The sequence below is a fragment of the Methylosinus sp. Sm6 genome, from assembly GCF_019802345.1.
In the GTDB taxonomy this organism is placed as follows: Bacteria; Pseudomonadota; Alphaproteobacteria; order Rhizobiales; family Beijerinckiaceae; genus Methylosinus.
The window spans coordinates 1-57,671 of record NZ_JAINDZ010000020.1 but is presented as its reverse complement, the minus strand read 5'-3'; the positions used below and the strand labels follow the sequence as shown (position 1 = coordinate 57,671).

General features: G+C 63.2%; 46 protein-coding genes, 3 tRNA genes and 3 pseudogenes (1 of these 52 running past the window's edge). 28 read left to right on the top strand and 24 right to left on the bottom strand.

Annotated features, from left to right (window positions below):
- Positions 1 to 167: the 3' end of an HlyD family type I secretion periplasmic adaptor subunit gene (locus tag K3F48_RS14325; RefSeq protein ID WP_222576110.1), read on the top strand. Its footprint begins 1,288 nt before the window's first position; only the last 167 of its 1,455 coding nucleotides appear in the window; its start codon lies beyond the left edge, outside the window; the stop codon is at positions 165 to 167.
- 138 nt (positions 168 to 305) lie between these two features.
- Positions 306 to 1,691 (top strand): TolC family outer membrane protein, encoded by a 1,386-nt coding sequence (locus K3F48_RS14320; RefSeq protein ID WP_255609048.1) that lies wholly within the window; start codon positions 306 to 308, stop codon positions 1,689 to 1,691.
- A 478-nt stretch (positions 1,692 to 2,169) separates the two neighbouring features.
- Here the strand turns inward: K3F48_RS14320 and K3F48_RS24930 are convergent, their stop codons facing one another.
- Together K3F48_RS24930 and K3F48_RS14310 are read right to left on the bottom strand one after the other, a co-directional pair.
- Positions 2,170 to 2,511, bottom strand: coding sequence for a hypothetical protein (locus tag K3F48_RS24930; protein ID WP_370631425.1), 342 nt, complete (start codon positions 2,509 to 2,511; stop codon positions 2,170 to 2,172).
- A 337-nt stretch (positions 2,512 to 2,848) separates the two neighbouring features.
- Positions 2,849 to 4,066 carry a S41 family peptidase gene (locus tag K3F48_RS14310; RefSeq protein ID WP_222576109.1) on the bottom strand — a complete coding sequence of 406 codons (1,218 nt, stop codon included), beginning with the start codon at positions 4,064 to 4,066 and terminating at the stop codon, positions 2,849 to 2,851.
- Between the two features lie 587 nt (positions 4,067 to 4,653).
- Here K3F48_RS14310 and K3F48_RS14305 point away from each other — a divergent pair.
- The 14 genes from K3F48_RS14305 (at position 4,654) to K3F48_RS14240 (ending at position 23,950) form a co-directional block, all read left to right on the top strand.
- The gene (locus tag K3F48_RS14305) at positions 4,654 to 4,815 is read left to right on the top strand and encodes a hypothetical protein (RefSeq protein ID WP_255609045.1); all 162 of its coding nucleotides are present in this window, start codon (positions 4,654 to 4,656) and stop codon (positions 4,813 to 4,815) included.
- A 113-nt stretch (positions 4,816 to 4,928) separates the two neighbouring features.
- Positions 4,929 to 5,666, top strand: coding sequence for a tyrosine-type recombinase/integrase (locus tag K3F48_RS14300; protein ID WP_255609043.1), 738 nt, complete (start codon positions 4,929 to 4,931; stop codon positions 5,664 to 5,666).
- Positions 5,667 to 5,924: 258 nt separating this feature from the next.
- Positions 5,925 to 7,226: a Rieske 2Fe-2S domain-containing protein gene (locus K3F48_RS14295; protein ID WP_222576108.1), complete on the top strand. Its 1,302-nt coding sequence runs from the start codon at positions 5,925 to 5,927 to the stop codon at positions 7,224 to 7,226.
- 31 nt (positions 7,227 to 7,257) lie between these two features.
- Positions 7,258 to 9,168 carry an asparagine synthase (glutamine-hydrolyzing) gene (gene asnB, locus K3F48_RS14290; RefSeq protein WP_222576107.1) on the top strand — a complete coding sequence of 637 codons (1,911 nt, stop codon included), beginning with the start codon at positions 7,258 to 7,260 and terminating at the stop codon, positions 9,166 to 9,168.
- Between the two features lie 65 nt (positions 9,169 to 9,233).
- Positions 9,234 to 9,773, top strand: a complete 540-nt coding sequence (locus K3F48_RS14285) for an aromatic-ring-hydroxylating dioxygenase subunit beta (protein ID WP_222576106.1) — start codon at positions 9,234 to 9,236, stop codon at positions 9,771 to 9,773.
- Positions 9,774 to 9,851: 78 nt separating this feature from the next.
- Positions 9,852 to 10,772 carry an alpha/beta fold hydrolase gene (locus K3F48_RS14280; RefSeq protein ID WP_222576105.1) on the top strand — a complete coding sequence of 307 codons (921 nt, stop codon included), beginning with the start codon at positions 9,852 to 9,854 and terminating at the stop codon, positions 10,770 to 10,772.
- A gap of 96 nt (positions 10,773 to 10,868) precedes the next feature.
- Complete coding sequence (locus K3F48_RS14275; RefSeq protein ID WP_222576104.1) at positions 10,869 to 12,425, top strand: trans-aconitate 2-methyltransferase; 1,557 nt, start codon at positions 10,869 to 10,871, stop codon at positions 12,423 to 12,425.
- A gap of 85 nt (positions 12,426 to 12,510) precedes the next feature.
- Positions 12,511 to 13,860 carry an MFS transporter gene (locus tag K3F48_RS14270; RefSeq protein ID WP_222576103.1) on the top strand — a complete coding sequence of 450 codons (1,350 nt, stop codon included), beginning with the start codon at positions 12,511 to 12,513 and terminating at the stop codon, positions 13,858 to 13,860.
- The gene (locus K3F48_RS14265) at positions 13,857 to 15,020 is read left to right on the top strand and encodes an MFS transporter (RefSeq protein WP_222576102.1); all 1,164 of its coding nucleotides are present in this window, start codon (positions 13,857 to 13,859) and stop codon (positions 15,018 to 15,020) included. The genes K3F48_RS14270 and K3F48_RS14265 overlap by 4 nt, the downstream gene beginning before the upstream one ends.
- A gap of 301 nt (positions 15,021 to 15,321) precedes the next feature.
- Positions 15,322 to 17,691: a TonB-dependent receptor gene (locus K3F48_RS14260; protein ID WP_222576101.1), complete on the top strand. Its 2,370-nt coding sequence runs from the start codon at positions 15,322 to 15,324 to the stop codon at positions 17,689 to 17,691.
- Positions 17,692 to 17,992: 301 nt separating this feature from the next.
- Entirely contained in the window at positions 17,993 to 20,488 is a 2,496-nt protein-coding gene (locus K3F48_RS14255; protein WP_222576100.1) for a TonB-dependent siderophore receptor, read from the top strand.
- A gap of 36 nt (positions 20,489 to 20,524) precedes the next feature.
- Positions 20,525 to 21,604 carry an LLM class flavin-dependent oxidoreductase gene (locus K3F48_RS14250; RefSeq protein WP_222576099.1) on the top strand — a complete coding sequence of 360 codons (1,080 nt, stop codon included), beginning with the start codon at positions 20,525 to 20,527 and terminating at the stop codon, positions 21,602 to 21,604.
- Positions 21,605 to 21,683: 79 nt separating this feature from the next.
- A complete protein-coding gene (locus K3F48_RS14245) occupies positions 21,684 to 22,568 on the top strand; it encodes a nitroreductase family protein (RefSeq protein ID WP_370631424.1) in 885 nt (294 codons plus the stop codon).
- Positions 22,565 to 23,950 carry an amidase gene (locus tag K3F48_RS14240; protein WP_222576097.1) on the top strand — a complete coding sequence of 462 codons (1,386 nt, stop codon included), beginning with the start codon at positions 22,565 to 22,567 and terminating at the stop codon, positions 23,948 to 23,950. Before K3F48_RS14245 ends, K3F48_RS14240 begins: the two co-directional genes overlap by 4 nt.
- On the opposite strand, the gene K3F48_RS14235 is transcribed toward K3F48_RS14240, so the two are convergent.
- Both K3F48_RS14235 and K3F48_RS24925 read right to left on the bottom strand, forming a co-directional pair.
- Positions 23,932 to 24,783, bottom strand: coding sequence for a helix-turn-helix domain-containing protein (locus tag K3F48_RS14235; RefSeq protein ID WP_222576096.1), 852 nt, complete (start codon positions 24,781 to 24,783; stop codon positions 23,932 to 23,934). The genes K3F48_RS14240 and K3F48_RS14235 overlap by 19 nt on opposite strands.
- 37 nt (positions 24,784 to 24,820) lie before the next feature.
- Complete coding sequence (locus K3F48_RS24925) at positions 24,821 to 25,138, bottom strand: transposase (RefSeq protein WP_222576095.1); 318 nt, start codon at positions 25,136 to 25,138, stop codon at positions 24,821 to 24,823.
- A 327-nt stretch (positions 25,139 to 25,465) separates the two neighbouring features.
- Between K3F48_RS24925 and K3F48_RS24920 the strand changes: the two are divergent.
- Positions 25,466 to 26,541, top strand: a pseudogene (locus K3F48_RS24920) (IS110 family transposase).
- 498 nt (positions 26,542 to 27,039) lie between these two features.
- Here the strand turns inward: K3F48_RS24920 and tnpA are convergent.
- A pseudogene (gene tnpA / locus K3F48_RS14220) lies at positions 27,040 to 27,415 on the bottom strand (IS200/IS605 family transposase).
- 244 nt (positions 27,416 to 27,659) lie between these two features.
- The gene (locus K3F48_RS24360; protein WP_255609030.1) at positions 27,660 to 28,262 is read right to left on the bottom strand and encodes a hypothetical protein; all 603 of its coding nucleotides are present in this window, start codon (positions 28,260 to 28,262) and stop codon (positions 27,660 to 27,662) included.
- On the opposite strand from K3F48_RS24360, the gene K3F48_RS14215 reads away from it, so the two are divergent.
- The 3 genes from K3F48_RS14215 (at position 28,239) to K3F48_RS14205 (ending at position 30,691) form a co-directional block, all read left to right on the top strand.
- Positions 28,239 to 29,981: a DUF3363 domain-containing protein gene (locus tag K3F48_RS14215; protein ID WP_255609028.1), complete on the top strand. Its 1,743-nt coding sequence runs from the start codon at positions 28,239 to 28,241 to the stop codon at positions 29,979 to 29,981. The two genes, K3F48_RS24360 and K3F48_RS14215, sit on opposite strands and share 24 nt — an antisense overlap.
- 114 nt (positions 29,982 to 30,095) lie before the next feature.
- Positions 30,096 to 30,335, top strand: a complete 240-nt coding sequence (locus K3F48_RS14210) for an antitoxin MazE family protein (protein WP_222576094.1) — start codon at positions 30,096 to 30,098, stop codon at positions 30,333 to 30,335.
- Positions 30,332 to 30,691 carry a type II toxin-antitoxin system PemK/MazF family toxin gene (locus K3F48_RS14205; RefSeq protein ID WP_222576093.1) on the top strand — a complete coding sequence of 120 codons (360 nt, stop codon included), beginning with the start codon at positions 30,332 to 30,334 and terminating at the stop codon, positions 30,689 to 30,691. Before K3F48_RS14210 ends, K3F48_RS14205 begins: the two co-directional genes overlap by 4 nt.
- A 391-nt stretch (positions 30,692 to 31,082) precedes the next feature.
- On the opposite strand, the gene K3F48_RS14200 is transcribed toward K3F48_RS14205, so the two are convergent.
- A complete protein-coding gene (locus K3F48_RS14200; protein WP_222576092.1) occupies positions 31,083 to 31,316 on the bottom strand; it encodes a transcriptional regulator in 234 nt (77 codons plus the stop codon).
- Between the two features lie 198 nt (positions 31,317 to 31,514).
- Between K3F48_RS14200 and K3F48_RS14195 the strand changes: the two genes are divergently transcribed.
- Together K3F48_RS14195 and K3F48_RS24915 are read left to right on the top strand one after the other, a co-directional pair.
- Positions 31,515 to 32,093: a hypothetical protein gene (locus K3F48_RS14195; protein ID WP_222576091.1), complete on the top strand. Its 579-nt coding sequence runs from the start codon at positions 31,515 to 31,517 to the stop codon at positions 32,091 to 32,093.
- 191 nt (positions 32,094 to 32,284) lie between these two features.
- A pseudogene (locus K3F48_RS24915) lies at positions 32,285 to 33,343 on the top strand (recombinase family protein); the annotation flags it as partial.
- Between the two features lie 333 nt (positions 33,344 to 33,676).
- On the opposite strand, the gene K3F48_RS24910 reads toward K3F48_RS24915, so the two are convergent.
- Together K3F48_RS24910 and K3F48_RS14185 are read right to left on the bottom strand one after the other, a co-directional pair.
- A complete protein-coding gene (locus K3F48_RS24910; protein WP_370631423.1) occupies positions 33,677 to 33,823 on the bottom strand; it encodes a hypothetical protein in 147 nt (48 codons plus the stop codon).
- A 78-nt stretch (positions 33,824 to 33,901) separates the two neighbouring features.
- Positions 33,902 to 33,977, bottom strand: a tRNA-Glu gene (locus tag K3F48_RS14185).
- A gap of 116 nt (positions 33,978 to 34,093) precedes the next feature.
- Between K3F48_RS14185 and K3F48_RS14180 the strand changes: the two genes are divergently transcribed.
- Positions 34,094 to 34,169: transfer RNA gene (locus K3F48_RS14180), tRNA-Ala, on the top strand.
- A 205-nt stretch (positions 34,170 to 34,374) separates the two neighbouring features.
- Here K3F48_RS14180 and K3F48_RS14175 read toward each other — a convergent pair.
- A tRNA-Gly gene (locus K3F48_RS14175) sits at positions 34,375 to 34,449 on the bottom strand.
- 314 nt (positions 34,450 to 34,763) lie between these two features.
- Here K3F48_RS14175 and K3F48_RS14170 point away from each other — a divergent pair.
- From K3F48_RS14170 to K3F48_RS14160, 3 genes are all read left to right on the top strand, one after another.
- Entirely contained in the window at positions 34,764 to 34,943 is a 180-nt protein-coding gene (locus K3F48_RS14170) for a YdcH family protein (RefSeq protein WP_222576129.1), read from the top strand.
- Positions 34,944 to 35,111: 168 nt separating this feature from the next.
- Positions 35,112 to 36,542, top strand: coding sequence for a protein adenylyltransferase SelO (locus K3F48_RS14165; RefSeq protein ID WP_222576090.1), 1,431 nt, complete (start codon positions 35,112 to 35,114; stop codon positions 36,540 to 36,542).
- 90 nt (positions 36,543 to 36,632) lie between these two features.
- Positions 36,633 to 36,851: a YdcH family protein gene (locus K3F48_RS14160; RefSeq protein ID WP_222576089.1), complete on the top strand. Its 219-nt coding sequence runs from the start codon at positions 36,633 to 36,635 to the stop codon at positions 36,849 to 36,851.
- Between the two features lie 43 nt (positions 36,852 to 36,894).
- Here the strand turns inward: K3F48_RS14160 and K3F48_RS14155 are convergent, their stop codons facing one another.
- The 12 genes from K3F48_RS14155 to K3F48_RS14100 form a co-directional block, all read right to left on the bottom strand.
- Positions 36,895 to 38,595, bottom strand: a complete 1,701-nt coding sequence (locus K3F48_RS14155) for a bifunctional protein-serine/threonine kinase/phosphatase (RefSeq protein ID WP_222576088.1) — start codon at positions 38,593 to 38,595, stop codon at positions 36,895 to 36,897.
- A 6-nt stretch (positions 38,596 to 38,601) separates the two neighbouring features.
- On the bottom strand, positions 38,602 to 39,858 hold the full coding sequence (locus K3F48_RS14150) for an MFS transporter (RefSeq protein WP_222576087.1): 1,257 nt from the start codon (positions 39,856 to 39,858) through the stop codon (positions 38,602 to 38,604).
- Positions 39,859 to 39,990: 132 nt separating this feature from the next.
- Positions 39,991 to 42,663 carry a nitrate reductase gene (locus K3F48_RS14145; RefSeq protein WP_222576086.1) on the bottom strand — a complete coding sequence of 891 codons (2,673 nt, stop codon included), beginning with the start codon at positions 42,661 to 42,663 and terminating at the stop codon, positions 39,991 to 39,993.
- A complete protein-coding gene (gene nirD / locus K3F48_RS14140; protein WP_222576085.1) occupies positions 42,660 to 42,998 on the bottom strand; it encodes a nitrite reductase small subunit NirD in 339 nt (112 codons plus the stop codon). The genes K3F48_RS14145 and nirD overlap by 4 nt, the downstream gene beginning before the upstream one ends.
- Positions 42,999 to 43,003: 5 nt before the next feature.
- On the bottom strand, positions 43,004 to 45,481 hold the full coding sequence (gene nirB / locus K3F48_RS14135) for a nitrite reductase large subunit NirB (protein ID WP_222576084.1): 2,478 nt from the start codon (positions 45,479 to 45,481) through the stop codon (positions 43,004 to 43,006).
- Between the two features lie 323 nt (positions 45,482 to 45,804).
- Entirely contained in the window at positions 45,805 to 46,953 is a 1,149-nt protein-coding gene (locus K3F48_RS14130) for a CmpA/NrtA family ABC transporter substrate-binding protein (RefSeq protein ID WP_222576083.1), read from the bottom strand.
- On the bottom strand, positions 46,950 to 47,522 hold the full coding sequence (locus K3F48_RS14125; protein WP_222576082.1) for an ANTAR domain-containing protein: 573 nt from the start codon (positions 47,520 to 47,522) through the stop codon (positions 46,950 to 46,952). Before K3F48_RS14125 ends, K3F48_RS14130 begins: the two co-directional genes overlap by 4 nt.
- Before the next feature lie 59 nt (positions 47,523 to 47,581).
- Positions 47,582 to 48,685, bottom strand: a complete 1,104-nt coding sequence (locus K3F48_RS14120) for an alpha-amylase (RefSeq protein WP_222576081.1) — start codon at positions 48,683 to 48,685, stop codon at positions 47,582 to 47,584.
- Positions 48,686 to 49,040: 355 nt separating this feature from the next.
- On the bottom strand, positions 49,041 to 49,520 hold the full coding sequence (gene rlmH / locus K3F48_RS14115) for a 23S rRNA (pseudouridine(1915)-N(3))-methyltransferase RlmH (protein WP_222576080.1): 480 nt from the start codon (positions 49,518 to 49,520) through the stop codon (positions 49,041 to 49,043).
- A 62-nt stretch (positions 49,521 to 49,582) separates the two neighbouring features.
- Positions 49,583 to 49,936: a ribosome silencing factor gene (gene rsfS / locus K3F48_RS14110; RefSeq protein WP_222576128.1), complete on the bottom strand. Its 354-nt coding sequence runs from the start codon at positions 49,934 to 49,936 to the stop codon at positions 49,583 to 49,585.
- Between the two features lie 551 nt (positions 49,937 to 50,487).
- Positions 50,488 to 51,459 (bottom strand): quinone oxidoreductase, encoded by a 972-nt coding sequence (locus K3F48_RS14105; protein WP_222576079.1) that lies wholly within the window; start codon positions 51,457 to 51,459, stop codon positions 50,488 to 50,490.
- A gap of 81 nt (positions 51,460 to 51,540) precedes the next feature.
- Complete coding sequence (locus tag K3F48_RS14100; RefSeq protein WP_222576078.1) at positions 51,541 to 52,287, bottom strand: YebC/PmpR family DNA-binding transcriptional regulator; 747 nt, start codon at positions 52,285 to 52,287, stop codon at positions 51,541 to 51,543.
- 203 nt (positions 52,288 to 52,490) lie between these two features.
- On the opposite strand from K3F48_RS14100, the gene K3F48_RS14095 reads away from it, so the two are divergent.
- Positions 52,491 to 52,829, top strand: coding sequence for a YidB family protein (locus K3F48_RS14095; RefSeq protein WP_222576077.1), 339 nt, complete (start codon positions 52,491 to 52,493; stop codon positions 52,827 to 52,829).
- A gap of 75 nt (positions 52,830 to 52,904) precedes the next feature.
- On the opposite strand, the gene K3F48_RS14090 is transcribed toward K3F48_RS14095, so the two are convergent.
- Positions 52,905 to 53,963, bottom strand: a complete 1,059-nt coding sequence (locus K3F48_RS14090; protein WP_222576076.1) for a hypothetical protein — start codon at positions 53,961 to 53,963, stop codon at positions 52,905 to 52,907.
- 155 nt (positions 53,964 to 54,118) lie between these two features.
- Entirely contained in the window at positions 54,119 to 55,933 is a 1,815-nt protein-coding gene (gene mutL, locus K3F48_RS14085; protein ID WP_222576075.1) for a DNA mismatch repair endonuclease MutL, read from the bottom strand.
- Positions 55,934 to 56,428: 495 nt separating this feature from the next.
- Between mutL and K3F48_RS14080 the strand changes: the two genes are divergently transcribed.
- Positions 56,429 to 57,445, top strand: a complete 1,017-nt coding sequence (locus tag K3F48_RS14080; protein WP_255609022.1) for an aminotransferase class III-fold pyridoxal phosphate-dependent enzyme — start codon at positions 56,429 to 56,431, stop codon at positions 57,443 to 57,445.
- Positions 57,446 to 57,671 lie beyond the last annotated feature (226 nt).

Genomic DNA, 57,671 nt, shown 5'->3' with positions numbered 1-57,671 from the left:
TGACCGTGGCGCCCGAGCGGCGGTTCATGACCGTGGACGGCGTCGATGTTCCCCTCTCGCCGGGAATGTCCGTGGCGGTCGAGATCAGGACCGGCAAGCGGCGGATTCTCGAATATTTGTTTTCGCCGCTGGTCGAGACCGCGTCGCGAGCATTGCGTGAAAGATGAGAAGGCGGCATGGAGCCCGATGGCTCCTCGTCGAGAGCGTCCAAGAGTCGAGAGCGTTGCGTGATGGCGTTTCGAAAATCGCACCGATGCGCGGCGTCGGCGGCCCCTCCACGTGAGGCTCCGTTCGGGCGAGCTCTCTTGCTCGGCGCGGCTCTGCTGGCCTCGCTCCATGGCCGCGCGACGCGGGCGGAAACCATGGGGTCGGCGCTGGCCAAGGCCTATGTCGGCAATCCGGACCTCAACCAACAGCGGGCCAATGTCTGGGCGCGTGACGAGGATGTCGCCAAGGCGGCGGGAGGCATGCGGCCGAAGCTCAACGCCTCCGTCAACGGCGGTCCGCAATTCAACCGGCTGCGCCAGCCGGCCGGCCGCAATGGTTTCAACGAGCGGCTCTACGTCACCGAGCAGATCATCGGCGAGCCGCGCGCCGCCGGCTTCGTGCTGTCGCAGCCGCTGTTCGACGGATGGCGCACGGATAATTCCGTCCGTCAGGCCGAGTCGGGCGTTTTCGCCGCGCGAGCGACGATGCGGCTCACGGAACAGACGACGCTCCAGAACGCCGCGACCGCCTATATGAATGTGTTGCGCGACACGGCCGTTCTCGGCCTGCGCAAGAACAATATCGCTGTCCTGAAAGAGCAATTGCGGGTGACGCGGCATCGGCAGGAGCTCGGCGAGCTCAGCCTCACCGATGTCGCGCAAGCGCAGGCGGCGCTCGCCCATGCGGAGATGGAGGCGAATTCGGCCGAGGCGACGCTCGCGACCAGCGCCGCCAATTTCCGTCAGGTGGTCGGCGTCGAGCCGCAGCATTTGGAGCCGGCGGCGACGATCGAGCATTTGTTGCCGAAGTCCTCTGGCGAGGCGATCGGCATCGCGCTCGCAGAGCATCCGAGCGTCGTCGCGGCGCGACACCAGGTCGACGCCGCCGAGTCGGCGGTGAAAGTCGGCGAAGGCGCGCTGCTCCCCACCGTGTCGGCGAATCTGCAGGTCAATCAACAATATGAATCCTATTTCGGCATTCCGGGCACGCGGCAGCTCACCGCGCAGGTGAGCGGCGCGCTCAACGTGCCGATCTACCAGGGCGGCGTCGAATATGCGTCGGTCCGCCAGGCCAAGGCGCAATTGAGCCAGGCGCGCTTCAACGCCGACCTGCAGCGCGACGCGGCGCGCGCCGCCGTCGTATCGAGCTTCAGCCAGCTGAAGATGGCGATCGGCTCGATTGCCGCGGGGCGGGTGGCGGTGAAAGCGGCGGAAGTGGCGCTGAAGGGCGTGCGCGACGAGGCGCAGCTGGGGCAGCGCACGACGCTCGACGTGCTGAACGCCCAGCAGGCGCTGCTCAACGCGCGCGTCGATCTGGTGAGCGCGCAACGCGACCGCATCGTCGCCGCCTACGCGTCGCTCGCCGCGGTCGGCCGCCTCTCGGCCGAGCAGCTGCGGCTGGAAACGACGATCTACGATGCGGCGTCCCATCTCGAGAAGGCCCGCGGCAAATGGTTCGGGCTGGACGGACCGGGAGACAACTAGAGCGTTATCCGATCCGAACGGATCGGATAACGCTCTAGGATTCTTTAGTTTGAGCGAATTCTGATCGATCGAACGATTCCGTTCGATCGGAAAGCGCTCTAGTGGCGCGCTTCAGCCGATTTGACCGGGGGGAAGGGCGAGCCTGAGGGCTCGCGGTCCAAGCGCGGCCCCTGGACTGCGGGCCCGAGAGGCTCGCTCTCGAAGCCCATCAAATTCGATGAAGCGGGGCACTAGCGTGACGCGCGTTCACCGATTTCGGTGACGAACGCCGTTCCGGATCATGTCGGGCTCTATTGTCGATTGTCGGCGTTTCTCGAGCGCGTGTCGTCGACGACACGCGCTCGAGAGTTTCAAGACCATCAAACAAATCTCGGAGCGATCGTGTCCGCAGCGATGGCCGCGATCGTCGTCGACTCCAAGCTGTTGCGCTGTTCTCGGGAGCCGCGGAAACGTGACGCTCCACGACCTCCGACACCGCTCAAAAAACATCGTTTCCTCCGCCTCCAGAGAGGAGGTTGGCGAGATCGTCGCCGCTCAGCACGTCGTCGCCCGAGCCGCTGTAGACGTTCTCGATATTACGGATCGTGTCCTCGGCGACGCCGTCGACCGGGGCGACCGTATTGGCCGACCCCTTCAGCGTCAGCACGACCGACTCGAATTTATTGCTGTAATCGAGCGCATCCACGCCCGCGCCGCCATCCAGCGTGTCGGCGCCGCTCGCCTGGGTGAGCGTGACGGCGGCGTCGGCGCCGATGGCGAGCGTGGTGTCGAAGCCGTCATGCGTGGAGCGAACGGTGAGGCCGTCGGACGCCGCGCTCACGATAGAGCCGGGCGTGAACGAGGCGGCTGCCGTACTCCGACGAGGATCGAGCCGCTGTTGCCGGTGGAGCCCAAGTCGATCGCTCGGGGCACCAAGTCGATCGCTCGGGACACGCCGTAGACATCGGTCGACGTGAGCAGGCGAACGCCGCCCCCGTTGCCGTCGAGGACGATGCCGGACAATGCGTCTTGGGCGAGCAAGACCAAAGAGCGGCCTGTCACAGGATTGCTGTCATCGCCCGAGAACCTCCGGGACTGGCCGACTTTGTCGAGGATGATTTTGCCCGCGACATAGGGCTCTTCGACGCTCAGATAGAGGGCGTTGCTGCCGGCGGTCGCTATCGCGACAACACACTCGCTTGTCTTATCGCCTCTGACAATTGCGGATCACGACCTTCACTGTAGAGCTTATCCCATGCCACGGGTACCGTTGGAGTGACGCCATGGCCTTCGAGGCGTTGGCCATCTACTTTGATGTCCATGACTGCGAGATAGAGTAATGATTTGTCGTTGAGCAAAAAGAGTGTTCCGCCCAAGACGGCGCCTTCGGTCTTGGAGCCCACGAGTGGGACTCCTGCTTTCTTCAAGGTGTAAGCAAACAGCTCCATTCCGCTCCGCGTGCCGCCGTCTATTATGCCAACGACAGGCTTTCGGTATCGAAAGTTATTGACGATCGAATCTGTTCTGCCGATCATTTCGATCTGAGGACTCGCGCCGACAAAGATCTCTGCCGCTTGTGGCGGGCTCCCTCCATGGCGGCACCGGAGATCGACAACCAACGCCGACGCCCGATTCAATGGTTCCGTCGAAAGAAGAGACTGCAGAGCCTTTTGGGACTCTGGGGTGGAGTGCGTCCAGAGCCGCACGTATCCGATCTCCGTCCCGTCGACCTTGAACGTCTTCACACTGCTCTTGATCGAAGCGTCTTGAAGCGCATTTGGACGAAAGCGGTTCACCTTGACGCGCACCTCATGCGTCGGTCCTCGGAGACTCGATCTTATCGTCACGGTGGCAGTCGTTCCCCCTCTTCCCACGAACGAATGGATCGGATGAAACGGTTGTCCGTCGGCGCTGACCAATAGATCGCCGACCTTAAAATCCGCCTCTCGCGCCGGCCCTGCATCGTAGACATCCGACACATGCCACCCGTCGCCCGACCGGACGGTAGCGATGCCGATCCCGTCGTAGAACGGCGTCCCATCGGGTGGAAAAATCTCCTTCAGCACGGCGTCGTTGCGCTTGCGTAGAATGGGAAGAAATATATCGATCAGTTCGTAGTAGTCCAAGTCGGCGCCCGTATAGAGCGCCGTGTGAGATGCGCGCAACGCCGCCAAACCGCGGCGAACCGCTTCGATGTCAGATTCAGTCTTGGCGGCAACTTCCGCGCCAAATCGTTTGGCGCGGTCGGGATCATAGAACTGATCCTCGACCAGCTTCTTCACCTCTTCAGCCAGACTCGGCGCCGACGGCGATCGAGCGATGTCATTGGCAAGAACCGGAGCACTCATGACGGAAACCATCGCGCTGAGAAGAACGTGACGACGAGACGGATCCATGGTGGAATCCTCGTGTGGCTGCCTTCGATTGGCCCGCCTGCGATCTCTTGAAGGCCGACATTTGTATTTTTTTTCGAGAATGCGAGAGCGACTATATCATCGCGGTGTCCCTTTCCAAGTGAAACTGAATGCGGAGCCATCGCTGCTTCGACACCGCGTCCAACTTCTTGAACGAGCACGTCCAAGCACTGCGGTTACGCGGCCATATCGTTCCCTGAGCTAAATTGTCGCAGCAGCCGTCGAACGAATTCGTCTGATCGTTCATCATCGTCCCGAGAAACGCGATGTCGCAGGACTCCGCCGACCAATAGCGACGGCGTCTTGCGAGCTTGCGACCCTTTACCGGAGGCTCGATATAGATGCCCGTCCCTCGCGGCTTGGTGGCCAGAGATGCGCCTCCATTCGCTCACGCTGCGTTCGATCGCGAGACATAACGCCGGGTTGACGGATATGACTCTCAGCGCTAACGATCACCTGCACTTCCCTGCTCGCGTCGTCACGAGGAGGAGGAGGGGAGGAGCGCAACACAGAAACTCGGCATAGCGCCGAGGCTGCTCCGCCGTGAGCGCGCCGCAAGCTATCTCGACATGTCGCCCGTGACCTTCGACAAGCTGGTCAAGGATGGCGTCGTTCCAGCGCCGAAGAAGCTGTATTCCTTCAAGGTATGGGATCGGAACGAACTCGACACATTCGCCGATCATCTTCCGCATGACGGCGCCGCCGCGCCCGACGACAGTTGGAGCGATTGAGCATGTCGCGCAAGCGCCCGCCCCATGTTGAAGCCTGGACGGATCGGCATGGTAAACTGTGAATATACTTCCGGCGTGGCAAGGGGGCGCGCGAAGGGATCATCACGAAGATTTTGCAGCCCTACGCCGATCGGCCGGGCCAGCGGCTCGCCATTTTGAAGATGCTCCGGGTGCTGATCCGCCACGCTATCGATATCGGCTGGCTGAAGCATGACCCGTCGCTCGGGATCAAGCGGCCGAAGACGCACGAAATTCGGTCCTGGTCCGAGCATGAAATCAAGCAATTCGAAAAGCGCTGGCCGGTCGGCACGCGCGAGCGCCTTGCCTTCGCGGTGATGCTCTTTACCGGGCAGCGCCGCTCGGACGTGCATCGAATGACCTGGGGCGATGTGACGGGCGATACGATCCGATTGACGCAGCAAAAGACAGGCGCGCGCCTCGTCATACCGCTTCACCGCGATCTGCGGGCCATCCTCGCCGTTGCGGCGCGAGAGCATGTCACGATCTTGAACACAGCGTTCGGCAAGCCCTTCACCGTCGACGGCTTTTCCGGCTTCATGCGAGACGCAATCGCCGAGGCGGGGCTCCCGCTCGAATGCCGGCCGCATGGCCTGCGCAAGGCCGCGGGCCGGCGCCTCGCCGAGGCCGGCTGTTCGGCGCGCGAAATCATGGCGATCCTCGGCCACAAGACGCTCGCCGAAGCGGAGCGCTATACGCGCGACGCGGATCAAGAGCGGCTGGCCGAGGCGGCAATACTGAGATTGGAGGCGGGGCGGGAAGGGAACAAATCGCCCAAACCGGGATCGAAAAGTTTGGGAAAACAGGGAAAAACGAAGGGAAATTCAATATGATGCGCGAGGCAATGGCGCGCCGGTCGGGACAAAGATGCGAACGCCTATCAGATTGAAGTTAAATTTGTAACTTGATGAGGCCTGGGATTCCCGCGCCATCCTGCGACGGCCTTCAACCTCTGAACTTTTTTCTGCCGAAGATTACCTGTCAGGTAATTGATGAACTCCATCAGGCAGGTAAACTTACGCAAACTCGTGCTCTTGAGCCTTTTATCGCCCGGAACCGATATTGGCTGTGATTCCAAAGGGTAGACCGCAATGGCCGATCCACAAATCATCGTTACCGATCAAGCAAACTTCTTTCGTGTTCACCGCTCCGCGTATGTTCTGCAAGATATTTATCGCAGTGAGCTCGAGAATATTTTCGATAGATGCTGGCTTTATGCGGGACACGTCAGCGAGCTTCGCGCGCCGGGGGACTTTCTTCGCCGCAACGTGGGCGGACGAAACCTCATTCTGACCAAGACAACTTTCGGAGAGCTAAACGTCTTGTTGAACGCTTGCGCCCATCGAGGGACGATCGTGTGTCAGGAGGCGAGAGGCAACGCCCAGAGCTTTTCCTGCCCATATCACGGCTGGACGTATGATCTGAACGGCCGACTGGTCGGTCTGCCGGGAGGATCGGCATATGGTCGGGAGGCTCGCAACGACTCGAATCTCAGCCTAAATCCGATCCATCATTCAACCTATCGAGGCCTCATTTTCATTTCTTACGTCGCCCCCGAGCAGGACCTCGAGGATTACCTCGGCGAAGCAAAGGCGTATATCGACTTGATTTGCGCGCAGTCGGAATCGGAGTTGGAAATCATTCCGGGCGAATTCAATCACTCGATACGCGCGAACTGGAAGCTCCTCGCGGAAAATGGCGTGGACGCATACCATCTTCCTTTTACGCACAAACGTTTCCTCGAATACATCGATACGTTGGGCGGCGAGCCCAGTTCGCATAAGCGAATAGGAAAAGGACTTCCGCTCAGCGGAGGCCACTCGGTCATTATCAGCGGTCCACCGTCCACCGGCCGTCCAATCGCTTATTGGAGCCCGCTCTTTCCAGAGTGGATGAAGGACGAAATCAATCGAAGATTTCGTGCGCTGGTGACGAAGTACGGCAAGAATAGAGCAGAAGAAATCGCTCATGCCAACAAGAGCTTGTTCATTTTCCCCAACCTCGTGATCAACGACATTCTCGGATTGAACGTCAGGACGTTCTTTCCAACCTCGTTCGACGCCGTGGACGTCACCGTATGGGGCGCGGGCTTCTCTGATGAGACCGAGGAGGAGAGGGCAGCGCGAATCAACGGGCTTATCTCTTTCATCGGACCGGGCGGGTTCGGCACGCCTGACGATGTCGAACTCCTCGAGTCGTGTCAGCGCGCCTACGCCCATGCCGGCATTGGCTACAATGATTTCTCGCGCGGCATGAGTCCAGGCACGCAACACCATACCGACGAGGAGCAAAACCGCGCTTTTTGGCGTGAATGGAGCAGGCGGATAGGCGCCGAACGGACGCGCGCTGGTTCATCCGAGTCTGTTCGTTCGGTAAGCACGGAGAGACTATAAACTTCTCGCTTAACCCGAAAAATTCTAGTTCGTGAATCGCCTCGCAGACATCGAGAGCGCGACCGCGACTGACTTTATTCTCCGACAACGGCGAACGGTGACGATCATGTGCGGAATAGTAGGCTGGATAGACTGGCGCCGCGATCTTCGGGAAGAGCGATCGACGATCGCCGCCATGATCCGCTCAATGGCGCTACGAGGACCGGACGCCGAGGGCAGCTGGGTGTCGCGACATGCTTTTATCGGTCATCGTCGATTGTCGATCATCGATTTGGAATTCGGACGGCAGCCGATGTCGACCGTCGCCGTAGATCCTTTTATCCTCAGCTATGCCGGAGAAGTCTACAACTTCGTAGAACTCCGTCAGGAGCTCGCGAGAGCGGGGCATGAATTCCGGACGCGCTCGGATACCGAGGTTGTGCTTCGCTCATTCCTGGAATGGGGAAGGGAGTCCTTCGTCAGATTGCGGGGAATGTATGGATTCGCGATTTGGGACAGTGGACGCGACGAGTTGTGGCTCGTTCGGGATCGGTTCGGAATAAAGCCACTTTATTATCTGCCGACCAGTTCTGGGGTGATCTTTGGTTCCGAGCCGAAGGCGATCTTCGCAAATCCAACGGTCAAGCCCGAATTGGATGCCACTGGCATCGCGGAACTCTTCGCCCTCAGCACAGCCCCGACTCCCGGGCACGGCGTTTATAAAGGCCTTTATCAAGTCAAACCTGGAGAGGCCATCCGAGTATCGAGACGCGGGGTGGAATCTCACAACTATTGGTCGCTCGCGGCGACCGAGCATCGCGACAGCTTGGAGGATTCCGTCGATCATGTCCGGCGGTTGCTGGAAGAAATAGTCGAACAGCAGATGGTTTCCGACGTGCCACTCGGCGGACTTCTCTCAGGAGGCCTCGACTCCAGCGCCATCGCCGCCTTCGCCGCTCGGACCGCGCAACGCCGAGGAGAGAAGCTACCGACATTCTCTGTGGATTTTCCTGATGGGCAGGCGGAGTTCATCCCATCGGCCTGGCAGGATAGTTGGGACGAACCATTCGCGCTGGAAGTTTCCCGGCACGTCGGCACTGATCACCGAACGATCCTGGTTACTCCGGAATCTGCTCTCACACATGAAAATGCTGTCCTTCATTCCCGTGATCTGCCGGGCTGGGGCGAGCTGGATACATCGCTTTATTTTTTGTTCAAGCAGGTTCGGCAGCACACGACGGTGGCGCTCTCGGGCGAGTCCGCAGATGAGGTTTTCGGAGGCTACCCATTTTTTCATAATAGAGACGCACTAGCATATTCCGGCTTTCCTTGGTTGCTCGACAAGAGCAGTCCCTGGACCCTGTTCAGGGCGGAAGTGGAGAGCGCGATACGGCCGGCGGACTATGTGGAAAGTCGCTATCGCGAGGCGCTGGAGGAAGTTCCCACAATCGAGGACGAGAACGAAATAGACAAGAGGATGCGGGAAGTATCCTATCTGGCGTTGACGCGATGGCTGCCCGCCATGCTCGACCGAAAAGACCGCATGAGCATGGCCACCGGTCTCGAAGTCCGAGTTCCCTTTTGCGATCACCATCTCGTGGATTATGTCTGGAACTTGCCGTGGCGATACAAAAATGAAGGTGGAGAGGGAAAGTCTCTGCTGCGGCGCGCTGTCGCGGACCTACTGCCGCAATCAGTCCTTAGACGACGAAAAAGCGGCTTTCCAAGCAATCCAAATCGCCAATATTTGGCGAGCCTGCGTCAACGAACGCTGGAGCTTCTCTCTACCCCCGGCGCGCCTGTCTTCGAACTCGTCGACCCTGCAAAAGTGGCCGAGTTGCTGGAACAAGGGCGTCCCCTGCCAAGCCCGCGCGCATCCGCGAGCCCTACGGCGGGAATGTCCTATCTTCTCAACCTGGACAGCTGGCTTCGACAATACAACGTCGACATCTCCTACCATTGAGGAATGAGCACGAAAATATAACGCAATCGCAGATTATGCAGTTTGCAATAGCATGGAGTAAGCCCATGACCAGCATGCTCGTCGCGCGCGAGGGATATCAGCCCGCTCCGATTCCGACACCCCCTGCCGAGCTGACATCACGTATCACATCGTTTCTTTTCTTCGAATCGGCTCTGCTCGACGATTGGGATCTGAATGAATGGTTGTCTTTGTTTGACGACGAGGGACGCTATCAGGTCTTGCCGTTGCAGTATCTTGAGAGCAGCAACCCAAAAAACAGCCTCTATTTGGTGTCCGACGACAATACGCGGCTCGAGACGCGGATTCGGCATTTGCTTGAAAAAAGCGCTCTGGCCGAAGTTCCACGATCGAGAACGCGCAGGATAATATCGAATATTCGCGTTCTGGAGCACAAATCCGGCATCGTCCGAGTCAAGGCGAATTTCGTCATCTATCAATTCAGGAACCTGCAATCGTGGGAGTTCGTCGGGGAGACGTCGTATAAACTGCGAGAGAGGCAAGGAGCATTGAAAATACTGGAAAGAATAACGCGGCTCGATCACGAGTCCATGGCGTCTCAGCGTCGCATCAGCATCATCGTCTGATGTGCTCTTATCGCGCGTCACCGGCCTCTCACGAGTTTACTCGCGCCAGGCATAGCGGCCACCGTTGGAGACAAGGTCGTGGAAGACGTACTCTTCCCTAATTTTCGGAAAGTCACGCTGGCGACATCCGGCGGCGAGATAGCCCTCGTGACCGGAGGCGGCGGACCACCCGTCCTTCTCCTGCATGGCTATCCGCAGACCCGAGCAGCTTGGCACAAAATCTCGCCGGCCCTCGCCGAGCGGTTCACAGTGGTGATTCCCGATCTGCGTGGTTACGGCGAATCTGCCGCGTCCGCGCCAAACCAATCCGATGCTTTCACCAAGCGGGCGCTCGCTCGCGACCAGAAGGAAATCATGGCGCAGCTGGGCTATCACAAATTTGCCGTCGTCGGTCATGATCGCGGCGCGCGTGTCGGATACCGCCTCGCGCTCGATAGCCCCGAATGCGTCGTCAGCTTGACGTCATTGAACGTCATTCCGACGATCGACGTCTGGGACCAAGTCAATACGGCCTTCGCATCCCGCGCCTATCATTGGTTTTTTCTAGCGCAGCCATTCGATCTTCCGGAAAAGCTTCTGGCGTCAGAACCGGATTATTTTCTCGACCGAACGCTGGTCGCGATGTCGAACGGCCGGGACATCTATCATCCCGAGGCTCTCGCCGCATATCGCACGGCGTTTCGCTCTTCGTCCGTCCGCCATGCGATGTGTGAGGACTATCGCGCCGCCTTGGGGCCGGACACCGCGGCCGATGCCGCCGACCGTGCAACCGATCGTCGAATAACGTGTCCGGTCTTGGTTCTGTGGCAGGATCGGCCCTATCCGGATGCATCCCGTCACCCGATCTCGATCTGGAGGAAATGGGTTTGCGGCGATGTTCGCGGGGCTCCGATCGAGGGCGCCAGTCACATGCTACCCGAAGATGCGCCCGACGCCGTTCTCGAACAGCTCCTGCCATTTCTCGAAGCGCATAACGGCGAAGAGCTACATCAGGCATAGAGGCGAGGATAGGCATGACGGCGCCTGTCGCTCATGAAAGCGCGCATCGATGCGCAGGCGCGTTCTGTTCGAGAATGTAATGTTGGATTTGTACGCATGAGCAAGATATCGATCGGCACAGACGAAAAAGCGGCATTATGGCGACAGCGCCTGTTCGAGGCACAGGCCGCAATGACGCAGACCCTTCTGCAGCGTCATGCAAAACGAGACATCACTCCATGGGTCGAGGTGAGCGCCCAGATCTATTCCGATCTGCCGGCGCCTCATAGCACGAATATCGAGGGCTGGAAGCGAGCGTTCTTTCGAGCTCAGGCGCTCATCGAAAAATTCATCGTCGAACATTACGGTGCGGCCGAACTGGACATTTGGGCAGAAGCGACGGGCGATGTCGCTCGCGCGCTCGAGCCGGACGGTTATTTTATTCCCGCCGCCGCCGTCGATCGCCTCGCGCGGCACGCGGAACTCTACGGCTCGATCTACGAGATCGCGAACGAGGATCCGGATGTCGGCATTTTCACCAATACGCATTGCGCAATCTGGGATTACCGCGAACATGCGCGGGCTTCCGGCACTCCGATCACTCTGGAATCCGCTTGTACGTTTTGCACGAAGCTACTGTCCGCCCTCGTCCAGGCAAAAGGCTGTCATCCTCAATGGACCCTCTTCGAGAACGACGCCGGGCACGGCTGCGAATGGGCCATTCGCCCATTTCCGGCCTCCGCGCGGCTCGAGAATGGCGCCGCGAGCGTAGAGCTGTCGGCCGAAGTCGAGATCGATATCGCGATCGAACGAGAGAGGATAGCTGGCACGATCGTCGACCAGGCGAGCGCATTAGCTGGGTATGAGGAAGCCAGCGCGCTTCTCCAGCGTCGCGACGAAGATTGGGTGCTCGGACTCGCCGGTTTCTCTCCCCATAGCATAGCCGATCTCGGCTGCGGGATCGGGAGCCTGCTCGAAGCCGCGACGTCGCTCTGGCCGGACTTGCAGTCGGTGACCGGGCTGGAGAAATCCGCGATGCGCCTCAAGACGGCGAGGCGTCGGCTCGGCTTTCTTGGTGACCGGCTGACACTGATCGAAGGAGATCTGCTGGAAGCGCCGGCACTGAAGCATCCAGCCGAATTGATGACCATGACGGCGGTGCTGCACTGGTTGTATCCGCAGGAGGCGGACGCATTCCGGTGGATCAGCGAAAATCTTGCGCCAGGAGGGGTTCTTCTCCTGACGTCGCATCACCCCGACCACGACGATGAATGCCTCGGCGGGGAGGACGACATCGTGCGGCAGGCGCTTGCCAACATGGGCGTCTGCCGAACGGACACGGTCGCCGAAACATTCCGCGAGGCTGGCATTATTCCGCTTGGAACCCGCACCCGCGACATGTCCGCTCTTCGACGCCTGCTGGAGCGCTGTTTCGCGATCGACTCGGTTTCCGAGCGCCGGGCGGTGCTGCGTGTGCGAGATTCGGCCGAGTACCAGCGCTTTCACGCGGCGACGTTCGGCACCTACTATAGCGGGCTGGTCGGACCGGAGCGCGCCGCGGAGTTTTTCGCGGCGACGGGCGCCATCGCCGAACGACGAATGCGGGACGATGGATACGTCACGGACATAATGGTTCGAGTGTGGCGCTGCTCGAAGCGTCGGTCGGAGACATGAATTACTGATCGGCCATTCGGCTTCAATCTGTCCAGCGCCGGCGCTGCGGAGTGGTTCGATATCGTTTCAGACGCCACGGGAGAAAATGATGCGTCCAACTTCGCTAACAGAATTTTCTCTTTCGGCGACGGGAGTCCTCATCGTTTCGATCATCGGCGTCATGCTCGGCCCTACAGGCTTCATGCTCAATAGCTTCGGCCTGTTTATCCAGCCGATGAGCGATGAATTCGGTTGGGACCGCACGGAAGCGTCCTCGATGATTACGCTTTTCGGTCTGTCGGTGGCGCTCGGGAGTCCGGTCAAAGGCTGGTTGATGGATCGCTACGGGCTTCGCCCGATGTTGCTGTTGCTCACCTTCTTGCTAGCGTTGGCGATCTCGGCGCTCGCATCTGCGGAGAATGGTCTCGCCATTCGAAGCCTTTTCTGTTTCATCGGACTTCTAGCGCCTGGAAACCTGCCTTACGGCAAGATCATCGGGATGTGGTTCACACATCGGCGAGGCTTGGCATATGGATTGTTCGGGCTCGGCTTCGGCCTCGGCGGCGTCTTCAGCCTGGTCGTCGGCCGCTGGTGCGTCGATACGTTCGGATGGCGCCAGTCTTATCTGTTCTACGGCGGAGCGGAACTCGTCGTCGCCGCGCCTCTCATCTGGCTGCTGTTCCATGAACCTCGGCGCCCGTGGTCGACGGCCGACGACAGGCCTCTCCCCGACGCCCATTCGGGAGACACGCTGGTCGAAGCGTGGCTCTCTGCAAGGTTCTGGCTCGTCATCGGCAATCTCGTTTTGACCGTATTCGTGATGTCCGGTCTCATCACTCATGGCGTGCCCTTGTTGATCGAACGCGGACTGTCCAGAACTGACGCGGCTGCGACCTTCTCGATGCTTTGGATCGGGATGAGCCTCTCGCAGCCGGTCCTGGGGCATTTGCTCGATCGTTTCGACACACCGCGGATCGTCCTGCCGTTCGCGGCAGTCGCGCTCGCCGGCCTATTGCTGTTGCAGGCCGGGCCCGAAAACACGCTTTTGCCGCTCGCCATTCTGCTTGTCGGATTCGGCGGCGGCGGGGAGAGCGGCTCGACGCAATATTTTGTGAGCCGCTACTGTGGACTGAGGCGCTTCGGCGTCATTTATGGATCGATTCAGCCGTTCACTTTCGCGCTCTCGATCGGCCTCGGCTCCTATCTGCTCGGATATCTTTTCGATCAGCACGGCTCCTATGTCGCCGCCTTGTGGGCGCTCGACGCGGCACTCGTCGTCGCCATCGGCCTATTGCTGCTCCTCGGCCCATATCGCTACGAGCTGCGCCGTCCGATGGATGGCTGCGGGCCGTTTCCACAGCCAGCGCCAACCGATGTCGAACAGGTCGAAGTCGAGGGCGAGGGCGAGATGCGCCGGACCGACCACATGCGCGAACATCGGAGTTTGACGAGATGAATCCTAGCGTGTTCATCCTCGCGATTCTGGCCTTCGTAGTCGGAACCGCCGAATTGGTCATCGCCGGAATTCTCGACGGAATTTCCCGAGATCTTCAGATTTCGCTGGGATCGGCAGGCCTATTGATGACCGTTTACGCGCTGGTCTATGCGCTCGGCGCTCCAGTGCTGATATCGCTGACCTCGCATATCGAACGCCGCAAGCTGCTGGTCACGAGCCTTGTGGTGTTCGCCGGAGCCAATCTGCTCAGCGCGGCGAGCGGCAGCTTCCTGCTCCTGATGGCGTCGCGAATCATCGTTGCGTCCAGTTGTTCGATCATCGTCGTGCTGGCGATCACCTTGGCGGCGGCAATGGTCACGGAGGATCAGCGCGGCAGGGCCATCGGCATGATCTTTTCCGGCATCGTCGCTTCCCTGGTGCTGGGCGTTCCGCTGGGTACGCTGGTCGGCGTGCAGTGGGGTTGGCGAATGACCTTCTTCCTTTTGACGGCGGTGACGATTCTCATCATACCCGTCGTGCGGTCCAAACTGCGCCAGTTGCCCGGCGCGCCCGCTGCGCCTCTACGGAAGAAGATGGGAACGACGCTCGACAAAGAATCCGTGTTCGCCCATCTCGCTTCCCTCCTGCAGATGACAGGCCAGTTTACGATCTTTACCTATATCAGCCCCTTCCTGGCTCAAACCATGGACCTCGACCCTGTCACGATCAGTATGGTGCTACTGGTGTACGGCGTCGGTGGCATTTTCGGCGCGTGGCTGGGGGGGTGGTCGACCGACAAGCTCAGCGCGCAGAAAACTTTCCTGACTTTCTTGCCGTTGCATGCCATTGCCGTGCTCGCTCTTCCGGCCAGCACCATCTCATTGACCAGCCTGCTCGCGCTCATGATGTTGTGGTGCGTCTTCAATATGGCGCCCGGACCGGCGATCCAGAAATATCTGATCGAGCAAACCCCCTCGTCCGCATCGTTTCAGCTCGGCATCAACACCTCCGCCATTCAACTGGGCGTCGCTTTCGGATCGTTTATCGGGGCGGGGGTGATGGATCATTTCTCCCCGCAGACCAATGCCTATGTCGGGGGTGTCGTCATTCTCCTCGCAATGCTGTCCGGCTTGGCCTCCTCTCGGCTGCGGCAGTCGCGCATGAGCGGCGTCGCACCGTAGCAATGACGGTCTTCACTATCGATACACCGCCGGAAAAATAGCGGGGGAGCATCGAGCGGACTCCAGAGATCGCATTCGCTCCCTTGTCGGCGCGATTGCGCAAGAGCTCTTCCCACGTCCGCGGATGCGTGGTCGCCGTGACACGCGATCGATATTACCTTCGAAGTAATTGAGCGAAAAACGCCATTCGACGTAGCTTAATTCGACTTGAGTTCATTGAGCGTCGTATAGGGAGTAGGCGATGAGGTTACGAAAGACGTGGAGATTGACTTCGAGCAGCGCGCTAGCGACTGCGGCGATCATGCTGTTTCCGATCGGCGCTGTTGCGCAAGCCCCGACCGATTCCACGACGGTAGAGGATGTCGTCGTTACCTCGGCGACGAACGCCGACAATCAAGCGACCGCACTACAATCGAAGCCAGTCGCTGCGACCATCATAACCCGAGATCAAATTCGCGCAGCGCAAATCGACAATTTGGAGCAAGCGAGAAAGCTCGTGCCGAGCTTGGTTATAAAGCAGACGAGTCCTCAAAATCTCACTTACAACGTGCGTGGGATAGGCAATTCGGATGCGAGCGATCTCAGCAGCATTTTCAACGGGGTCCCGATCTATGTCGATGGGGTCTATTTCGCGCGTCCCGGGGCGTGGACGACGGATGTGCCGGATCTCGTCGGCATACAAGTCCTGAAAGGACCCCAATCGACGAAAGGAGGCTGGGATAGTACTGGCGGCGCCGTTCATATCAGCACCGCCATGCCATCCTTCGAGCCGGAGTCGAAGCTGGCGATTTCATATGGGACGTATAATCACGTCCAGCTCAAAGGAAGCCTGACCGGAGCGATCGCCGGCAGCGACAAAGCCGCGTTTCGCCTGTCTATCTACGGGGTCGACCGCGACGGATACAGTTCGAGCACGACGACCGGAAAGCGCTACAATGATTGGCATGACAAGGGGGTGCGGGCCCAATTGCTGTTGCAGCCGGACAATGACCTGACCGCTCGCGTCATTGTCGATTACTCTTACGCCAATACGGCCAACTCGTTATTTTTGCCCAATGGGGCCGTGACGCGATACGCGAATGGCGCGGCCTTTCCAAATAACTTTTTTGTTCGCGCCGCAAAGGTCGGCTATGCGCCCTCATCCTTCGATGCGCTCTCGCATTACGCCACCGACATTGCCGCACAGAGCTTCTACGAACGGGTCGACAGCTACGGCGGTTCCGCTGATATTCGCTACAATCTGAACGGATATCTGCTTTCCTCTCTAACGGCTTTTCGACAGTATGGGTTCAATCAAAATCAAACAGGAAACTCGCAAATCAATGTCGACACGCATAGGGTGCTCAATCCGGTGACGAGTGCTCAGTCCTTTCAAGAGGAGCTGAAAATATCCACCCCGCCCGGCGAGGCGATCGAGGCGACGGCAGGCCTATTCTACTATCGGGAGCAGTTTCGTCTGTGGTACTCGTTGGGTTACGGCAGCCAAGCGGGCGTTTGGTTCGGCAACCCGACCACCGTTGAACAAACTCTAGTCGACAAGACGGCGCTCGATTGGCTCAATCGGAACAGCTACGCAAATGTCCAGACCAACAGCATTGCAGCCTTTTCACACGCGACCTGGCATGTGACTCCCAATCTCGATATCAGCGCGGGCTTGCGCTATTCCTACACAGCGAAATCGGCGGCGGCCACTGGCCAAGTATATGGTCAATCACTGGATGGCCTTACCGCGAACCAGCAACTGCAGGCGGCGACCTTGCGAAGCAACCAGCTCGGTCCTCCCTATTACTATTACAGCGCGGCGACGCATGAGGGCCTTCCTTCGGGGCTGATATCCGTCGCATATAAATTTTCGCCCGACGTTCTGGGTTACGCCACCTATTCGCATGGCGTTCGTCCGGGCGGCCCGAACATCGCCTTTGCAGCCGCCAACTTGCCGGTCGGGGCGAAACCGACGGTGAAGGCGGAAGAACTCGACAATTTTGAGATTGGCATAAAGAGCGAGTTTTTCGATCAGCGGCTTCTCGCCAATCTGGCTGCATTTTGGATAGTCGACCGCAATTACATCACCAATGTCGCGGAATTGAGTTCATCGGGGGGTACCGCGACACGCTTTCTGTCGAATGCGAAGCGCGCAATTTCACGCGGCATCGAAGCAGATGTGCGGGCTCAGCCGATCGAAGGCTTGAACTTGTACGGCTCGGCGACCTTCAACGATGCTTATTTCGATTCCTTTAAATCTGCGCCGTGCCCCGTGGAGGTATCCAATCTCTATGTGACCTGTGATTTCACCGGCAAGCGCCTATCGATCGTTCCTCGCTGGTCGTTCTCCGTCGGCGGCGAATACAAGCGGCCTATCGGCGCGACACTTCCCCTTCTGGACAAGCCACTGCTCGGATTCGTCGGGGGCGATTTCAATTGGCAGAGCACGGTTTATTCGGAGACGAGCGATTCGATCTACAGCATCATTCACCCATACGGCATCCTCAATCTGCACGTCGGCGTCCAGAGCAACGACGAAGCCTGGAGGCTCGTCGGATGGATACATAACGCTCTCGATCAGAAATATTACACGAACCAGCAGTCTGCTCTGCAAGTGGGCGCAGGCCTCGTTTCGGGCACGGTTGGCGCGCCCTTGATGGCCGGCGTAACGCTCGCTGCAAAATGGTGATCCGATACTGTCGCGCGGAAGCGCTGCGTGCGCGCCTCGTCGATGAGCGCCGCCGCTTATGAAGAGCGATGTCGACCCGATCGATAGCCATCGAATTCTCTACCGACCATCGTCGGCGAGATCGCCGTGGGCGAGCAGCGCAACGGCTCGACCAGAGCGAGGAAGACGAACGAGATTTCGTCAAAATATTACCTCCGAGGTAATTGCTCAAAAGCAAAGTCAGATGTGAATATAGGTAAATAGTGGCTTTCGCAATGCGAGACAACACTCCGTCGTCACGAAGGATAGGGATTCATAGAGAATGTTGCACACGAGATGTGAGTGCGAATACCTCGCTGCTTTTTTCAACCAGAAAGGATGGATGAGCGTCTGCCTTCTGGCGCTCGGCGCGCCAATTGGCGCTCGAGCGGCCCCTTCAGCCAACGTTCATCCAGCGCCAGCGGAAGCCGCGGTCGAGGATGTCATTGTGACCGGCACGCGTGAATATGGGGTCAAGGCCAGACAAAGTTCTTCGCCTATTACGATTATAGGTTCGGAGAAGTTGAAAGAAACGGGTCAGACGAATATTTTGGATGCGCTGCTACGTCTTGCGCCGTCCTATAACGCCAACGCCGTCAATTTTGATTTGAGCGCTCTCGTCCGTTCGCCGCGTCTGCGTGGGCTCACGGCGAACCATGTTCTCGTCCTCGTCAACGGTAAGCGCCGGCATGGAACAGCCGTCATTTCCACCGGCGGCTTCCCAAAAGGTTCGGCCGGCGCCGATCTCGATCTGATCCCGGTCTCGGCTGTCGACCACATCGAAATCTTGGAGGACGGCGCGGCCGCTCAATACGGATCCGACGCGATCGCCGGCGTCGTCAACATCATCCTGAAGAATTCGCCCGATACGGGCGAAATCGACGCAGTCGTCGGTCGATATGGAAAGAGCTACAATCCCAATTCGCTCGGCGACGGCTTCACTCGAAATGTACAAATCGACAAAGGGTTCCATCTCGGCGAGCGCGGTTTCGTGCACCTGAGCGGGCAGTTGACGTCTCATTTGCACAGCAATCAGACCGGGTCGGATCAGAATGCGTTCCAGGATGGTCTGCGCGTCGGCCCCGGCACCCCTTATCCATGGATTGATCCGAATGTCGCCGCCGTCATCGGAGATCCTAAATATTTTCTGCCTCTGTTCGGCGTCAATTCGGGTTTCGAACTCGATAATGGAAATGAGCTCTACGCCTTTGGTACAGGCGGAACGCGCGTCGCCGAATCCTTCCAGAACTACCGAGCGCCAGACTTCAATGGGACATCCTCGAACGCCGTCATCTACCCCAATGGCTTTGTTCCGACGGAGAAGATAAGCGAGTATGACTGGTCGGGCACGATCGGTTCGAAGGGAGCCTTCCTCGGGGATGGGCGGTGGGACGTCAGCGTGACTTATGGCGGCGACACCGTTGACGTCAATCTGAACAACTCCGCCAACAGAACCTTGTTCAACGATACGCTCGCAACGACAGGCGCCGGTTGGACGCCGACGAGTTTCTATATCGGGCAGTATTCGAGCACTCAGCGGACCATCAACGTCGATTTCATCAAACCGTTTTCGCTGAGCATCGCGCCGGAGCCGATCAATATCGCTATCGGCGCGGAAAACAGGCGTGAAACCTATCAAATCAAGCAAGGCGACTTTTGGTCCTATTATTCGGCCGGCCCTGCCGCTTTCGCTGGAATTCGGCCAACCGACGCCGGCAGCCATGGTCGCGACGTCTATGCGGGCTATGTCGACGTGAGCACGAAGCTCCTCCCGAACTGGAAGGTCGATGTCGCCGGACGCTATGAAAACTACAGCGACTTCGGCGGCACGCTCAATGGCAAGCTCTCCACGCGCTTCGATTTCTCGCGGGAATTGGCTGTGCGCGGCACATTGAGCACTGGATTTCGCGCCCCCACATTGGCGGAGGAATATTTCTCGCAATCTGCAGTGTCGCCGACCTCGGCCTATGTGATCTTGCCGCCCAACTCGAATGCGGCGGCCATCGCCGGCGCACAGTCCTTGCGACCCGAAAAGTCGACGAATATCAGTGTGGGATTGGTGACCGAGATAACGCCGGGGTTGCATGGATCCGTCGACCTCTATCAGATCGACATCCGCGACCGCATCGTTTCGACGGGGGCCTTGACCGGCCCCACGGCGGTCGCCGCGATCGCGGCGAGCGGCAATGTCATCGATCCGACCGCCAATGCGACCGTGAGCTATTTCGTCAACGGCGCAGACACCCGCACGCGTGGAGTCGACATCAAAGCGGATTATGCCGTGGATTTCGACCAATATGGCGCATTTCGATTCGATTTCGCGGCAAGCTTCAACAGCACTAGCATTCTGCGCGTGAGCGAGGCGCCTGCAGCGTTCAATGGCGCGCCGCTCCTCGATCCGGTGGCGCGTTCGAACATCACTGATTGGGCGCCGCATACGAAGATCATTCTCGGCGCCACCTATCTGAAAGATGCATGGACCTTCTCATTGCGGCTGACTAGATACGGAACCGTTTCGGCGGTGTCGGCGACGCCGACGACGGATACGGCGCCCTACTATACGAATGTGATAACGCCGAAAGTCATTACCGACGCCGAAATCGGTTATGACTTCGGCGGCGGCCTGCACGCGGCGATCGGGGCGAATAATTTGTTCGCCGTTCGACCCAATGAGACGCTTTTGTCCACGCGGGTCTACAATGCGACGGTGTTCCCGACGTTCTCGCCCTTCGGCGTCAACGGAGGCTATTATTATGCCCGTATGGCTTACAAATTCTAGATGACCGTGCGGGCGATCAACAAGGAGCATTTCGCCATGACCATCGACATTCGTGGAGGGGTCCGCGCCGCTGCTCTTCCCGGCGACACTGCGTTCGACCGTCAGGCCGCGAGGACGCTTCCCGATCCGCGCAACCGCGATGTCAAGGCCGCCTTTGTTCAGGAAAAAGCGCGGCAAGAGGAAAGTGATGGTTTGGACAGCGCTTTGGTCACGATCTACAGCGCTTGGCCAGATCCGTGGCTCGTCGCCGGTTGGGCGCTGTCCGCGACGACGCGCCTGCGGATTACAGTAGCCCACCGTCCTGGAGTCACACAACCGACTGTCGCTGCGAGGTCTTTCGCTACCCTCGACAAGCTGTCGGGCGGACGCTCCGCCGTTCACATCGTCATCGGCTCGAGCGACGTCGATGTTCAGCGCGACGGCGACTTCTCTCCAAAGGCCGAACGATATGAACGCGCGGCAGAATATCTCGATGTCTTTACCAAGGCTCTGGAATCCGCGGAGCCTTTCGATTACGAGGGAAAATATTATCGCGTGCGGGACGCTTGGGTGGGTTTCCGTCCGTTTCAGCAGCCTCGTCCACCCATATCCATCGGTGGATCATCCGAGGCCGCTATGCATCTCGCCGCACGATATGCGGATATCTACGCCACCTCCTTTCCAACTGTCGAGGAGACGAGAAACATTGTCGACCGCGTCGGCGGAATTGCGTCGCAACACGGTCGGCGTCTAAGATATTGGAAATATTTCAAGGTGGTGCTCGGAGAGACAGATACGGGCGCACGACAGATCGCCGACAGGCTTCGCCGCAGGGCGGAAGAATTATTGAGCTGCCGCCCGCTCGCCGAAATCGCGGCGTCAGCTCAAACGGCGAGAAACCGGGAGAGCGACGAGCGCCTCGCGACGGGCGCTTTCGATCTGCGCGCTCTGGCGCTCGACGATTTTCGCCGCGCATTCGACAATCTCCTCGTCGGCTCTGTCGGCAGCGTCGCCAATCAGATTGTCGCGTTCCATCGCGCGGGCGTCGATATCGCGCAGATCGAAGCGTCGACCGAGACCGAGCAGGATACAGCGCTACGCCGGGAACTCATCGCGGAGGTGAGAAGATTGGCTTGATTGGACCGATTGCGATCATCATCGGTTGCAAGTTCGCGAGCTGCTTTCGGCCGCGACAGCGGCCGATCGGACGATTCTCATGAAAGGCCTTCGAATGTCGACATCCGCCGTAAACATCCGATCTGCGATCGCGGCAACGAACACGCGGGTCGAAGCGCGTGCAGCGTTGGACGAGCGCTATCGCGTGCCTTGCGCGGAGCCGGAGCAGTGGAATCCGACGCTCTCGGTTCTACTCGGGCATCGTTCCGTCCGCGCATTTCTCCCGCGATCAGTAGAACCATGGGCTCTGCAGGCGGCAATCGCCGCAGCCCAATCGGCCTCGTCCTCGCTCAACCTGCAATTGTGGAGCGTGGTCGCAGTCGAGGACCCGGCGAGAAAGGCGCGCCTCTGTCTCGGCGTCGCCGACCAGAGGTGGATACGTGAAGCTCCGCTGTATCTGATATGGTCCGCTGATTTGTCGCGGCATCGACGCGTTGCCGAAAGGATCTCCGCGCACGGCGACGATCTCGACCCCGATAATCTGGACCCCTTGGCCACGGCCTTGGTCGATGTCTCTCTCGCCGCTCAGAATGCCGCCGTCGCCTTCGAATCGCTCGGCCTCGGCTTGTGCTACATCGGCGCCGTACGACTTTATCAGCAGGAATTGCGCGATGAGTTGGCGCTTCCGTCGCATGTGGTTCCGATCTTCGGCATGTGCGTCGGTTATCCGGATCCCGATCGTCCCACGGGAGTAAAACCACGATTGCCGCAGGATGCAGTCCTTCACAAAGAGCGTTATGACGCCGCCGCCGATGCGGTTCTCGTCGAGAGCTACGACGCCCGCATGGCCGATTTCCAGGGAGAGCAGAGACTAAAACAGGTGGTCTGGAGCGACTATTCGTTGCGCCGGCTCTTCAATTTGCATACCCGAGACGGGCGAGAGGCGTATAATGCGGCCCTTCGCAATTTGAACCTGGCGCGGTGAACGAGCATATCCACGATTGGACGGCGGTTCGGCTGGCGCAGGCATTGCATCGGCGCGAATTGCGCGTGATCGATGTCGTCGAGCACATGCTCGACCGCATCACTGCGCGAGATTCCGTTTTGCGCAGCTATGTCACCGTGTCCGCGTCGCTGGCGCGGCGACAAGCCTGCCGTGCGGATGCGGAGCTGGAGGCGGGTCGGATCAGAAGCCCGCTGCACGGTGTGCCGATTGCCGTCAAGGATTCTCTCGCGACAAGGGGCGTCGCCACATCGAACGGCGCTGCGCGACTGACCGACCACTATCCGATCCGCGACGCCGCGGTCGTGACGCGTCTCGACGACTCCGGCCTCGTAATGCTCGGCAAGCTCAACCTTCCGGAAGGAGCTTTCGGTCTGCATGATCCCATCATCGGGGCGCCGCGTAATCCCTGGCATATGGACTACTGGCCGGGCGCCTCGTCCAGCGGCTCCGGTGTCGCGACGGCGGCCGGCCTCTGCTTCGCCGCCGTCGGAACGGATAGCGGCGGCTCGATACGTCATCCGAGCGCCGCAAACAATTTGTTCGGCTTGAAGCCGACCGCAGGCCTCGTCGACACGACGGGCGTTTTTCCACTCGCGCCGTCGCTCGACCATGTCGGTCCGATGGCGCGCTCTCCAGCGGATCTCGAAGCGCTGTTCATGGCGCTTGCGGGAGCCGCGCGTAGGAGCGTCGAAGTCGACGAGCCTGATGGAGGCGCGCTGCGCGTCGGCGTCGATCGAATTTGGAGCGAGGAGGCAGTGGACCCGCTCATTTCGCGAGCCATGAGGGAGACCGAGTGCCGCCTCGTCGATCTCGGAATGAAGCTGGAGCCGATTCATCTGCCTGCTTGGCGCGAATGCGCAGAACTCTGGATGATCCTCTGCGCTCGGGAAGCGGTGGGTGTCCACGCAGGGCTGGAAACACCGGTTTCGCCGAGTCTGCGGCGATTGCTCGCCTTCGGCGCGACGGCCGATGCCGATAGGGTCGAGGCGGCGGTTATCCAGCGAAAGCGCCTCGCGTCCGCAATCGAGGATGTGTTCGTCGGCGTCGATCTGATCTTGTCGCCGGTTCAATGCTTTGCGCCGCCGCGAATCGACCGGCTGACAGCGGTGGAGCCAGACGACAGGCTACCCATATCGCCCACCGATATCGGCTTCACCTGTCTGTTCAACCTCACGGGACATCCGGCCTTGGCGATGCCCGCCGGCTTTACCGAGGAGGGATTGCCGGTGGGCTGCCAATTGGTCGCGCCGAAGGGGAGGGAGCGGCTGCTCTTCCATGTGGCGAGGACCTTCGACAAAATAGCTGGATTTTCGCTGCGTCGCCCGCAACTCAAGTCCGTCGATCAATTCTTGAACGCATAATCGCGGAGCGCTTGCTCGGCGCGATTGTCGGCCGGATAATAGAGTTTGACGCGCAGGCCGGACGGGCGGTCGCGTCCATCGCCCTGGAGCGGCATCACGACATTGACCAGATTCGCCTCCATCGGTCCCATTCGCATCTTGACGGGCACAAAAGGCGTGATGTCGTCGCCACGCCGCTCGAACTCCGGGCCGCAGATGAGGCCGCGAGAGCGCGCGTCGATCTCGATCCGCGACAACCACGCGCGTCGTTGCGAATCGGGGTCCAGCGATACCTCTCGTTTCACGCGAGACAGTTCGGATGAGATCGTCTCGCGCCATGACAAGACCCGCGAGAGATAATAGTCGGAGCCGATCATCGCCTCGATCGAATTGACCCTTGGTTCAGGCAACAGAGTGTATGCTTGCTCGGAGACGATACGGCCGCGACTGAGCGCCTCGATAAACACGCCGTAAGGACGGTTAATCATGACGATGCGCCAGAATCGATCTAGCACGACGGCCGGAAAGGGCTCGGCGCTCCGCAAGATGAGCGACATCCCGGAGAGCGTCGAGGAGCAAATATCGTCGAAATACGGATTTTGGCGCGGCGCGAAACCAGCCGCGACATAGAAATCCCTCTTGTCGTCTTCCGACACCGCCAGAGTTTCGACGAGCGTCGCCAACATCGCCCTGCTGGGTCTCGATCGACCCGTCTCGAGAAAGCTGAGATGCTTGGGAGAAACCTCCGCCATCATGGCCAGCGCGAGCTGACTATATCCTCTCTCCTTACGCGCACGCGCCAATATCCGTCCGAAGCCCTTCACGTCATCGGCAATGTCACGGACCTTTTGCATCGCTGTCGACCTCATCTTACTATGGGCCAGCAATGGCTTATATAACAAGCGTCTGCATATGTCTATATAGTTTATATGAATTATAGATATATATGCGTGCGTGTCTCGACGGCATGAAGTCGCCGGTCCGGCGCAACGCTTCGGCCACCACGAGCACGGCCGTGGCTTCGGACGCTTCGTAAAACTTGCGGCTCGTGCGCGCCGAACAGGCGGCGAGCACTGCGTCGTCTTTGGCGGCCAATCGCTCGACCCGGGCATAACCGTCGACATGCAGAACGCCGTTGATGCCTTCAGAATGCGCGACCGGCCGTTCACCGCTGATCAGGCCCAGGCGATTTCGAGACCCCTCGGACAAACTAATGGCTGTTCTCGCAGCTGCGACAATGCGGCCTATAATGCGGCGCCACGCTGCTACGAGGATTATCGTGACGGGCCGTTCATTGCCATCCGAGACCGTCGCCTATGTAGCCGCGCTCCTCCCTCTGATCGAGGAAAATGACAGCCCTCGATCCGCCGTTCTCTCGGCCTCCGGGCTGTCGTTCTGGACAAGGCTCCGCAGTTCATCGAGCAGAACGACAGCCGACGCGTCGCCAATCGTCCGGCGCCAATTCGGACGACAACCGACACGACAGCTGTTGCCGCCACGTGCGATCTGCCCGCTATCGCGCCACGCTCCGACGGCTTGTTCGTCGACACTTCTTCGACAAAGACCACCATCTGCGTGGTGGCGAGCAAAGACGGTGAGATCGTCTTGGAGACGGCCGTTCCGACCGATCCCGGCGTGATCGCCGCGGCGCTCGAACCCTATCTGCCGCGTCTGGAACGGATCGGCCATGAAGTCGGCTCGGTGGCGCCCTGGCTGCACTGCGAATTGGCAGCGCTCGGCCTCTGCCCGTGGTGCTTCTGGAACGCCGACAGGCGGCCGCCGCTTTGAAGATTCAGCGCAACAAGACTGACCGGAGCGACGCCCACGGGCTCGCGCAGCTGGTGCGCACTGGCTGGTTCCTGCCGGTTCATGTCAAGAGCGTGGAGAGCCATCGGCTGCTATTGTTGCTGACGCATCGGCGCACGCTGAAACGCAAGCTTCCCGACATAGAGAATGAAGTTCGTCAGTCGCTGAAAGTGTTCGGTTTGATGCTGGGTCCGCGCGTTCAGCGTAGCTCGTTCGAGACGCGTGCGCGAGCTCGTGGCGCATCACCGGCTCATTGCCGGCGTGACGGAGTGCATGCTGCGCGCCTGGTCGACGCTGTGGAGCGAATACAAGCGGCTGCACACGCTGCTCGTCCAGTTGGTCGGCTGCGACGAGTTCTGCCGCCGCTTCATGGCGATTCCGGGCGTCGATCCGATGACGGTGCCGTCGTTCAAAGCGGCGGTCGACGATCCGACCCGCTTCGCCAAATCCAAGACCGTCGGCGCGCATTTCGGACTGACGTAGCGCCGAATTCAGAGCGGCGATACGATCGATATCGACGGCCATATCTCCAAATGCGGCGACGGCGAAGAGCGCACGGCGCTCTACGAAGCGGCCACAGCGCCATGCTCGTGCGCTCGAAGAAATGGTGCGCCGTGAAGGCGTGGGGCGTCAAGATCGCGGTGAAGCGCGGCCACAAGCGCGCCGTCGTCGCGGTGGCGCGCAAGCTCGCCGTCATCATGCATCGGATGTGGATCGACGACGGCGCGTTCCGCATCTCGGCGCAGGAAGAGTTCTCGGGCTCGCCGAAAAGAGGAGCGAAGAGGACGCTGGCGATCGCGTCGTGAGCGCGCCAGCGGAGTCGATCGAAGCGCTCAGGAACGACGACACGACGACGAATTGACGGCGCGGCGCCGACACGAGTTCCGCCATTCGGCGGGAGAGAACCTGGCGGATCGAAGCGGATGCGGAGAGCGCGATATCTTGCCGGCGGCGACACCTCCTCGGAGGCCGACAGCGCGCCCGACTGCTTGTGGCGCCGAGATCCAGACGCAAAAATGTGCGCCCGCTCGACACGCGAGACCGAGCACGAACGACTATATGGCCGCTAGGCGCTTCGCAGCGCATCCCGACGTAGGCTGTCGCATCGAGGAAAGGAAACGGATACGATCCAAAGACGAAGACACACGTGGGGAAGAAGTGAACATGACGACGCTCGATTAGGAGGGCGAGTAAGTATCCCCCGGCAAAGCCGGGGGCTTTATGATGTGAGCCGCTCATAGCGGCTACGGGGTCGCTGACGCGGCCCCGATTGGTCCTGGCCGCCTATAGGCGGCCGCGTCTCGTCATCGCCAAAGGTTCAACTGTTCCAGACGCGCATCTTCGAGTTCCTGGTTGCGGATATATTCCCGGATCACCTGTTCGTCCCGACCTACGGTCGAGACGAAATATCCGCGCGCCCAAAAATGCTGCCCCACGAAATTGCGCTTCCGCTCCGCGTAAACCCGCGCCAGATGGATCGCGCTCTTGCCTTTGATGTATCCCACCACCTGGGACACCGCGTATTTCGGCGGGATCGCGATCATCATGTGCACGTGGTCGGGCATCAAATGCCCCTCCTCGATCCGGCTCTCCTTCTGCGCGGCCAGTTTCTTGAACTTCCCCGAGGTGACGCCGCAGTTCGCCATACAGCGCCTTCCTGCCGCATTTGGGAATAAACACAACGTGATATTTGCAGTCCCACCGCGTGTGACTTAAGCTTTCATACGTCGGATTTCCTCATCGTGTGCTTGGCGGCTCACGACTGGAAATTTCGACGGTGGACTGCTGAAAACGTCAAACTCATACTGCCACCCCGGCAAAGCCGGGGGAACTCCCTTACGGTTTAGGAGGGCAAGATAAAGCGAACTGACGTTCGCGCCTCGCTGCGCTCGTAATTTGTTGTCTGCACATTGGTTTTTGCAGGCTACAAATGCGCAGGCATGATACGGCGCGATGTGCGGCGGTTTTCGCCAGAGTCGAATTCGTTCATATTTGCAGCATGATAGAGACACGCGTTCGAGAGGTGCGACGTGGCATGCCTCGCCGTTTCTACGCTACAGCCGGCATTTTTGCGCTCGCCTGCGATCGGAGTTCGCAGGCCATTGCGCAGAGCGATTTCGGCGCCGATCATCTCGGAATGGCGAGCGACGACAGAGACGATTTCCACACTCGACCCGGCCGATCCCGAACCGGCGGAAGGAGCGTCAGTCCGCGCTCGCTTTCCTTCGTCCGGCAGGTCGAGATCGCCGTCCGAAAGGCCGGCGGCGATCCCGGCCGGATCGGCCTGGGTCCGGCGTCGGCGGACGGCCGGAAAGGAGAAAGAAGCGGCCGGTTCAACGCGCGGGGACGAGGCGCGAAGGTGGCGGCGTCGTTGCCGAGAGACGGCGGCGGTTGGCAACGCGACTCCGCCGGACGGTTTCGATCGCGTCGCGTCGTCGTCAAGGCGCGCGTCGTGAAGCTCAATCCACAACGCGGCTCTCATAGTGCTAAGATGCGCGGCGCGATGAGCAAGGCCGTCGATGCCCATCTCCACTATCTCGAACGCGATGGCGTCACCCGCGACGGCGAGAAAGGCCACGCCTATTCGGCGATCGAGAATGAGGCGGACGGCCGCGCCTTTGTCGAGCGCGGACGCGACGATCGTCATCAGTTCCGCTTCATCGTCGCGCTGGAGGATTCCGTCGACATGGCCGATCTACGCGGCTTCACCCGCGACCTCATGCGGCAGGTGGAGAAGGACCTCGACACAGGTCTCGACTGGATCGCCGTCGACCATCACAACACCGGCCATCCTCACACCCATATCATCGTCCGGGGTGTGCTCGACGACGGCCGTATCCTCAATATCGCCGGCGACTATATCGCTCACAGCGTTCGTCACCGGGCGAGCGAACTCGTCACGCTGGAGCTCGGCCACCTGAGCGAGATCGAGCTTCAGACGAAGCTCGCGAACGAAGTTGCGGCGGAGCGGCTGACGCGGCTCGACAAGATGTTGCTCGCCGAGCAGCGCGAACACGGCGTCATTGATCTCAGGCTCGGGGAAGGCGCCTCCTATCTTGTCCGAGAAAACCGGGCGCTGCTGCTCGGTCGCGCGCGGCGTCTGGAGCGCTACGGGCTCGCTGCCGAACTCGAGACGGGACGATGGACCATTTCCGACCGTGCCGAGCCGATGCTGAAAGAATTGGGAGCGCGCAACGAAGCGATCGAGACCATCCGTAGGGCGCTGGCCGGTCACGGTCTGGCGGACGAGCGCGGCGTCGGGCAATATGCTTGCCACGGGGAGACCGGAAAGGAGCAGATCATCGGCCGGGTGCTGGCCAAAGGCCTGGCCGGCGACGAGATGAGTGAGCGCGTCTACCTCGTCGTCGACGGCGTCGACGGACGAGTCCATCACATGGAGTTCGCCGATCCGACCCGCATCGAGGAGGTCGGCCGCGGCATGATCGTCGAAGCCGCGCCCGCCGTTTCCGGTCAGAGGCCCGCCGACCGCAACATCGCCATCGTCGCGGAGGACGGCGGCGTCTACCGGCCGAGCGCTCATCTCGAACGCATTCGCGCGAGCTTCGAGCGGCAGGGCAAGGACCCGGAGGCATTCGTTCGCTTCCATGTCCGCCGGCTGGAGGCGCTGCGCCGGGCTGGGCACGTCGAACGCGTCGACGCGGACCATTGGCGCGTCCCGAAGGATATCGTCGAGCGCGGCCAAAGTTATGATTTGGCCCAGGGTGGCGACGGACTCCGCGTGCGCACGCTCTCGACCTTCGAGCTCGAACGGCAGATCGCGAGCGACGGAGCGACGTGGCTCGACCGCGAACTCGTCGCCGACAAGCAGAGTCCGATAGTAGAAGCAGGCTTCGGTCGGGACGTGAAGAATGCGCTCCACCGGCGCGCCGAGCGGCTGGTGGAAATGGGCCTTGCGACGGACAATAGAAAATCCATCTCCATCCCACGCGGCGCCATCGCGACGCTGGAGCGGCGGGAGGTGGAACGCGTCGGCCGTCAGATGGCGGTCGAGCGCGGGCTATCGTATTCGCCGAGCGGGCCGGGCGAATATGTGTCGGGGCGGCTGGCTGGCGTCGCCAATCTGGCCAGCGGGCGCTTCGCGATGATCGAGGACGGCCTCGGCTTCCAGCTCGTGCCTTGGCAGCCCGTTCTCGAAAAGCGCATCGGCCAATATCTCAGCGGCGTTTACCGTGACGGCGGCGGCATCGAGTGGGACCTCGGCCGGAAACGCGGGCTGGGGCTATGATGAAAACTCGAGCCCCGTGGAGGCCCGGCCGCGACCCGAGCCGATGCAAAAGGTCGGGATTGTCGAAACGCGACGGCTCGTGGTAGGTTACATGTAACCAATAGGAGACTGATCATGGCCTCGGTCGCGAAGCCCAAGCCCTCCCGCGTCAAGGTGCGCGATCATCGCGAGCGCCTGCGCGCCCAAGGGCTGCGCCCTATACAGATTTGGGTGCCGGACGTGCGCGCCGCTTCCTTCCGGGCAGAGGCGCATCGGCAGTCGCTCGCCGTCGCTATGAGCCCCCATTCTCTCGATGACCAATCGTTCATCGATGCGGCATCGGTCATCGACATCGATGACAACGGTAACGAATGAGACGCGGCGACATCTGGACCGTTGCCGGCGGCAAGGACTACGCAGGCAAGCCGCGCCCTGTGGTCATCCTACAGGATGACAGTTTCGACGCGACGGACTCCATCACTATTTGCGCTTTCACGACAGACGAGACGGACGCGCCTCTGTTCCGTCTGCCCGTGGCGCCGAATGAGCGCAACGGATTGCGCGTGCCCTGCCGCTTGATGGCGGACAAGGTCACCACCGTTCCGAAATCGAAGATCGGCGCACAGGTCGGGCGCTTGGACGAAGAGGACATTTTGCGTCTCAACCAAGCGGTGCTCGTCTTCCTCGGACTCGCCGTGTCGCCGAGACCTCGGCGAGCGCGGCGATCATGAGTCGGCCGTCATCCGTCTCTCCGATGGCGATGCGTAGGAAAGCGCATCACGGCGTAAAATTAGGCCATTCTTGCTCGAGACCGAGCGCGCGATCCTGCCGGGATGTCGCGAGCGCGTGCAAATCCTCTCGATCCTCGTTGCGGCGGCGCCGATCGCAGCGTCGTGTCGGCGCGAATTCACGCTCGGTCGAACATCGATCGAGAGGCGCAACGAGAACTCGAAGCTTGGACTGTCACCGATGATTGGCCCGAAGATGTCCCGGTCACGTGCCCCGAGGTCGATGTAATCGAGGCGTGGCTCGGCGACTTGTTCGACCAACGAATCGGACCACGTCGATGAAGGGGCAAGGAAACGAAGATCGCCCACTTGCTGCCGGTCGACGGCGATCCCTCTACTTCTTCAGCCGCACGCCGGCGCCGCCGCCATTCTCGGGAATGAATTCCACGCCTGCATTCTCCAAGGCGATGCGAATAGCGTTCAGGTTTGCCGCGGTGGTCGACGGCTGCCCGTCTTCGCCCTCGGCTCGTCGCACGGTGGCGATGCCGACTTTTGCGGCAGACGCCAAGTCTTCGGCAGTCCAACGAACGAGGGCGCGCGCCGCCCGTATTTGCGCTCCAGTGATCATATACCGCTCATATGATATATTGTTGATCTCCGCGGCGGGCGTGATATGATTCCACTCGCATGGCGTTCTGGCTATCACATCGCCCGAGCAACTGGAACCAGCCTCGAGCCGTGTGCGCCGCGCGCCTGTGCGGCCGGACGACGTGTGTCGACACCTCGCCCGGCCTGACCACAACCCGGCTTATGAGGAGCTCGGATCATGGCTGCCCCCGAGACTACCACGAGTGCGTCTTCCCTCACCCGAAGGACTTTGTTGGTTGCGAGCGTCGGCGCCGTCGCGCCGGCGCCATTCAAGGGAATGGCGAGCGCCGACTCGACTCATACGATGATCGTCGACCCGGCAACATCCCTGTGGACGCGATGGAAGACCGCCCAGTACCTCACCGAGGTTCTCTGCCAGAAGCAGCAGAGCTTGGAAACCCGATTGATGCAGTTGATCCGCGCGTCAGACGGCGTCGACGATGCCGAAGGCGCCGAGGCGGGCTGCGCCATCGAGGAGGAAATCTATCGGGCGCGCTGGGCCGCCGCCGATTTGGCTGTCGGCTACTCCGAAGCGAAAAAAGACGAAGAGCGAGCCGCGGATATAGCGAGAGATCTCGCCGATGCGCTGGCGGCCACGCCGGCGTCGACCGTCGAAGGCGTCGCGGCCAAGCTCCACGCTGTGCTCCGTGAGGGCGAATGGTGCGAGAACTGCCCCGAATTTCCCTGGCCGCAGGTCCGTTCGGCGCTGACCGACTTGGTCCGTATCAGTCGCCTCGATTCGTTTCCGAAGTTTTGAAGCGGGCCGTGTGACGGCGAGATTGCCGATCGCACAATTTTCGAGCCGCGGTCTCCGCGGCTCGTCTTGCTTCTCATTACGGGACGATCCTTGGGCGATTCGATTGTCGCTGGCGCAGCCGAAATTCCGGTGACGCCTGCGAATCTCGGGAATAGACTCGGCCGATCGATCGGACTCGTGCCACGAATTTGATGACGACGGGAGTTTTCCCCATGCCCGATTGCACCCGCGCCGCGCTGTATCTCCGGGTTTCCACAACGCGGCAAGCGGAGGTCGACCTGTCGATCCCCGACCGGCAGGCGCAGACGAGTGCCTATTGCGCACGCCATAGTTGGCGCATCGTCGCCGAATATGTCGAACCCGGCGCTTCCGCCATGGACGACCATCGTCCCGAATTTCGGCGCATGATCGAGCGCGCTTGCGACGACGATCATCCGATCGACGTCATCGTGGTTCATTCGTTCTCTCGCTTCTTCCGCGACGCCTTCGGCCTGGAAATGTATGTGCGCAGGCTCGCCAAGTACAATGTGCGGCTCGTCTCCATCACCCAGGAGCTCGGCGACGACCCGGCGCAAGTGATGATGCGCCAGGTCATCGCGCTGTTCGACGAATATCAGAGCCGTGAGAATGGCAAGCATGTCTTGCGCGCGATGAAGGAGAACGCCCGCCAGGGATTCTACAACGGCTCACGCCTGCCGCTCGGCTATGCGCTCGCCGAAGTGGAGAAGCGCGGACACAGGACCAAGAAAAAGCTCGTCGTCGATCCTGTCGAGGCCGAGACCGTGCGGACGATCTACCGCTTGTATCTCGAAGGCGAGGCCGGCAAGGGGCCGATGGGCGTCAAGGAGGTGACGAAGACGCTCAATGGGCGCGGGCTGAGAACGCGACTCGGCGCGCGCTTCGGCGTCGCGTCGGTCCACAAGGTCTTGACCAATCCGGTCTATGCGGGCCGGTGGCGCTTCAACAAGCGCGAGGCCAAAACCGGGAGAGCCAAGGCCGAAAATGAAGTAATAGAGATCGCCGTTCCGCCGATCATCGAAACGGCAGTGTTCGACAAGGCCCAGGCGAGCCTGAAAGCCCGTGACCCGCGCGTCCTGCCGCCCCGCGTCGTGACTGGCCCCATCCTCCTCACGGGGCTCGCCGTCTGCGCCACTTGCGGCGGCGCGATGACGCTGCGCACCGGGACCTCGAAAAGCGGCAAGGTGCATCGCTATTACAGCTGCTCCACGGCCGCCCGCGTCGGCAAGACCGGCTGCAAGGGGCGCTCGATCCCGATGGACCGGCTCGACGGACTTGTCACGACCCATCTCGCCGACCGGCTGTTCGGCCCGAACCGGCTGGCCGGCATCTTGACCTCCCTGGCCCAGAAGCGCGCCGCCGGCGACGACGAGGTCCGCAGCCGAGTGGGCGCCCTCCAAGCGGAAATCGCCCAGTCCGAGGACAAGCTGAAGCGCCTCTATAGAATGGTCGAGAATGGCGTCACCGAAATGGACGATCTTCTTCGTGATCGCCTCGCCGCGCTCAAATCGGAGCGGGAGCGGGCGAAAGCCGCGCTGCACCGGATCAAAGCCCAGTCCGCGCCGTCAATCGTAATCGAACCGGACCAGCTCGAGCGATTCGGGACGTTCATGCGCGAAAAGATCACAGTCGGCGAAACTTCGTTCCGCCGAGCCTATTTGCGGGCGGTCGTCGAAGCCGTCGAGGTCGACGACCACGTCATCCGCATTCACGGCTCGAAATCCAGCCTCGAACAGGCCGTCGTCGCCGGAGAACAAGTCGGCAAGGGTGTTCGCAGTTTTATACGCAAATGGCGCTCCCTAGGGGACTCGAACCCCTGTTTTCGCCGTGAGAGGGCGACGTCCTGGGCCACTAGACGAAGGGAGCGGACGAGCGCGTCTATAGACCGCAAACTTCGGCCCGGCAAGAGTCGGCGCCAAAAAAGAAAACGTCATCGATCAGATTGACAGCGCCGAGGGCTCCGTGTACCCACCGCGCTGACCGGGGCTGTAGCTCAGATGGGAGAGCGCTGCAATCGCACTGCAGAGGTCGGGGGTTCGAATCCCCCCAGCTCCACCAGGCAAGTCGCCGACGGTCGAGAGCGCCGACGGCGCCGCTTCCCAGGCACACTGCTCATCAGCATATTCGGCGCCGAGAGGCTTTTTGCGCGATTCGGCTGCAGCTCACAGGAAGCAAGGTCGGCGCGACTCCCGAGGACGGATGCGACCGGCCCGCGCCGTCCTCGACGCTGACGCCACAAGCCCTTGTCGCGCTTGATGAATTTTGGAGCGGGCGAAGGGAATCGAACCCTCGACATACAGCTTGGGAAGCTGTCGTTCTACCACTGAACTACGCCCGCTCATGGCGCGAACCGCGCAGTTTTATAGGATTTTTCCTCGGCCGGAGCAAGGCGGCAGGCGGCGAATTCGATCTCGGCTGCGCGAGGGCGCGGCGCGTCGATTTCGCCGTTCGCCGGATGAAACACCGCCGTCGCCCACCGCGCCATGGGCCCCGGCGTGAGCGCGCAAAAATGGACAATTCGTTTAGAATTGAACGCTTCCACGGCGATTTTTCGTGACGACCGCGACCTCGTTCCCTCTTGCGGGACGCTGGCTTTGTGTCACACTTCCTTCGTCCTTCTGTCGTGAAGACGAAACCAAAGGAGGCGCCACTATGTCGCTACAGGGTCATCTCGTCGAACTGGAACGCCGTCACGAAGCGCTCAAGAAAGAAATCGAGCAGGAGCTGAACCACCGCCGGCGCGACGAGATCAGGATCCACGAGCTCAAGCGTAAGAAGCTCCAGCTCAAGGACGCGATCGCCAAGCTGCGGCACGGCGCGACATTGCATTGACGACGCTCGGCTTCGACCGAAAAAGCGCCCGAGGCGGAGAGCGATCTCCGCCTTTTTTTGTCGCCGGGCCCAAATGATCGCGCGAGGCGCCGCGATTGCTTCCTCGGCCCATCCCGCCGAGGATCCGTCCACAGGCCCCTCCCCTCCCCAGCGAAAGAGGCGCTCCTCATGCCGCTCTCCCCGCGCTATCGCCCCGCGCCTCTGCATTCGACCCTGGGCGAAGGCTTGTTCGACCTCGTCCAGCCGGCGCGCTTTCCCAGTCACATCCTGCGGTATCGCAACCAGCGCGCCGCCGCCCGCGTCGGGCTCGACACGCTCACCGACGCGGAATGGATCGCCCATTTCGGCCAATTCGAACCGCTGCCGGAGAATTTCCCCGAGCCGCTGGCGCTGCGGTATCACGGCCATCAGTTCCACATGTACAATCCCGAGATCGGCGACGGGCGCGGCTTTCTGTTCGCGCAATTGCGCGACGCCGAGGACGGACGCCTGCTCGATCTCGGCACCAAGGGCAGCGGACGCACGCCCTGGTCGCGGCAGGGGGATGGAAAGCTGACGCTCAAGGGCGGCCTGCGCGAAATCCTGGCGACGGAGATGCTGGAGGCGCTGGGCGTCGACACCTCCAAGACCTTCAGCCTGATCGAGACCGGCGAGCAGCTCTATCGCGGCGACGAGCCCTCTCCCACGCGCTCGGCCGTGCTGGTGCGGCTCTCCCATTCCCACATCCGCATCGGCACGTTTCAGCGCCTCGCTTTCCTCGACGATCAGGCGGCCATCGCGCGTCTCGTCGACCATTGCGTCGCCCATTATTTCCCGGAGCTCGCCGACAAGCCGGCGGAGAGCCGCGCCGGGGATTTCCTGGAGCGCGTCGCCGCGCGCGTGGCGCGGCTCGGCGCGCGCTATATGGCCGCCGGCTTCGTCCATGGCGTGCTCAATTCCGATAATATCAACATCACCGGCGAGAGCTTCGACTATGGTCCCTGGCGCTTCGCGCCGCGCTATGATCCGCAATTCACCGCCGCTTATTTCGACGACAGCGGGCTCTATGCCTTCGGCCGCCAGCCGGGCGCGCTCGGCTGGAATTTGACGCGGCTCGCCGAGACCTTGCTGCCGCTCGCCGGCCTCCCGCGGACACAGGCGATCCTCGGCGAATACCAGCCGATCATCCAGCGCGAGTTCCAGCTCGCTCTCCTCGATCGCCTCGGCCTCGCGCCGGCGGCCGAACCCGAGGCGGAGGCGGCGCTGGCCAAGAGCCTTCTCGAATTCCTCGGCAAATCGCAGGCGGATTTCGAGCAGACCTTCTTCGATTGGCGCGGCGGCCTCGCCAGCCGCGAGCGCGCCGCCCGCAGCCCGCAAGCCGCGCTCTACGACGCGCCGGAGTTCGGCCCGCTGAGGGAAGCCCTCGCCGCTCACGAGACCGCGCCGACCGCCGCTCTCGACCACGCCTATTTCCGGCGCGAGACGCCTTGCACCATGCTGATCGAGGAGGTGGAGGCGATCTGGACGCCGGTCGCCGCCGCCGACGATTGGAGCGCGCTCGACGCCAAGCTCGCCGATATCGCCTCGATGCGAGAGGCCTATGGCTATGGCGCGCCGTGATATGGCTTGAACAGGAGGCCCGCGCCGAGCGATAATCGAGGCGCAGCGACTCGGCCGCCGCCGGGGAGCGGGTCCGGTCAGTGGTGGCGAATGGTCGATAGGCTCAGCGAAGTCGAACGCGCGGCGATCCAGACGGAGTTGGAGCGCCTGCGCCTGGAGCACCACGACCTCGAAGCGGCGATCGACGCGCTGATCGCCGTCGGCGCCGCGGATCAGCTGCAGATCCAAAGGCTCAAGAAGCGCAAATTGCTGCTGCGCGACCGCCTGGTCTTTCTCGAGGATCAGCTCACGCCCGATATCATCGCCTGACAGCGCCGAGCCGATCGGGACCGTCGCGGCGATCGCCGGCGCGTCAGCGACGATAGAGAGAGATTGCCAGCAAGACGACCAGCGCCAGGCTCAGCCCCTGCCAGAACAACAGCGGATTGCGCGCATAGAGCGGCGCGAGGCGCGGCGACGGCGGCGTTCGCACGGCCCCGTTCTCGAGCTCGAAGGCGAATTCCAGCACGTCGCCATGCCGCTCGCGCGGATCGACGGCGACCGCGCGCCGGAGCGCGGCGTCGAGCCAGGCGGGGAGATCGGGGCGCCTCGCCGACAGCGGCTTCGGCCTGCCGAAGCGCGGCCGGGTGAAGGGCTCGATCTCGCCGTGAGGATAAGCGCCGCAGAACATGCGGTAGATGGCGACGCCGAGCGCATAGAGATCGGACGCCTCGTCGCCGGCCGCGCCGGCGAAGAGCTCGGGCGCCATATAGCTCGGCGTGCCGGGCGCGTCCTGCGGCGAAAAATCCTCGAGATTGGGCGCGCGGCACACGCCGAGGTCGACGAGCCGCAAGCCGCCGTCCTCGAGCAGGATCACATTGTCCGGCTTCACGTCGCGATGGATGATCCCGCAGCGATGCAGGGCCGCGAGCCCGCGCGCGAGTCGAAGCGCGATCGAAAGGCCCTCGTCGAGGCCGACCTTCGCGCGTCGCATGCGCTGCTCCAGCGTCTCGCCCGCATAAAAGGGCATCACGGAATAGAGCCGGCTCTGGCGTCCCGCCGGCAATTCGACGATCTCGCCGACGAACGGGCTGCGCACACGCGCCGACGCCCAGGCTTCGCGCACGAAAGCGAGCCTGTAGCTCGAGTCCTGCGCTATGCGCGGATGCGGAAACTTCAGCGCCAGCGCCGCCCCCGTCGCCTCGTCGCGCGCGCGCATCAAAATGCTGTAGCGGCCGTCGGACAGGCGCTCCTCGATGGTGAATCCGTCGACGCTCTCGCCGATCTTCGGCGGCTCGCGGATCGGCAGAGACTCGAAGACGCGGGCGAGCGCGCTCTCGTCGGCCGACGGCAGATCGACGATGTCGATGACGAGCGCGGTGGCGTTGTCGCCGTCGCCGGCGGCGAGCGCCGCTTCGACGATTCGCTCGGCGGTCTCCTGCGGCGAGCGGCGCTCGGCCATGAAGGCGCGCAGCTCGACGTCGCGCAGCGCGCCATGGACGCCGTCCGAGCACAGCAGGAAGCGATCATGCGGGGCGACGGCGCAACAGGCCTGATCGAAAGGCAGCGCATCCTCGAGTCCGACGGCGCGGCGCAGCACATGACGCAGATCGCCGCCGCCGAGCACATGATCGCGCGTGAGCAGCTCGAAGCCGCCGGCGCCGAGGCGATAGACGCGCGTGTCGCCGACATGGAGGATGTGAGCGGCGCGGCGCGAGAGGATCAGCGCGCTGAACGTCGTCGCCATGCCCTCGAGCGCCGGATCGACGCGCGCTTGCGCGGCGATCCAGCGGTTGGCGGCGTCGAGCGCGCGCGCCGCCGCGCGGCCGACTCCGAGCGTCTCGGGGCTCGCATAATAGCCTTCGATGAAGGCGCGCACGCAAATCTCGGCGGCGACGCGCCCGCCCTTGTGGCCGCCGACGCCATCCGCGACAGCGCCGACGACGCCCTGCAGCGCGCCGCCGCGCGGACCGAAGCAGACGGCGACATAATCCTGATTGTCGGGACGCTTCCCCGTCTCGGACGCAAAGCCCGCTTCGACACGCAGATCATGATCGGAGCGGGCCAAGCTCATCCCCTTTCAGATGCGCGCGCCGGAAACGGCGCCCCAGGTCGTGCGCCAGCGCGTCTTGACGAAGACGAGGCCGACGAGGCCGAGCAGCGCGAGCAGGCTGAAGAAGGCGAAGCCGATCGTGAAGCCTCCCGTCATGCCTTTCGAGACCGCGAGCGTCTTGGCGAGGAAATAGCCGCCGAGGCCGCCGGCCGCGCCGACGAGGCCGGTCATCGCGCCGATCTCGGCGCGAAACCGCTGCGGCAGCAGCTGGAACACCGCGCCATTGCCCATGCCGAGCGCGAGCACGCCCAGCGAGAACACGGCGACCGCGACGAAAGCGATCGGCGGAAGCTGCGTGAGGCTCCAACCTCCCGTTGCAGGCGCCGGCCCTTCCGGCAGCAGCGAGATGACGAAATAGCAGGCGGAGACGACGACGAACAGCACCGACAGGGCGCGCACCCCGCCGATACGGTCGGCGATATAGCCGCCGACCGGTCGAAAGCCCGAGCCGAAGGCGACGATGAGCGCCACGACGAGTCCCGCCGCGACCCCGGTCGCGTGATATTGCGTGGTGAAATACAGCGGCAGCGCCGAAGCCAGTCCGACGAAGCCGCCGAAGGTGATGAAGTAGAAGAACATGAACCAGCGGCTGTCGGCGTCGGCGAACAGCCTGCCATAGTCGGCGAGCGTGATCGCTTTGCGCGCGACGGGCGCTTCCTTGGCCGCGGCGCAATAGACGATGAACACGAGCACCATCAACGCCAGCAGCACGCCATACACCGCACGCCAGCCATAAGCCTCCGCGATCGAGGGCGCGAACAGCGTGTCGAGCACGACGCCCATATTGCCGGCGCCGGCGACGCCCATCACCACGCCCTGATATTGCGGCGGATACCAGCGGCCGGCCTGCGGCAGCGCGACGGCGAAGGAGGCGCCGGCGATGCCGAGCGAGATGCCGAAGAGGGCGATGGCGAGCGGTCCGGTGAGACCGAAGACGCAGACCAGCGACACGGCGAACATCACGATCGCCTGCGCCATGACGCCGGTGATCTTCGCGCCGATCGAATCGGCGAGGAGGCCGAGCGGCACGCGGAAGAAAGCGCCGCCGAGCACGGGAATGGCGACGAGCGACAGCTTGTCCTCGACCGAGAGGCCCATGTCCTTGCCGATATAGATCATCAGCGGTCCGAGCGAGACCCAGGCCATGAAGCTCACGTCGAAATAGAGGAAGGCCGCGAGCAGAGTCGGCCAATGGCCGGCTTTCTTGAAGTCGTCGAGTTTCATGTTTGCTCCTTTCCGATGGAAAAATGTCGGCTAGAGCGCTTTCCGATCGAACGGAAACGTTCGATCGATCAGAATTCGCTCAAACTAAAGGATGCTAGAGCGCTATCCGATCCATTCGGATCGGATAGCGCTCTAGACGGCGTCCGCCCGCTCGCACGCGCGCTCGGCCGCGGCTTTGACGAGGCGATGAAGTTCTGGACGGCAGGAGCCGCATCCGGTTCCCGCGCGCGTCGCGCGGGCGATCGCATCGACGTCGGGCGAAGCCTCTCGCGCGATCGCCGCTTCGATCTCCCGCGCGCCGACGCCGTGGCAGACGCAGATCGTGCGCCCATGATCGGACGCCGCAGCCGGCCCTCCCGCGAGCAGCAGCGGGGCGGCGTCGACGTCGCCGAAATGGTCGACGAGAAAGCTGCGCGACGCCGCGACCGGCTCGTGCGAAGCGATGAACAGCCCTTGCGCGCGCCCCTCGCGCTCGCAGAGAAATCGCCAGGCGCCGCGCGCGCGATCCTCGGCGCTGGCGAGGGCGTCGCCGTCGCGCCAGCCGAGCAGCGCCTGCGCGAAGCCGCGCATGTCCTGCGGCGTCGTCAGCCCCGCGAGCTCGATGCGCCAGCCGAAGCTCGTGCGCGCCAACGCCCAATAATCGGCGCCGATCTGCGCGGGCTTCTCGCGGGTCAGCGCAAAGGCGAACCAGCGCGCCGGAAAAGGCTCGAGCGCAACGCGCGCGCCTTTCAATCCCGGCTGTCCGGAGACGGGATCGGTCGCAGGACCGACCAGCGCGTCGACGCGCGCGGCGCTCGCCAGCAGGCCGGTCCAATGGAACGGCGCGAACGCCGCGCCGGAACGCTGGCGCTCGGTGACGAGCGCGCGCAGCACGACCGATCCGCGCGCGTTGGAGAGGCGCGCGAGGCCGGCCGGCGCGATGCGCAGCGCGCGCGCGTCCGCAGGGTGAATCTCGACGAAGGGCTCGGCGATATGACGCGAGAGGCGCGGCGAGACGCCGGTGCGCGTCATCGTGTGCCATTGATCGCGAATGCGTCCCGTGTTGAGCACGAAAGGCGCATCCGGCTCGCGCGGCGGCGGCGCGACATAGGGCGTCGCGACGAAGCGCGCGCGTCGATCCGGCGTGAAGAATCCGCCCTGCGCGAAGAAGCGCTTCGCTTCGCCGCTTTCGCGGTCCCCCTTGCGGCTCGGCCATTGGAAGGGCGCGAGCCGATCATAGTCGGCCTGCTCCGTCTCCTCGTAAGCGGAAATGTCGAAGTCGCGCGCGCCGCCATTGAGGCGTCCCGACAGCGCCGCATATTCGCGGAAGATCTGCGACGGCGAGGCGTAGTCGAAGCCTTCGAACCCCATCGCGGTCGCGACGCGGCAGATGATGCGCCAATCGGGAAGAGATTCGCCTGCGCTCTCGCGCAAGGCGCGCTGCCGCGAGATGCGCCGCTCGGAATTGGTGACGGTCCCCTCCTTCTCGCCCCAGGCCCGCGCCGGCAGCACGACGGATGCGACGGCCGTCGTATCGGTGTGCTCCATCACATCGGAGACGACGACGAAAGGACAGGCCGCGAGCGCGGCGCGGACGACATCGGCCTGCGGCAGGCTGACGGCCGGATTGGCGCCGATGATCCACAGGGCGCGCACATGGCCTTCGCGCACGGCCTCGAACAGATCGACCGCCTTCAGGCCCGGGCGGTCGGCGATGGTCGGCGAGCGCCAATGACTCTGCACGATGGCGCGATGATGCGGATCGTCGAGCTCCATATGGCAGGCGAGCTGATTGGCGAGCCCTCCGACCTCGCGCCCACCCATCGCATTGGGCTGGCCGGTGACGGAGAACGGCCCCGAGCCGGCTCGGCCGATGCGTCCGGTGAAGAGATGACAATTGAGAATGGCGTTGACCTTGTCGGTCCCATGCACCGATTGATTGACGCCCTGCGAATAGACGGTGACGACGCGCTCATGCTCGGCGAACAGCGCGTAGAGCTCCTCGACCTCGCTCCGCGCGAGGCCGGTTGCGCGAGCGACCTTCCCGGCGCTCCACTCTTCCGCGACGGCGAGCGCGGCCTCGAGCCCGCTCGTGTGGCGCTCGACATAGTCGCGATCGCCGGCGTCGACGCGCTCGAGATGGCGCAGCAGGCCGAGGAACAGCGCCACATCCGAGCCCGGCGCGAGCGCGAGATGCGCATCGCAGATTTCGCTCGTCGCCGTGCGGCGCGGATCGATGTCGACGATGCGCAGTTCCGGGCGCCGCGCCTTCGCCGCCTCGAGCCGCTGATAGAGCACCGGATGACACCAGGCGAGATTGGAGCCGACGAGCAGGACGAGGTCGGCGCTCTCGAGATCCTCGTAGACATTCGGAACCACATCGGCGCCGAAGGCGCGCTTGTGGCCGGCGACGGAAGACGCCATGCAGAGCCGCGAATTGGTGTCGATGTTGGCCGAGCCGATGAAGCCTTTCATCAGCTTGTTGGCGACATAATAATCCTCCGTCAGCATCTGGCCCGAGACATAGAAGGCGACCGACTGCGGCCCGTGCTCGGCGATCGTCTCGCGAAAGCGCCGCGCGACGAGACCGAGCGCATGATCCCAATCGACGCGCGCGCCGTTCACTTTGGGATAGAGAAGGCGCCCCTCCTCGGTGAGCGTGTCGGCGAGCGCCGCGCCTTTTACACAGAGCCTGCCGAAATTGGCCGGATGCTCGCCGTCGCCGGAGATGTCGATCGCGCCCGAAGGCGAGACCAGCGCCGCGACGCCGCAGCCGGTGCCGCAATAAGGGCAGGTGGTGCGAATGATCTTTGGCTGCGCATTCATGGAACGACCGCGACTCCCATCTCGAGATAAATGCGACCCTTCACGACCTTGACCGGAAAGCGCCGCGCGCAGCCGCGATCGGCGCCCGTCGCTTCGCCGCTCTCGAGATCGACGACCCAATTGTGCAGCGGACAGGCGACCTTGCGCCCATGCACAATTCCTTCGCTGAGCGGTCCGCCGCGATGCGGACAGCGATTCTCCAGCGCGAACACCTCGTCGCCCGCCGTGCGGAACAAAGCGATGTCGCGCCGCGGCGTGCGCACGATGCGGGCGCCGCGCTGCGGGATTTGCTCGAGCGGGCCGATGTCGAACCAGTCGGGCGAATGATCGGTCATGGGCCTCACTCCGCGGCCATGCGCGCGATGGGCGATAGAATTGCGATCGGCGCGAATTCCTTGGCCTCGAGCCCCGCGACGCGCTCGGCCCAGGGGTCCTTGCGCACGGCGCGCTGCGAGACGAGAAAGCGCTCATAGAGCGCCTTTCGCGCCGCATGATCCTCCATGATCACAAGACGCACGCGCTCGAGCCCGGTCTTCTCCACCCATTTATAGAGGCGATCGAGATAGGCGGCCTCCTCGCGATAGAGTTGCATCACCGCGGCGACATGTTCGAGCGCCTCCTCCTCCGTGTCGACGTGTCCGAGCAGATCGGTGGCGCGCACATGCAATCCCGCGGCGCCGGCGATGTGAATGTCATAGCCCGACTCGACGCAGACGACGCCGATGTCCTTCACCGTCGCTTCCGCGCAATTGCGCGGGCAGCCGGAGACCGCGAGCTTCATTTTCGCGGGCGTCCACGAGCCGCACAATAGCCGCTCGAGCTTCACGCCGAGCGCCGTCGAATCCTGCGTGCCGAAGCGGCACCATTCCTTGCCGACGCAGGTCTTCACCGTGCGCAGGCCTTTGGCGTAGGCGTGTCCCGAGACGAGGCCGGCGGCGTTGAGCTGCGCCCAGACGGCGGGAAGATCCTCCTTCTTCACGCCGAGCAGATCGATGCGCTGGCCGCCCGTGACCTTCACGGTCGGAATAGCGAAGCGCTCGGCGACATCGGCGATGGCGCGCAGCTCGGCAGGCGTCGTGAGCCCGCCCCACATGCGCGGCACGACCGAGAAGGTTCCGTCCTTCTGAATATTGGCGTGCACGCGCTCATTGACGAAGCGCGACTGTGCGTCGTCGCGATAGTCGCTTGGAAATGCGCAGAGCAGATAATAATTGAGCGCCGGCCGGCAGGAGGGACAGCCGCAGGAACTCTTCCAGCCGAGCTCCTGCATCACCGCCGGCATGGACTTCAGCTCTTTGGCGACGACGAAGCCGCGCACCTCCTCATGGGTGAGATCGGTGCACTTGCACATGGGCTTGCGCGCGGAGACGCGGTAATCGTCGCCGAGCGTCGCAGCGATCAGCGCCTCGACCTTCGACGTGCATTGTCCGCAGGAGGCGGAGGCCTTGGTCTCGCCCCTCACCTCCTCGAGCGAGGCGAGGCCGCGCGCGATCGCCGCGACGATGGTTCCCTTGCATACGCCGTTGCAGCCGCAGATTTCCGCATCATCCGGCAAGGCTGCAACGGCCGCCATAGGGTCCGCTTGGGCGCCTCCTCGATAGGCTTCGCCGAAGATCAGCGTGTCGCGCATCGCCGCGACATCCGTCTCCTTCCGCAAAAGATCGAACAACAAGGCGCCGTCCTCGGTGTCGCCATAGAGCACCGCGCCCTTGACGCGATTGTCGCGCAGCACGATGCGCTTGTAGACGCCGCGCGCCGGATCGCGCAGCACGATCTCGTCATCGTCCTCGCCCTGCGAGAAATCGCCCGCCGAGAAGAGGTCGACGCCCGAGACCTTCAGCCGCGTGGACGTGACGGAGCCGCGATAGGCGGCCGTCTCGTCTCCGCAAAGGCGCGCGGCGACGACCTTCGCCATTTCGAACAGAGGCGCGACGAGGCCGTAGCATGTTCCGCGATGCTCGACGCATTCGCCGACGGCGAAAATATCGGGATCGCTGGTCGACATGGCGTCGTCGACGGTGACGCCGCGCTCGACGGCGACGCCGGCCGCTGCGGCGAGTCGCGCATTCGGCCTGATGCCGACCGCCATCACCACCATGTCGCAGGCAATGACACGCTCGTCCGAGAGCGCGATCCCTTCGACCTTCGTGTCGCCGAGAATCGCCTGCGTCGTCGCGCCGGTCAGCACCTCGATGCCGCGCTTCTCGATCGCCTTCTGCAGGAGATAGCCGGCGGAAGGATCGAGCTGACGCTCCATCAGCGTCTGCATGAGATGCACGACCGTGACCTCGAGCCCTCTGGATTGCAGGCCCGCCGCGGCCTCCAATCCGAGCAGGCCGCCGCCGATCACCACGGCGCGCCCACCCTTCGCCGATTGTCGCAGCATGACGTCGACATCGTCGAGATCACGGAAGGCGACGACGCCCGGCAGACGCGCGCCGGCAATTGGAAGCATGATCGGCGTCGAGCCGGTCGCGATCAGCAGCTTGTCGTAGCGTTCACAAATGCCGGAAGCGGTGGTGACGGTCTTGGCGGCGCGATCGATCGCCGCCGCCGTCTCGCCCTTGTGGAGAGTCACGCCATTGCGGCGATACCATTCCTCATCATGAATGATGATCTCGTCATAATCCTTCTCGCCGGCGAGCACCGACGAGAGCAGGATGCGATTGTAATTGACGCGCGGCTCGGCGCCGAAGGTCACGATCTGAAATCGCTTGGCGTCGCGCTCGAGCAATTCCTCCAGCACGCGCCCCGCGGCCATGCCATTGCCGATAACGACGAGCTTTTGGCGAGCGTCCGGTTTTTCCAATGCAGCCATGATCCGACTCTGTTGAACAGCCTGTCGGCTCCGTCACAGGTCGCATCACGTCTTTGGGAATTGGGACGTCAACACGACCGAAGCGCGCCTCGAGCGGCGGCGCTTCTGTGACAGAGCCCGGCTATGGGCTCGTACCGGCGAACCGGCGGTCGTCGTTGACCGCGCCTATCGTTGCAGCTTTCGGGCCAGATCGCGCCGCGAACGCATTCTGTTGTCGGCGCAGCGATCTGACGCTTTTTCAGCAGAGGCGGCATTGCTTCGGCGCCGATCTTCATGGCGCCATTGCCCAGCGCTTGGGCGCATTCGCGCAATGAATGAGCGCGTCAGATGCGCTGGCCGATCGCGAAGCTGGCGAGATAAGCCGCAATGTCGCGGCTATCGAGCGGCGCGCCGGCGAAGGCGCCGATATCGCCCGGCGCGGCGGCGCCGCCGACGGCGACGTCGTAGAGATCGGGACGCCACACATGCTTCGCCTCGCTGGCGAGGCTCGGCGAGTGGCGCGCCTGTCGCCAACGCAGCATTTGCGCATAGATCCATTCGGCCTGCCACGGCTGCGGACGCATGGCGTCGCGCCCGCCGACGACGAGATAATTTTCAGCCAAGCGCTCCGTAAGCGCATCGACGCGCAAGCGGCCGTCGAGCACGCGCCGGATCATCGCGGCGTCGACGCCGACGAATTCCGGTCGCGCCATGATCCGCGCGGCTTCGTCGCGGCCGTCGGCGTCTTCGAGATGCGCGGCGCCCTTGACGACCGCGCGGATCAGCGCCGCAGCGACATCTGGGGTCTTCTCCACCGCGCTCTCGCGCAAGGCCAGGACCTTCTCCGGCGCGCGCCGAAAAATATCGCAGCCGAAATGCAGGATGACGCCGACGCCGGCTTCGACGGCCACCGAGCTCCAAGGCGCGCCGACACAGAAGCCGTCGAGCTGACCGCGCGCCAGATTCTCGACCATATAGGGAGGCGGCAGCACGACGAGGCGCACGTCCTCGTCCGGATCGAGTCCGCCTTCCGCCAGCCAATAGCGCAATTGATAATTGTGCATCGAGAACGGGAAGGTCATGCCGAAGGTCAAAGGCTCGCGCCCGTCTCGCTTGCGCTGTTCGACCACCGCGGCGAAAGCGCGGGCGCTCGCGGCCGGATCGCCGATCGCGCCGCCTGCCGCGAGCTCGGCGTGCAGCGCGGGCGAGACGGTGATCGCATTGCCGTTCGTCGCCATGATGAGCGGCGCGACGAGCGGGGCGCGCACATGGCCGAGGCCGAGGCTCGACGCGAGCGCCATGGGCGAGAGAAGATGGGCGGCGTCGAACAGGCCGATGGCGAGCTTGTCGCGGATATTCGCCCAGGATACTTCGCGGACGAGCTCCACATCGAGCCCCTCCGCCGCGGCGAAGCCCTTCTCGACGGCGACGAGCAGCGCAGCCGCGTCGACGAGCGGGATGAAGCCGATTCGCAAGCGCGTCGCATCGGTCATTTGAACATCTCCGCCGCGGTGATGATCGCGCGCGCGATGTCGACGATCTTCTTGTTCTCGCGCATCGCCCCGCTGCGCATCATTTTGTAGGCCTCGTCTTCCGTCAGCTTCTTGGCCTTCATCAAAATGCCCTTGGCGCGCTCGATCGCCTTGCGCTCGTCGAGGTCGGTTTTGGCGCGCTCCAATTCATCGCGCAGCTTGCTGAAGGCGCGAAAGCGCGAGACGCAGAGCTCGAGGATCGGCTTCACGCGCTCCTTCTTCAATCCGTCGACGATGTAAGCGGAGACGCCGGCCTCGACCGAAGCTTCGATCGAGGCCGTGTCGCTCTGATCGACGAACATGGCGATCGGCCGGCGCACGGCTCTGCTCACCTGGAACATCTGCTCCAGCGTGTCGCGCGACGGATTTTCGAGATCGATGAGAATGACGTCCGGGTCGAGCGCATAGATGCGCTTGAGGAGACTGCGCGTCTCGCCGATGCGCTCGACATCGGTGAAGCCGGCCTCACGCAGTCCTTCGTAGAGAATGACCGCGCGGACCGGATTTTCGTCGACGATGACGATCTTCACTGCACTCGGCGTCCGATGTTGCGGCGGCGCTCACGCTCGGGCGCGCGCGGCCATAAGCGCTATATCTTGAAGCGCAGCGCCATGCCAGCCTGCCAGTTCTTCGACAATTGCGGACCGTTGAGATTTTGATAGACGGTCGGCCCGCCCTCGATCGCGACGCTCACATTGTCGAGCCCGATGAACTTTCCGCTGATGGTCGCGCCGCCGAAAATCTCGACCCGCTGGCCGCCGTAGAATTGGGGATTTGCGGCCGGCGCCTTTCCGGCGATCAGCGCATCCTGACCGCGAATCGGTCCTTGCAGCGAGGCGTTCACGCGCAGCGTGGTGGTGAGGCCGGGGATCCATGTGTAGCCGCCCCAGGCGTCGAAACTATGCAGATCTCCGTAGAGATAGTTTTGCGGATTGGCGGCGAGGGGCAGGCGGCCGCGATAGGAGAGGCCCCAGGACCATTTGTCGATATGGCCGGCATAGACGGCGCCGGGCATGATGTCGAATGTGCCCGACCCGATCTGCATCGCATAGAAGGCCCGGCTCGTCAGATAGGTCCCGTCGGCCTGCAGCAGAGTGAAGCTGTTGTGATTGCTCCCGGTCGGAAAGGACATTCCGAGATTGATCTGCACCCGATGCACCGGGTCCGCGTAAATGCGGTAGACCGCCGCGGCCGTCGCGTCGGTGAGGCTGTCGGTTCCGGTATGGCTGACGCCGAGGGGCGTGGCGCCGCTCGGTCCTTTGAAGGTCAGGAAGTCGAGATTTTTCTCGGCCATTCCGATCGTCACCACCAGAGCGAGATCCTTGGCGACGCCGTAAGCGAGCGCGACCGTCTGCGTGGCGACGAACGCATTCTGCGGCACGCCGCGCAGCGTCTTCGTCGGATCCAAATGCCAGGGCGTCGTCGTCACCACCTCCGCGGGCGACATGGCGCGCGTGCCTTTGAGCAAGGTCGAGGCGTTGGCGAATTGCGGAATGATGGACAGAACGAGCTTGCCCTCGGGCGGCATGTCCGCCCCGAAGACGCCGAGCGGCGCCGGGGGCGGCGGGGACGGCGCGGGCTCGAGACTCACGGCCGGCGCGTCGGCCGCACAGGCGGCGCCGACGGAGAGCGCCGAGGCGGCGCACAGCGACAGAAAGGGAATCGGGCGGCTTCGGGTCCTCGGCTTGTTCATGTCGTTCGACGCTCGCGATCGGAGCCCGCAAAGGGCTCGGAAAAACAAAAAGCCGCTGTCCGGAGTGACGCGGAATGCGTCATCCAGAGCAGCGGCGATGCGAAGTGGCCCTTCGTTGGACCGGCGGCGCGAGACGCGCCTTTCGGGCGGATCAGTGGCAAGGATCGCGCCAATAGCGCAGGCCGAGCGCATTGCCCTCGAAATAGAGAGTTGTCGCAATCCCGCGGCGGCGCGCGGCGCGCGCAGGCGAAAGCTTGGGCGCCCGGCGCCCAGGAAAAATGCGGACTGCTCGGCTTTTTGTTTGGAGCGAATTCCGATCGTTCGAACGAGTCCGTTCGAGCGGAACGCGCTTCGATCAACCGCGATGATAGGGATGGCCGGAGAGGATCGTCATCGCGCGATAGATCTGCTCGGCGGCGAGAATGCGCACGAGCTGATGCGGCAATGTCATCGCGCCGAACGAGAATATCGCCTGCGCCCGCTCCCGCACGGTGGGCGCCAGGCCTTCGGCGCCGCCGATGGCGAAGGCGAGCGCCTTGACGCCCCTGTCGCGCTCGCTTTCCAGCAGCCGGGCGAAATCGGCGCTGGACGCGGCGCGGCCGCGCTCGTCGAACACGATGAGCCCCGCCGCCGCCGGCAGAGCGGCGAGCAGTCCCGCGCCCTCCTGCGCCATGCGCTCGGCGGGGCTGCGCGCTCTGCTCTCATCGATTTCCTGCAGATCGAGCCCGGCGAAGCCGAGATTGCGCATGGCGGCGACGCGCGCCGCATAGCGCGCAAACAACTCACGCTCCGGGCCGGCTTTCAGCCGCCCGACACACAGCAATCCGAGACGCATCGGCCCTCGTGGTCACTCGCGGCGCGAATGACGCCCTTGCTCTTCGAGCCGCGCGCTGCGCGTCAGACCACGCGCAGCTCCGTCGGGCGCGCCCCGCCCCACATCTTCTCGAGATTGTAGAACTGGCGCACTTCCGGACGGAAGACGTGGACGATGACGTCGCCCGCGTCGATCAGCACCCAATCGCACTGTGGCAGCCCCTCGACGCGCGGCGCGACGAGTCCGGCCTCCTTGCAGGCTTTGAGCACCTTGTCGGCGATGGCGCCGACATGCACGGTCGAGCGGCCGCTCGCGATGATCATGTCATCGGCGATGGTCGTCTTTCCGCGCAGATCGATGGAAATGACATCCTCGGCCTTGGCGTCTTCCAGGCTCGACAGGATATTCGGCGCGATGGAGCCGGCGAGCGGGCCGATCGGCCCGGCGGCCGGCCGGGACGGCGCGCGAGCCGTCCCTTCGAGAACACTTGTCGTCAGCTTGCGACCCTCATGTTTTCACGGCGCTGGCGCCGCACACACAAGATGAGCCGATTTCAGCGCGATTGCAACCAGATATATGAACAGTCAAGCTCACGTCTATGCTCTGATCGCTCGAACAATTCCGTTCGAGCGTAAAGAGTTCTGACGCAATGCGAAAAAAAACCCGGCTCATCGCCGGGTTTTGGAAGGCGGTCCGGGCCCATCGTGAGGTGGGAGGAACCTCGAAGCCGGGACAACTATGAAACCTAGCCGATTCCTCCCGGCGGCGCGCGGCATATTTGGTCGCATTTGTCCAGCGCGCAGGCGCCGACGCAGCCCATGCGGCGGCGGCCACGCTCCGCCGCGAGCCTGACGGAATCGGCAGCCGCCGCCAATTCAACGCGCTAGATTCCATCGGCGCGGCGGCCGGCGTCCCGCCGCGTCACTGTGACAGAAATATCACGGTCGCGAGGTTTTTGCGTCAGGGGGGCGGAGCGAGCCTTTTTCGGTCACGGAATGAGGACCAGCGCGCCGGTCGTGCGCCGCGCCTCGAGATCGGCATGGGCGCGCGCGGCGTCGGCCAGCCGATAGAGCGTCGGGCGCTCGAAGACGAGATCGCCCTTTTTCACCGCCCGCACCACGTCCTTGGTCATCTCCTCGAGATCGGCGCGGCGGGCGATATGGGTGAACAGCGACGGCCGCGTCGCGAACAGCGAGCCCTTCTGCGACAGGAGGGCGAGATCGAAGGCGTCGATCTTCCCCGAAGCCGAGCCATAGCTGACAAACAGGCCGAAGGGCCGCAGGCAGTCGAGGGAAGCCGGAAAAGTGGCGCGGCCGACGCCATCATAGATGACGTCGCAGAGCTTGCCCTTGGTGAGCTCGCGCACCGCCGCGACGAAATCCTCGCTGCGATACAGGATCGCGTGCTCGGCGCCGGCGGCGCGGGCGATCTGCGCCTTGTCCTCATCGCCGACGGTGGCGATCACATGGGCGCCGAGCGCCCTGCCCCATCGGCACAGCAGCTGGCCCATGCCGCCGGCGCCGGCATGCACCAGCAGCCGGTCGCCCTTCTTCACCCTATGCGTCCGCCGCAGCAGATATTGCGCGGTGAGGCCCTTCAGCATCATCGTCGCGCCGGTCTCATAGGAAAACGACTTCGGCAGCTTGACCAGCGAGGCGGCGGGAACATTGCGGATTTCGGCATAGCCGCCGAGCGGGCCCACATAGGCGACACGATCGCCGATCTCGAAATCCACGACCCCTTCGCCGAGCGCGATCACATCGCCCGCGCCCTCATGGCCCGGCGTGAAGGGCAAGGCCGTCGGATAGGCGCCGGCGCGATAATAGATGTCGATGAAATTGACGCCGATGGCGCGCTGCACGATTTGCGCCTCGCCGGGCCCCGGCGGCGGCGGCTCGACATCCTCGAGACGCAGCGCCTCGGGCCCGCCGAGCTCCCGCACGCGAACAGCCTTCGCCATGATCGTCTCCCAACCGGCCTTTTTGATTTGGAGCGAATTCTGATCGATCGAACGATTTCGTTCGATCGGAAAGCGCAGGCGTCAGCCGGAGAGGCGCGCGAGCAGAGCGTCCGAGACCTCGAAATTGGCGTAGACATTCTGCACGTCGTCATTATCCTCGAGCGTGCCGATCAGCTTGACGATCTTCTCGCCCGCCTCGTCGTCGACGGCAATGGTGTTCTGCGGCCGCCACACCAGCGCGGCCTTCTTCGGCTCGCCGAACTTGGCCTCGAGCGCCTTGGCGACGTCCTGCAATCCCTCGATCGAGGTGATGATCTCGTGGCTGTCCTCGTTCGCCGAGACGTCCTCGGCGCCGGCCTCGATCGCCGCCTCCATCATCGCGTCCTCGGAAGCCGCCTTGCGCGGAAACTCGACGAGGCCGACGCGATCGAACATGAAGGAGACTGCGCCGGTCTCGGCGAGCGAGCCGCCGGCCTTGGTGAAATAGGATCTGATCTCGCCGGCGGTGCGGTTGCGATTGTCGGTCAGCGCCTCGATGATGACGGCGACGCCGCCCGGCGCGTAGCCCTCATAGCGCACCTCGTCGTAATTCTCGGCGTCGGCGCCCGAGGCCTTCTTGATCGCGCGCTCGATATTGTCCTTGGGCATGTTCTCGGCGCGGGCGGCGAGCACGGCGGCGCGCAGGCGCGCGTTCATATTGGGATCGGGCAGGCCCATTTTGGCGGCGACGGTGATCTCGCGGGCCAGCTTGGAGAAGAGCTTGGAGCGGATCGCGTCCTGCTTGCCCTTCTTGTGCATGATATTCTTGAACTGACTATGCCCTGCCATCGTCCCGGCCCTTGAGAGTCCCGCCTTCGAAGCCCCCGACGGGGCTTCGCTGCGTCATATACGCCGCCGCCGTGCGGAAATAAATCCCGCCGGGCGTCAGCGTCGCGCCGCGCCGCGAAAGTCGACAGAGGCGGCGGCGGCCCTATGTCAGGCCGGTGTCACGGCCGTATCCCGGCCGCGGCGCTACGAGATGGAGGATCACAATGGGTCTGCTCGACGGAATTATCGGCGGCGCGATCGGCGTCGAGATCGCCACTCTGATCAACGGCTATGTCGAGAAGCGCGGCGGGCTGCAGAATGTCATCGCCGATTTCGAGAAGAGCGGCTATGGCGAGAAGGTCAAGTCCTGGATCGGGACCGGGCCCAATCTGCCCCTCACCGCCGAGCAGGTGCAGCAGGCTCTCGGCTCGGAGCGCGTGAAGGAGCTCGGAGCGAAATTCGGCGTTCCGATGGACAAGGTCGCCGCGCAGCTCGCCGAATATCTGCCCAAGGCGATCGACAAGGCGACGCCCGAAGGCAAGCTGCCGGCCGACAAGTCGTAAAGCGCGCGCTCCTTCTCCCGCATGCGGGCGCGAGCGAGAGAAGGGGACGTCCTCGTCAAGCGACGGCGCAAGCGGTCACGCGCGCTTCGATTGCGCGGCCTCGTTGGAATTGGCCGTCGGCGCGCCGGACATTTCCGCCATTCTCGCGCCGAGGTCGATGATCGCCTGGCGCAGGGCCAGCACGTCGCGCTCGCCCTGCCCCTCCTCTCCGGCGTCCTGGCCGGCGGTCACGGCCTCGCGCAGATGCGCGTGCTCGCGCCGCAGCACGTCCACCGCCCCCTGCAGCAGCGCATTGTCGGAGCGCGCGGCCTCCAGCCGGTCGGCATGGTCGCGCTCCTCGGCGCGGGCGACGCGCAGCGCCGATTCCAGCCGCTCGATTTCCGCAGCGGAGCTGCGCTCCAGCAGGCCGAGCCGCGCGGCCGTCTCGCTGAGATCGCGCTGCAGATCGGTTTTTTCGACGATGGCGACGTCGAGCTCGCGCGTCGTCTGCGCCAGCACACAATCGACGTCGCCGAGCCGCTGCGCCTCGGCGAGCGCCCGCGCCAGCTCCTCCTGCAGCGCGTCGAGCCGCTGACGCATTTCCGCGTTCTGCACATGCAGGCCGGCGATGCTCGACTTATGCGTCGCCACCTGCGTGCTGTGCAATTGGGTGAGCCGGCCGAGCTCCTCGCGGTCGGTCTCCACATTGCGCAGGCTGCCGATGAGCTGCTCGACGCGGTCGGTCATGTCGTTCAGAGCCGATTCGGTCGAGCGCAGCAGCGCCGTGCGCTCCTCGAGGAAGCCCCTGGTCTCCTCATATTTCTTCTCGAACGAATTGCCGCGCGCGGTCGCCTCGGCGAGCCTGCGGTCGAGCTCGGCGATGCGCGCGACGCCCTGCCCGATCGCCAGCATATCCGCCGCCTTGCCGGCCTCGACCCCTTCCATCTTCTGCTCGAGGCGGCGGTAGCGCGCGGCGAATTCGGCGCGCAGCAGATCGCGCTCGGCCGCCATCTTCTCGAGCGAGAGCGGGGTCAGCAGATCGAGCCGGCGCAGCGACAGCCGCATCGCGCGCCGCCAGAAGGCGGGCAGCAGCATCAGCGTGAACAGCCCGGCCGCGAGCAACCCGAGCGCGAAATACATCGCCTGTTCGATCACTTGGCGTTCCTTCGGACGAAGCTCGGGCGAGAACTTTTTTTCGCAGTCGGGATCAAATGGGGGCGCGCCCTCGCCTGGACAATGCCACGGCGCCCTCGCGAAATCAAAGCTCGGCTCCCGCGCTTTGCGTTGCGGTAAACACGTGCGGTCCTGCTTCAGCCGCGCCCGAACAGCTTTTCGATGTCGGCGAGCTTGAGCTCCACATAGGTCGGGCGGCCGTGATTGCATTGGCCGGCGCCCGGCGTGCGCTCCATCTCGCGCAGCAGCGCGTTCATCTCCTGCGCGCCGAGCCGCCGCCCGGCGCGCACCGAATGATGGCAGGCGGCGCGCGCCAGCACGGCGTCGAGCCGCCGCGTCAACCCGCGCGCGTCCCCCTCCTCGGCGAGGAGATCGGCGACATCGGCGATCAGCCGCTCGACGTCGGCGTCGCCGAGCGCGGCCGGAACCTCGCGCGCCAGCACGGCGCCAGGGCCGAAGGGCTCCAGCACGAGGCCGAGCTCGCCGAGCTCGGGCAGGGCCGCGAGCAGAGCGTCGAGCGGCGCCGCATCGAGCTCGACGACGCGCGGGACCAGCAGCAGCTGGCGGGCGACGCCGGCCGCCGCGCGCTCGGCCTTCAGCCGCTCATAGACGAGCCGCTCATGGGCGGCGTGCTGATCGACGATCACGAGGCCGTCGCGCGTCTGGGCGACGATATAGGTCTCGTGGATTTGCGCCCGCGCCGCGCCGAGCGGCGCCGCGGCGTCGGCGCCGGCGGCGGGCGCCGCGGCGGGACCGGCGTCGGCCGAAGGCGGCCCCACATCGAAACGGGCTTGATCGAAGCCCTCCTGCGCCGCCTCGGCGAAGCCGGTGGGGGCAGCGGGCGAGCGGCGCGGGTCCCAGTCGAGCGGCCGCGCCGCGCCGCGCCATTGCGGCGCGCCGCCGCCGCGCGCGAGCAGGGACAGGGCTTCGCGCGCCGGCGTGTCGGCGCTGCGATGCAGCGCGCAGGCCAGCGCCTCCTTCAGCGCGCCGACGACGAGGCCGCGCACGAGGCCGGGATCGGCGAAACGCACCTCCGCCTTGGCCGGATGGACATTCACATCGACGATGCGAGGATCGCAGTCGATGAACAGGGCCAGCGCCGGATGGCGGTCATGCGACAGAAAATCGAGATAGGCCGCGCGCACGGCGCCGGCGAACAGCTTGTCGCGCACCGGCCGGCCGTTGACATAGACGAATTGCATCTGCGCATTGGCGCGATGAAAGGTCGGCAGCCCGGCGCGCCCGGTGAGCCGCACGCCGGCGCGCTCGGCGTCGAGGGCGATCGCATTGGCGGCGAAATCCTCTCCGAGCGCCTGGGCGAGGCGGCGCGCCAGCCCCTCCCGCGTCTCGCCGCAGGCGGGATGATCGAAGCTCTGGCCGATATCGGCGGCAAAGCCGAAGCGCACGGCCGGATGGGCGATGGAGAGGCGCTTCACCACATCGGCCACCGCCGCCGTCTCGGCGCGCTCGGACTTCAGGAATTTGAGCCTGGCCGGCGTCGCCGCGAACAGATTGCGCGCCTCCACCCGCGTGCCCTTCGGCCAGTCGCCGGCGCGCAGCGCCCGCCGCTCGCCGGCCTCGACGCGAATATGCGCGCCGACCTCGGCGCCGCGGGCGCGCGTGTCGATGGCAAGATCGGCGACCGCGGCGATGGAGGGCAGCGCTTCGCCGCGAAAGCCGAGCGTCGCGATGGCGGTGAGGTCCCCGTCGGGGATTTTCGAAGTGGCGTGACGCTCGACGGCGAGCGCCAGATCCTCGAGGCTCATGCCGGAGCCGTCGTCGACGATGCGGATGAGCCGCCGCCCTCCCGCCTCGATCGCTACATCGATGCGCGTCGCGCCGGCGTCGAGCGCATTTTCGACGAGTTCCTTGACCGCGGAGGCCGGCCGCTCGATCACCTCGCCGGCGGCGATGCGGTCGACGAGAATGGGATCGAGGCGGCGGATGCGCATGATTGAGGACTTCTAGAGCGCTTTCCGATCAAACGAAATCGTTCGATCGATCAGAATTCGCTCCAGATCAAAAAAAGCTGGAGCAGCTTTCGATCCACTCGGGATCGGAAACTGCTCTAGCCCAAAGTCGCGATTCGGCGAAGGCGCGCGGAAGCTCGCCTCACCGGGCCGACACGGAGCTCATGCTTTTCGCCTCGCGCGATTGCTCGAGACATGCCCGGGCGTCGGCAATCGTCCGACGTCGAATCGCGCGCCCATATGGCTCGATTTTTGCTTTTAACTCGCAAAAGGGCGCCAAGCGCCGCGCTCGACGCTTCACGAGCGCGCCGTATCGCCCTCGAACAGCAGAACATGTCAGGCGCATCATCAGATTCGGCCAGCGAGCCCAATGACCAAATCGAGCCCGCCGGCGACGGGTCGGCGGCGGCGAGTCCGATCGACTTTTCAGGTTCGCTGCTCGTTTGTCCTGAGAATTCCGCGGGATCGGCGCCGCTGATGGATGAGCCGTTTCGCGCGCCAGAACGGACTCCTTCGATCGATCCGCATTCGCTCCAAACAGTTTCCGATCCGAGTGAATCGGAAGCGGCGCAGGAGGCGGCCGAGCTCTCCGACGCGCTCTGCGCCAAAATCGCGCCCGTTTCTTTCGGCGACCGCGTTTTCTTATTCGATTCCGAGGCCGAGGCTTGGCGCTATGCGGTCGAGACGATGCGGCGGCGCCATCGGATCGTCGGCCGTCCAAAACGGCGCCGGCTCATCGTCTGCGCCGGAATTTCGCATGGAGCGGGAGGCTTGCCTCCTGGCTTGGAAGGCGATGGCGACGTCATTTCGCTCCAAAGCGACGATCCGGGCGCATTGGCCGCCGAAATCGACAAGACTACCGCTGGAATTCTGATCGCTCCGGTGAGGACGAAAGCCGGTTTCGAGATTGTCCCGCGAGAGCTGCTCGCCCGACTGCGCGAGACCGCGGACGAATATGGACTCGTCCTCGCATTCGACGAAAGCGCTTGCGGCTTCGGTCGCACGGGCATGCTATGGGCGCATGAATGGACGGGCGTGCCCCCGGACGCGATGGTCGCCGTTCATCGGCAGAAAAACGCGCCGCCGCTGGCCGCGCTGGTCGTCACGCAAAAATTGGCGCGCGCGGCGCCGGAGCGCCCGCTCCCCGTCGATCGGGCGGCGCTCGTGACCGGGCACGCCCTCATGGATGCGCTGGCGGCTCCGGGCTTTCTGGAGCGCGTGCAGAATCGAGGTTGGCGTCTCGAAGACCAGCTCACAGCCTTGTTCTATAAGCGCCGCGGCGCATTCACGGCGCTGGGCGGCATCGGCCTGATGCAGGGCCTCGCATGCGCCGGAGAGGCGGAGCCGATGCGCGCAATGCTGGCCGAACGTGGGCTCCTCACCCGCGCCATGGGGTCGTTCCTCGGCCTGTTTCCCCGGCTCACGGTCGAGGAAAGCGAAATCGACGCGGCGGCGTCCATCATCGATGCGGCATGCGCGCAGGAAACGCAATGAGAGCGCGCCGAGCGCGCCTATCGATGCGCGCTGGTCGGCCTGGCCCTCGCGGCGAGCCCATCATGCCGCCCTCTGTTGTTCCGCCGGAGCGACATCATCGATGTGGCTCAGCTCGAGCGGGGCCTTGCTGTCTCGGCCGCCCTGCTCCTTATTTCGCGGCTGTCGGGGTTTTCCAGGGATCGGAGAAGCGCGGGGCGGTCGCGAGGCGCTCGTCGGTGAGGGTTTT

Excerpts from the sequence above, each read along its gene's own strand:
- K3F48_RS14275 (WP_222576104.1), top strand. The coding sequence starts at position 10,869 with ATGAGCAAGATATCGATCGGCACAGACGAAAAAGCGGCATTATGGCGA.
- mutL (WP_222576075.1), bottom strand. The coding sequence starts at position 55,933 with ATGCGCATCCGCCGCCTCGATCCCATTCTCGTCGACCGCATCGCCGCC.
- K3F48_RS14150 (WP_222576087.1), bottom strand. The coding sequence starts at position 39,858 with ATGAAACTCGACGACTTCAAGAAAGCCGGCCATTGGCCGACTCTGCTC.
- K3F48_RS14235 (WP_222576096.1), bottom strand. The coding sequence starts at position 24,783 with ATGCAAAAGGTCCGTGACATTGCCGATGACGTGAAGGGCTTCGGACGG.
- rlmH (WP_222576080.1), bottom strand. The coding sequence starts at position 49,520 with ATGCGTCTCGGATTGCTGTGTGTCGGGCGGCTGAAAGCCGGCCCGGAG.
- K3F48_RS14095 (WP_222576077.1), top strand. The coding sequence starts at position 52,491 with ATGGGTCTGCTCGACGGAATTATCGGCGGCGCGATCGGCGTCGAGATC.
- K3F48_RS14305 (WP_255609045.1), top strand. The coding sequence starts at position 4,654 with ATGTCGCCCGTGACCTTCGACAAGCTGGTCAAGGATGGCGTCGTTCCA.
- K3F48_RS14310 (WP_222576109.1), bottom strand. The coding sequence starts at position 4,066 with ATGGATCCGTCTCGTCGTCACGTTCTTCTCAGCGCGATGGTTTCCGTC.
- K3F48_RS14285 (WP_222576106.1), top strand. The coding sequence starts at position 9,234 with ATGACCAGCATGCTCGTCGCGCGCGAGGGATATCAGCCCGCTCCGATT.
- nirB (WP_222576084.1), bottom strand. The coding sequence starts at position 45,481 with ATGGCTGCATTGGAAAAACCGGACGCTCGCCAAAAGCTCGTCGTTATC.
- K3F48_RS14210 (WP_222576094.1), top strand. The coding sequence starts at position 30,096 with ATGGCCTCGGTCGCGAAGCCCAAGCCCTCCCGCGTCAAGGTGCGCGAT.
- K3F48_RS14080 (WP_255609022.1), top strand. The coding sequence starts at position 56,429 with ATGGATGAGCCGTTTCGCGCGCCAGAACGGACTCCTTCGATCGATCCG.
- K3F48_RS14130 (WP_222576083.1), bottom strand. The coding sequence starts at position 46,953 with ATGACCGATGCGACGCGCTTGCGAATCGGCTTCATCCCGCTCGTCGAC.
- K3F48_RS14145 (WP_222576086.1), bottom strand. The coding sequence starts at position 42,663 with ATGAATGCGCAGCCAAAGATCATTCGCACCACCTGCCCTTATTGCGGC.
- K3F48_RS14105 (WP_222576079.1), bottom strand. The coding sequence starts at position 51,459 with ATGGCGAAGGCTGTTCGCGTGCGGGAGCTCGGCGGGCCCGAGGCGCTG.
- K3F48_RS14165 (WP_222576090.1), top strand. The coding sequence starts at position 35,112 with ATGCCGCTCTCCCCGCGCTATCGCCCCGCGCCTCTGCATTCGACCCTG.
- K3F48_RS14265 (WP_222576102.1), top strand. The coding sequence starts at position 13,857 with ATGAATCCTAGCGTGTTCATCCTCGCGATTCTGGCCTTCGTAGTCGGA.
- K3F48_RS14200 (WP_222576092.1), bottom strand. The coding sequence starts at position 31,316 with ATGATCACTGGAGCGCAAATACGGGCGGCGCGCGCCCTCGTTCGTTGG.
- K3F48_RS14120 (WP_222576081.1), bottom strand. The coding sequence starts at position 48,685 with ATGAACAAGCCGAGGACCCGAAGCCGCCCGATTCCCTTTCTGTCGCTG.
- K3F48_RS14100 (WP_222576078.1), bottom strand. The coding sequence starts at position 52,287 with ATGGCAGGGCATAGTCAGTTCAAGAATATCATGCACAAGAAGGGCAAG.
- K3F48_RS14195 (WP_222576091.1), top strand. The coding sequence starts at position 31,515 with ATGGCTGCCCCCGAGACTACCACGAGTGCGTCTTCCCTCACCCGAAGG.
- K3F48_RS24360 (WP_255609030.1), bottom strand. The coding sequence starts at position 28,262 with ATGGGCATCGACGGCCTTGCTCATCGCGCCGCGCATCTTAGCACTATG.
- K3F48_RS14295 (WP_222576108.1), top strand. The coding sequence starts at position 5,925 with ATGGCCGATCCACAAATCATCGTTACCGATCAAGCAAACTTCTTTCGT.
- nirD (WP_222576085.1), bottom strand. The coding sequence starts at position 42,998 with ATGACCGATCATTCGCCCGACTGGTTCGACATCGGCCCGCTCGAGCAA.
- K3F48_RS14170 (WP_222576129.1), top strand. The coding sequence starts at position 34,764 with ATGTCGCTACAGGGTCATCTCGTCGAACTGGAACGCCGTCACGAAGCG.
- K3F48_RS14260 (WP_222576101.1), top strand. The coding sequence starts at position 15,322 with ATGCTGTTTCCGATCGGCGCTGTTGCGCAAGCCCCGACCGATTCCACG.
- K3F48_RS14155 (WP_222576088.1), bottom strand. The coding sequence starts at position 38,595 with ATGAGCTTGGCCCGCTCCGATCATGATCTGCGTGTCGAAGCGGGCTTT.
- K3F48_RS14255 (WP_222576100.1), top strand. The coding sequence starts at position 17,993 with ATGTTGCACACGAGATGTGAGTGCGAATACCTCGCTGCTTTTTTCAAC.
- K3F48_RS14205 (WP_222576093.1), top strand. The coding sequence starts at position 30,332 with ATGAGACGCGGCGACATCTGGACCGTTGCCGGCGGCAAGGACTACGCA.
- K3F48_RS14215 (WP_255609028.1), top strand. The coding sequence starts at position 28,239 with ATGAGCAAGGCCGTCGATGCCCATCTCCACTATCTCGAACGCGATGGC.
- K3F48_RS14245 (WP_370631424.1), top strand. The coding sequence starts at position 21,684 with ATGAAAGGCCTTCGAATGTCGACATCCGCCGTAAACATCCGATCTGCG.
- K3F48_RS14160 (WP_222576089.1), top strand. The coding sequence starts at position 36,633 with ATGGTCGATAGGCTCAGCGAAGTCGAACGCGCGGCGATCCAGACGGAG.
- K3F48_RS14270 (WP_222576103.1), top strand. The coding sequence starts at position 12,511 with ATGATGCGTCCAACTTCGCTAACAGAATTTTCTCTTTCGGCGACGGGA.
- K3F48_RS14250 (WP_222576099.1), top strand. The coding sequence starts at position 20,525 with ATGACCATCGACATTCGTGGAGGGGTCCGCGCCGCTGCTCTTCCCGGC.